Genomic DNA, 56498 nt, shown 5'->3' with positions numbered 1-56498 from the left:
GTGGCCGTGTTTGTCTCGGCGTGCGGGCGTGCGGGCGTGCGGGCGTGCGGGCGTGCGGCTCGGGTGGGTGCGGGGGTGCGCCTGGGGTTTGTGGTGGGTGCCGGGTGCGTGCCGTTCCGGCGGGTGTCCCGGGGCGGCATGATTTCCCTCCCTGTACCGGTCCGGGTTTTCGTGCTGGCTTCCATATGGCGGTCCGCAAATCACGTTTTAGCCCCGTGCCCCCCGCCTCCACGTCCCACCCCCTCCTGCCCGTCCGGCGTCTGCCCCTCTCGTCCCCCTCTCCGCTTGCGGGAGTCCTGTTGACTGTCCCGCCCTCCGGTGGCTCTCCGGGGCACTCGCCCAGGCACGTCCGACGGCTCAACCCCCTTGCCGCGTCGACCGCTTCAGGCGGCTCCGGATGGGTGCGGACGGGATCGGTGTCCGTACGCATTCCGGGGTCATCGTCCGCGCTCGTGGATGACGACCGGCACGGGGCCCACTGCCCGTCGTGGAAGAAGAGGTCTTGGTGCCCCCGGGAGGGGAGCCGCGGACGGCGGGGAGGGGGCGGGACGCGCAGGGGGGCATGGCCGGGCTTAAACGTGATTTGCGGACCGGCATATGGAAGGCCGTACAGAACTCCGTGACGGTCCAGGGAGGTAAATCATGCCGCCCGGACTTGCCCCCCGGAGCGGCACGCCCCCGCCACCACCCACGACCCCCAGGCGCCCCACCGGAGCCGCACTACCCCGACCGGGAGCGGGCACCGGCCCGCACCCGGACCCGGCACCGGAGCGGCACGCCCCCGCCACCACCCACGACCCCCAGGCGCCCCACCCGAGCCGCACTACCCCGACCGGGAGCGGGCACCGGCCCGCACCCGGACCCGGCACCGGAGCGGCACGCCCCCGCCACCACCCACGACCCCCAGGCGCCCCACCCGAGCCGCACTACCCCGACCGGGAGCGGGCACCGGTCCGCACCCGGACCCGGCACCGGAGCGGCACGACCCCGGCCCGCACCCGGACCCGGCACCGGAGCGGCACGACCCCGGCCCGCAGCCGCCCGACTCGCACCCCCCGGACTCGCCCCGCGGGCCCCGCCCGTACCCGCCCCGGCCCCGCCCCGCGCCCCCGCGCGCAGCGTCAGGGGCCGCGGCACGGTCGGGGCGGGGCGCAGCCCCGCCCCGCGCCGTTGTGACCGGGGGCGCAGCCCCCTTGGCACCGATCCGATAACAGCATTCCGGCAACTCTTTACGTGAAATCTACGCGCGTTAATCTGTGCCGGAAGCCAGCGCCGGAAGAGGCGCTCCATGAGCCGAAGGGGACTCCTCTTGCGTCGGGTAACCAAGCTTGCAGCCGCGGTCGCCACCACCGCGGCCCTCGCCCTGACCGCCACCGCGTGCGGTGAGAGTTCTACACAGTCCGCCGGCAAGAAGGACAAGGGAGTCGGCCTGGCCTTCGACGTCGGCGGGCGGGACGACCACTCCTTCAACCAGGCGGCGGCCCGTGGCGTCGACAGGGCCAAGAAGGAACTGGGCGTCGACTTCAAGGAGATGACAGCCAGCAACGACGAGACCGAGGCGGACCGCGAGCAGCGAATAACCTCGCTCGCGAAGGCCGGATACAACCCGGTCATCGGCGTGGGCTTCGACTACGGAAAGTCCGTCAACAAGGTCGCCAAGAAGTTCCCGGAGACCACCTTCGGTGTCGTCGACTCCCCCTCGGAGGGGAAGAACGTCGCCGGCCTGGTCTTCGCCGAGCACGAGGCGTCCTACCTCGCGGGTGTCGCCGCGGCGAAGAAGACCAAGACCAAGGAGGTCGGCTTCATCGGCGGCGTCAACAACGCGCTGATCCAGAAGTTCCAGGCGGGCTTCGAGCAGGGCGTGAAGGAGACCGACCCGAAGGTCAAGGTCACTTCGCAGTACCTGTACCCGACGAACACCAAGGGCTTCAACGACCCGGCGGCCGCCAAGGACAAGGCCAAGGGCATGCTCGACGCGGGCAACGACGTGATCTACTCCGCCGCCGGCCAGTCCGGTGTCGGCTCGATCGAAGTGATCAGCAAGAAGAAGGGTGCCTGGGCGATCGGAGTCGACTCCGACCAGTACAACCAGCCAGGCCTGGCGAAGTACAAGGACGCGATCCTCACCTCAGCCGTCAAGAACGTGGACGTCGCCGTCTTCGACCTGGTCAAGAGCGTCGAGGACAAGAAGCCGATGAAGGGCACGACCGCCTTCGACCTGAAGGAGGACGGCGTCTCGCTGGCCACTTCCGGCGGCTTCATCGACGACATCCAGGACGACCTCGACAAGGCGAAGAAGGACATCGTCGACGGCAAGATCAAGGTCAAGGACACCCCGTGACCCCGCTGCCGGTCCGCCGTGAGTGAGCGCGGGCCGGCAGCGACTCCCGTGCACCGGACGGGAGGCGGTACGGGTTCCGGGATCGGGCGTATCCGCAGGCAGTTGCTGCTTGTGGATGCGCCCGCGACCGTCCCGCCTCTGCCTGTACGGGCCGAACCCTCCACTGAACAGCAGCGTTTCGGGAGAGTGCGTCATCTCAACGTCCAGCAGCAGCCCCCCGGCGGCCGCAGACGCGGCGGGCACCGGCAACGGCTCGGCCTCCCGGCCCGCCGTCGAACTGCGCGGCATCACCAAGCGGTTCCCCGGCGTCGTGGCCAATCACGACATCGTCTTCTCGGTCCGCCGCGGCACCGTGCACGCCCTCGTCGGTGAGAACGGCGCGGGCAAGTCGACCCTGATGAAGATCCTTTACGGCATGCAGAAGCCGGACGAGGGCACCATCACCGTCGACGGCGAGCAGGTGTCCTTCGCCACCCCCGGTGACGCCATCGCGCGCGGAATCGGCATGGTGCACCAGCACTTCATGCTGGCGGACAACCTCACGGTGCTCGAGAACACCGTGCTGGGCGCCGAGGGCCTGTACGGGATCGGCGGGCGCGCCCGTCAGAAGATCAAGGAACTGTCGGACGCGTACGGGCTGGGCATACGTCCCGACGTGCTCGTCGAGGACCTGGGCGTCGCCGACCGGCAGCGTGTGGAGATCCTCAAGGTCCTCTACCGGGGCGCGCGGACGCTCATCCTCGACGAGCCCACCGCGGTGCTCGTCCCGCAGGAGGTCGACGCTCTCTTCGAGAACCTGCGGGAGCTGAAGGCCGAGGGCCTCACGGTGCTGTTCATCTCGCACAAGCTGGGCGAGGTGCTCTCGGTCGCCGACGACATCACCGTCATCAGGCGCGGTACGACCGTCGCCTCCGTGAAGCCGGAGGAGACGACGCCGAAGCAGCTCGCCGAGCTGATGGTCGGCAGCGAACTGCCCTCGCCCGAGACCCGCGAGTCGACGGTGACGACCACACCGATGCTGAGCGTGGAGGGGCTGCGGCTGTGCGCGGCCGACGCCGACGGCCCGGTGCGTGAGGTGCTGGACGGCATCGCCTTCACCATCCACAAGGGTGAAGTCCTCGGCGTCGCGGGCGTCGAGGGCAACGGGCAGGCCGAACTCGTCGAGGCCGTCATGGGGATACGCGCGCTCGATGCCGGCACCGTCACACTCGACGGCAAGGACATCACGGCGCGCTCCACACGTGAGCGGCGCGAGGGCGGCATCGGTTACATCCCCGAGGACCGGCACCGGCACGGGCTGCTCCTGGAGGGCACCCTGTGGGAGAACCGCATGCTGGGGCACGTGACCGAAGCACCCAACAGCAAGGGCCAGTTGCTCGACATCGCAGGCGCGCGGAGGGACACGGCACGCATCGTCTCCGACTACGACGTCCGCACGCCGGGCATCGAGGTCACCGCGGCCTCCCTCTCCGGCGGCAACCAGCAGAAGCTGATCGTCGGACGGGAGATGAGCCACCACCCCAAGCTGCTCATCGCCGCACACCCCACGCGGGGCGTGGACGTCGGCGCCCAGGCGCAGATCTGGGACCAGATCCGTGAGGCACGGCGCGAGGGCCTGGCGGTGCTGCTGATCTCCGCGGACCTGGACGAGCTGATCGGACTCTCCGACACCCTGCGCGTGATGTACCGCGGACGCCTCGTCGCGGACGCCGACCCCGCCACCATCACACCGGAGGAGTTGGGCTCCGCCATGACGGGCGCCGCCAGCGGCCATCTCGAACACACCGACGGGGACGGGCGGGACTCCGCGCCGGACGCCGTTCCGGGACAGCGGGAAGGGGGCGGTGAGAGGTGAAGAAGTTCGACAAGGACCGGCTGGTACTGGCGGTCGCCGCACCGCTGCTCGCGATCGTCGCGGCGCTCGTCATCACCTCCGGGGTCATCCTGACGACGGGCAAGGACCCGTTCTACGCCTTCTACGTGATGATCGACTTCGGCTCGAAGAGCGACAGCCAGGTCTGGATCATCAACAAGGCCATTCCGTACTACCTTTCCGCCGTGGCCGTCGCGATCGGCTTCCGGATGAACCTCTTCAACATCGGCGTCGACGGCCAGTACCGCATCGCGGCCTTCTTCGCCGCCGTCGTCGGCGGTGCGCTGACGCTGCCCGGCATCGTCCAGATCCCGGTGATCATTCTCGTCGCGATGGTGGTCGGCGGGATCTGGTCCAGCATCGCTGGGCTGTTGAAGATCACGCGGGGAATCCACGAGGTCGTCACCACGATCATGCTGAACTTCATCGCGGCCTCCACCATCGGCTACTTCCTGCAGGACGGCAGGCTCGCGGTGAAGGACGGGAATCTCTTCCACACCCCCGACCTCCCGGCCTCCAGCCACTTCTTCACCATCCCGACGAACCCCGACCCGGTGTGGGGCACGGTCGTGATCGCCGTGCTCGTCGGCGTCGCCTACTGGTTCGTGCTCGGCCGCACGCGGTTCGGCTTCGATCTGCGCGCCGTGGGCCGTTCCGAGTCGGCGGCCTCCGCGAGCGGTGTGAGCGTCAAGCGGATGGTGGTCACGTCGATGGTGCTCTCCGGCATCGTCGCCGGCCTGGTCGGTATGCCGACGCTGCTCAACACGTCGTACAACTACGGCACCGACTTCCCCGCGGGCATCGGCTTCACCGGCATCGCCATCGCCCTGCTGGGCCGCAACCACCCCGTGGGCATGGCGCTCGGCGCGCTGCTGTGGGGTTTCCTCGAACGCACGGGCACACAGCTGGAGTTCGAGGAGTACGCCCAGGAGATCGTGGGCGTGATGCAGGGCGTCATCGTCCTGTGCGTCGTCATCGCCTACGAAGTCGTACGCCGCTACGGCCTGAGCAGGCAGCAACGCCGGGTCGGCGAGGAGCTGGCCGCACGGGCCCGCAAGAGCGCGAAGAAGAAGGCGGAGGTGTCCGCGTGAGCACGAACATCACTGCCAAGGCCGGAGGCAACGGCGCCGGCACTCACGGCGAGGCCGGCGCGAACGGCAAGGGCGACGGCGACGGGAAGAAGCCCGGCAAGGGGAACGGCACCGCCGCCCGCAGGCCCGGCGGCGAACGCCGCAAGCTCTCGTACCCCGTCGTGCTGCTGATCGTCGCCGGAGGGCTCGTCGCCCTCTCGCTGCTGCGCATCGTGACCGGCTCGGACCAGGTCACCTCCAGCGGCCAGTACTCGAGCGCGCTGGCCGCGGCCGTGCCCATCGGCCTCGCGGGGCTGGGCGGTCTGTGGTCCGAGCGTGCGGGCGTCATCAACATCGGCCTCGAAGGCATGATGATGCTCGGCGCCTTCTCCGCGGGCTGGATGGGCTGGCAGCACGGGCCCTGGGTGGCGGCGCTGGCCGGAATCGCGGGCGGCGCACTCGGTGGCCTGATCCACGCGATCGCCACCGTCACCTTCGGCGTCGACCACATCGTCTCCGGTGTCGCCGTGAACATCCTGGCCCTCGGCGTCGTGCAGTTCCTCGCAAAGCTGTGGTTCGGCGCGGAGGGCAGCGCCGCCGCCGACGCGGGCGGCAACGACAAGCAGTCCCCGCCCATGGAGGACATGCCGACGTTCACGGTGCCGGGCCTCGCCGAGGGACTCCAGGCGGTCGAGAAGCACCACTGGTTCCTCGTCTCCGACATCGCGGGCATACTCGGCTCGTTCGTCAGCAACGTCTCCTGGCTGACGGTCCTTGCCGCGGCCCTTTTCGTGGGCAGCTTCTACGCGCTGTGGCGCTCCCCGTTCGGGCTGCGGCTGCGCTCGTGCGGTGAGAGCCCCGTCGCCGCGGAGACCCTCGGCGTGAACGTCCTCCGGTACAAGTACGCGGCGGTCACGGTCTCCGGCGCGCTCGCCGGGCTCGGCGGTGCGTTCCTCGCGATCGGCGTGCACATCTACCAGGACCAGCAGACCGGCGGCCGCGGCTACATCGGCCTCGCCACCATGATCTTCGGCAACTGGCGTCCTGGCGGCGTGGCCATGGGCGCGGGCCTCTTCGGCTTCATGGACGCGCTTCAGCTGCGCGCGGGCGGGCCGACGGTGCACGCGCTGCTGCTCCTCGTCGCCGTGATGCTGGCGGCGCTGGCGCTGTGGAAGCTGCGCAAGGGCGGCATGGTGCAGGCCGCGATCAGCGGCGTGACTGCTGTGGGCCTGCTGGTGTGGTATCTGATGACGGACACCGTCCCCCTGGAGTTCGTCGAGATGAGTCCGTACATCACCACCCTTCTGGTGCTGTCGCTCGCCGCGCAGCGTCTGCGGCCACCCAAGGCCATCGGAAAGTCCTACCGCAGGGGGCAAGGCACATGACGGCCGTCCCCGTCGGCTCCGCTGATGTCGACTGGGGGGCGCTGCGGGCCTCGGCCCGGGAGGCGATGTCCCGGGCCTACGCGCCCTATTCGCAGTTCCCGGTCGGCGCGGCGGCGCTGGCGGACGACGGCCGCACCGTCTCCGGCTGCAACGTGGAGAACGCCGCCTTCGGCATGACGCTGTGCGCCGAGTGCGGCCTGGTCTCCTCGCTGGTCGCCTCGGGCGGCGGCCGGCTCACCGCGTTCACCTGCGTCGACAAGCACGGTGAGCTGCTGATGCCGTGCGGACGCTGCCGTCAGCTGCTGTGGGAACACGGGGGCCCGCAGCTGCTGATGGAGACCGGGGGCGGCATTCGCACGCTGGCCGACCTGCTGCCGGACGCGTTCGGCCCGGCCGACCTGGGACGCTGAGCAGCCGGGCAACTCGCCCGCCTCCGCGGCCTGTTTCTCCCCTTGTACCCGGCCCTCCCATGTCCGGCCCTCTCATGTCCGGCCCCCTTGTGTGAAGGAGACTTCCGCTCAATGTCCATGGACGTCATCTCCGTCATCCGTAAGAAGCGTGACCGGGGCAGCCTCACCCCCGAAGAGATCGACTGGGTGATCGACGCCTACACGCGCGGCGACGTCGCCGACGAGCAGATGGCGGCGCTGGCCATGGCGATCCTGCTCAACGGCATGTCACGGCCGGAGATCGCGCGCTGGACCGGAGCGATGATCGCCTCCGGCGAGCGGATGGACTTCTCGGGTCTGCGGCAGCCCACCGCCGACAAGCACTCCACGGGCGGCGTCGGCGACAAGATCACGCTGCCGCTGGCCCCTCTCGTCGCCGCGTGCGGTGCGGCGGTGCCGCAGCTCTCCGGCCGCGGACTCGGGCACTCCGGCGGCACGCTCGACAAGCTGGAGTCGATCCCGGGCTGGCGTGCGTCGCTGAGCAACGACGAGATGCTCCGCGTACTGGAGGAGGCCGGCGCGGTCATCTGCGCGGCGGGCGCGGGCCTGGCCCCCGCGGACAGGAAGCTGTACTCGCTGCGCGACGTCACCGGCACCGTGGAGTCGATCCCGCTGATCGCCAGCTCCATCATGAGCAAGAAGATCGCCGAGGGCACCGGTTCGCTGGTGCTCGATGTGAAGACCGGCTCCGGCGCGTTCATGAAGTCCCTGGACGACGCGCGCGAACTGGCTTCCACCATGGTCGAGTTGGGCAACGACCACGGTCTGCGGACCAGGGCGCTCATCACCGGCATGGACACCCCGCTGGGCGCCGCCGTCGGAAACGCCGTCGAGGTACGCGAATCCGTGGAGGTGCTGGCGGGCGGCGGCCCCGCCGACGTCGTCGAACTCACCCTCGCGCTCGCCCGCGAGATGCTCGACGCCGCCGGTCTGCCCGACGCCGACCCGGCCAGGGCGCTCGCCGACGGCAGGGCCATGGACCACTGGCGCCGCATGATCACCGCGCAGGGCGGCGACCCGGACGCGCCCCTCCCGTCGGCACGCGAGAAGCAGCCGGTCGCGGTGCCGTCGTCGGGGGTCCTCACCCGGCTCGACGCCTACGCCGTCGGTGTCGCGGCATGGCGCCTGGGCGCGGGCCGTGCCCGCAAGGAGGACCCCGTACAGGCGGGGGCGGGCATCGAGCTGCACGCCAAGCCGGGCGACACGGTCAGGGCCGGCGACCCGCTGATGACCCTGCACACGGACACTCCGGAGAAGTTCCCGTACGCGCTGGAGGCACTGGCGGGGTCGTACGACATCGCCCCGGAGGGCACCGGGCTCGCGGTTCCACCGATCGTGCTGGAGCGCGTGACGGCCTGAGCGGCTGCGGCGGGTTCACTTTCGGGTGATGGTGATCAGTAGCGCCGCTCTCGTCCCTTTCGGCATGTTGGAGTCGGTGACGTACTGATGAAGGAGACCGCCATGAGCGCACTCACCGTCGACCACGGCCCGGCCGGAGGTCAGGAGTGGGACGGCCTGGTCCGTATGTGGGAGCAGACGGACGGGCCCGAGGGCACCAGGGTGGAGATCATCGAGGGGATCGTCACCGTGTCGCCGCCGCCCGCCAACAGCCGCAACAGCATCGCCGACCTGGTCCAGCGTCGCCTGTACTCGGTCATCCCCGAGGACTGGGGCATCTACCAGACCCTGGGCGTCGCAGTCCACTCGCGGAGTGGCCTCTACATCCCGGATCTGGTCGTTGCTCCGAGGGCCGTACTCCACGAACCCGGCAACTACATCCCGGCAGCCGCGGCCGAGCTGATCGTCGAGATCACCTCGCCCTCCAACGCCGGTCACGACCGCATCGTCAAGCCCGCCGGGTACGCGCAGGCGGGCGTCCCGCTCTACCTGCTCGTGGACGCCCACGCCCCGGGCGGTCCGACCGTAACCCTCTACGGAGAGCCCGTCGGCGACGTCTACCGCGTGCACACGGCGGTCAAGACCGGTGAGGACGTCCACCTGCCCGCGCCCTTCGAACTCACCCTGGAGACGGCGGACTTCCCGCAGGTGTGAGCCGGGCCGCGGTGCTCCGTCAGGCGCGCGCTTCGAGAAGGCGACGACGGCGGAGAGCGGCAGCACTGCGCGTGCCGTAGAACGTGACCCCGGCCGCGACGGTCATCGCACCGAGCGTGAGTGCGACCGTCCCGTCCCAGCCGGCCCCGGCGAACGCCGCTGCGCCGAGCGCGCCGCCGAGTGAACTGCCCGTGTAGTAGGCCATCTGGTAGAGCGCCGAGGCCTGCGCGCGACCCTCGGTCGCCGTGTGGCTGACGGAGCCGGAGGCCACCGCGTGTCCCGCGAAGAAGCCCGCGGTGATCAGGACCAGCCCGGCAGCGACCGCGACGAAGCTGTCGAGGAGGCTCAGCAGCAGACCGGACGATGCCGTGACGATGCCCGCGTAGATCAGGCCGCGCCGCCCGAGCCGGGCGTTGAGCTTCCCCGCCGTCGCGGAAGTCGCCGTCCCCACCAGGTAGATGGCGAATACGGAGCCCACCAGTCCCTGCGAGAGCCCGAAGGGCTCGGCCACCAGCCGGTAGCCGATCACCGTGTAGACGCCGCCGAAGACGACCATGAACAGCAGGCCGATCGCGTACAGCCGCACCAGCAGCGGGTTGCGCAGGTGGGCCGAGACCGTACGGGTCAGGGCCCGCGCGTTCAGCGGACTCGGGCGGAAGTGGCGGGCCCGCGGCGCCAGCAGCCGGAACGCCGCGACGCACAGCAGCGAGGCCACGGCCACCGCGGCCAGCCCGATGCGCCACCCCCAGGCCTCGGCGACCCATCCGCTGAGGATGCGGCCGCTCATGCCGCCGACACTGTTCCCGGCGACGAACAGGCCCGTAGCGCCGACCAGATACCTGCCGCGCACCTCGTCGGCGAGGTAGGCCATCGCCGAGGCCGGTACGCCCGCGATCGCGGCGCCCTGGAGGGTGCGCAGCGCGATCAGCGTGCCCAGGTCGGGTGAGAACGGCACCGCGAGGGCCAGGGCGACGGCCACCGACATCGACACGGTCAGCACACGGCGCCGCCCGAAGCGTTCGGAGAGAGCCGCCAGCGGCAGCACGGCCAGCGCCAGACCGATCGTCGCGCCCGAGACCGTCCAGCTCGCCGAGCCGGGGTCGGCGTGGAGGTCTCGGGAGATCTCGGGGAGCAGCGCCTGCGTCGAGTACAGGAGGGCGAACGTCGCGAGCCCGGCGGCGAACAGCGCGAGACGCATCCTGCCGTGACCCGGGTCGCCCGGGCTCAGCTTGGTGGCGTCGTCGTGAAGGGAGGTGGGGGTGGTGGAGTCGGGAGGACTGGCAACGGCGGCGTCCGCGGCGGCGGACGCCTCGGTATCGGCGGAGGGCATGCTTCGACGTTACGATTCACGCATTGATGCGTCCAATGCACAAAATCATTGAAACCATTCCACGCTCGCATCAGTACAGCTGAGGAAGGTATGTCACCGGCACGCAACGAGAAAGACATCCCTGTCACATCCGACTGGGGCGCATTGCTCACCCCGCGTCTCGCGCAGTTCGCGGCCGTGGCCCGCCACGAGCACGTCACCCGCGCAGCGAGCGAACTCGGCGTGCCCCAGTCGACGTTGAGCCGTGCCGTCACCCGGCTCGAGAACGATCTCGGGGTGGCCCTCTTCGCACGGCGCGGCCGCACCCTCTCCCTCACGCCGGCCGGGCGCACGTTCCTCGCCTCCGCCGAGCGGGCCCTCGCCGCCGTCGAGCAGGCGGCCGAGTCCGTACGGGCGGACGCCGATCCCGGAAAGGGCAAGGTCGCCTTCGGGTTCCTGCACACGCTCGGCTGGGAGACCGTCCCGGTCCTCATCCGCGCCTTCCGCGCCGATCATCCCCGCGTCCGCTTCGCCCTGGTCCAGAACTACGGCGAGGCCATGCTGGAGCGGCTGCGGGCCGGGGAACTCGATCTGTGCCTCACCTCTCCCGTGCCGGACGCCCCCGACCTCGTCGCGCGGCGCCTCGCCGAACAGCGGCTGCGGCTCGTCGTACCCGACGACCATCCGCTGGCCGCGCGTCGCCGCGTCCGCCTCGCCGAGGCGGCCGGCGAACCCTTCGTCACGCTGGAACGCGGCTACGGGATGCGCCGCATCCTCGAATCCCTGTGCGCGGAGGCCGGATTCACGCCACGGATCGCGTTCGAGGGCGAGGAGCCGGAGACCATCCGCGGGCTGGTGGCGGCGGGGCTCGGCGTCGCCCTGCTGCCACCGCCGACCGTGCCGCGTCCGGGCGTCCGCGAGCTGGCCGTCACCGCGCCGCGCGCGGTGCGCGAGATCGGCGTCGCCTGGCTCGCGGACCGGCCCGACACGCCGCCCGTCGCCGCGTTCAAGAGCTTTCTGCTCAGTCGGCGCGACAGGCTTCTCGCGGGATGAGGATTCCCGTACGGACGAGGAGGACATCGTGCACACACACGCCGGTCACGGACACGGTCGGGACGACGGGGGCCACGGCGACGAGGGGCAGCGTCACGGGGGTCATGGACACGGGGGTCATGGACATGGAGGCCACGACCACGAAGACGTCGACTGGGACGCCATGGCCGCGCTCCTCGAAAGGGAAGCCGAACTGCGCATCCCCTTCGTCGAGGAGGCACTCGCGTGGCTGCGCGGCCTGCTCCTCGAGGGCGGCTGCGGCCCCGACACGGTCCGGCGTCTGCTGGACGTGGGCAGCGGCCCCGGTGTGTTCACGGCACTGCTGGCGCGGACGTTTCCGCAGGCCGAAGTCGTCGCGGTGGACGGCGAACAGGGGCTTCTGGAACGTGCTCGTGACCGCGCGGCACGCGAGGGCGTCGCCCGGAACACGACCACGCAGGAAGCCCGGCTCCCCGACGACTTCGGGACGCTGGGCAGCGCGGACCTCATCTGGACGAGCAACGTCATCCACCACATCGGCGACCAGCAGGCCGCCCTGGACGCCCTCGCCGCGTCGGTGCGGCCCGGCGGGCTGCTCGTCGTCGTCGAACGCGGACTCTCACCGCGCTACCTGCCCCGCGACATCGGGATCGGACGGCCCGGGCTCCTGGCCCGGCTGGAGGCGGCGAACGAGGAGCGCTTCACCGCCATGCGGGAGGCGCTGGCCGGCCACACACCCGTCGTCGAGGACTGGCCGGCCATGCTGGCCCGAGCGGGTCTGGCACCGGCCGGCACCCGCACGTTCCTCACCGACCTGCCCGCGCCGCTGGAGCCGGCGGCCCGCAGCCACCTGCGCGACAGGCTGGAGCGCGCCCGGGACACGCTGGGGGAGTGGCTCACGCCCGAGGACACGCGCGTGCTGAACGCACTCCTCGACGACGAGGCGCCGACGGGCATCCTCCACCGTCACGACGCCTTCTATCTGACGGCGACGACGGTGCATGCGGGGCGGCGCTGAGGGCGCCGCCGGCGGGGCGTTTGCCCGGGGCCGCCGAGGGCCCGCCGGGGCGGGGTCGGTGCGCCGTGCGGGCTGAACGTCGCGGACGGGTTCGTGGGGTCGGAGCGGGCCGTTCCGGGGGCGGCCCCGGGGCGGCATGATTTACCTCCCTGTACCGGACGGGCCTTCGTGCTGCCTCACGTATACCGGTCCGCAAATCATGTTCAAGCCCCGGAACCTCCCCCTCCACGTCCCGCCCCTCCGCGCCGTCGGCGACCTCAAGTCACCGTCGTCACAAGCCAGTTCGGCCTGCGGACCGAAGGGCCAGGGGTGCATGCGGGCCGCGCGTTCGCGAAAAGCGACGCGGCTCTCGCTGCGGACGGCGCCGCGCGCGTCCGCCGGGCACGACAAAGGCAAGGAGCGTCGTCCTCTCCCTGCCTCTCTCAACGTATAGCGCGTGGGGGGCCTTGCGGCAAGGCCCCCGTCGTGCCGCACACTGTGGCGGCCCCGGGTGGAACATGCGGGGTTGAGAGATACGCGCAGTAAGTGCGCTTTACGTTCAATGAGGGGTTCATGATCGACGTGATCGTGGTCGGCGGGGGGCCGACCGGCATGATGCTGGCCGGCGAGTTGCGGCTGCACGGCGTTGACGTGCTGGTGCTGGAGAAGGACGCGGAGCCGGCCGGGTACGTCCGCTCGCTCGGCCTGCACGTACGCAGCATCGAGGTGATGGACCAGCGCGGTCTGCTGGAGCGGTTCCTTTCGCACGGCAAGAAGTACCCGGTGGGCGGCTTTTTCGCCGCCATCACGACGCCGCCTCCGGAGCGGCTGGACACCGCCCACGGATACGTCCTCGGCATCCCGCAGCCCGTCACCGACCGCCTGCTCGCCGAGCGTGCGGCCGAACTCGGGGCGGAGATCCGGCGCGGCTGCGAGGTGACCGGGCTGAGCCAGGACGAGGACGGAGTGACCGTCGAGCCGGCCGCCGGGGCGGGGACGCGTCTGCGTTCGCGGTACGTCGTCGGCTGTGACGGGGGCCGCAGTACGGTGCGCAGGCTGCTCGGCGTCGGCTTCCCCGGTGAGCCCAGCAGGGTCGAGACGCTGCTGGGCGAGATGGAGGTGACCGAGGCGCCGGAGAAGGTGGCCGCCGTGGTCGCGGAGGTCCGCAAGACCCAACTGCGCTTCGGGGTGGGGCCTTTCGGCGACGACGGGGTGCACCGGGTCGTGGTGCCCGCCGAGGGGGTCGCCGAGGACCGCACGGTGCCGCCGACGCTGGAGGAGTTCAAACGGCGGCTGCGGGCAGTCGCCGGAACCGACTTCGGCGTGCACTCACCGCGCTGGCTGTCCCGCTTCGGCGACGCCACCCGGCTCGCCGAGCGCTACCGGTCCGGCCGGGTGCTGCTGGCCGGTGACGCCGCGCACGTCCACCCGCCGACCGGCGGGCAGGGCCTGAACCTCGGCATCCAGGACGCGTTCAACCTCGGCTGGAAGCTGGCCGCCGAGGTCGGCGGCTGGGCGCCCGAGGGGCTGCTGGACAGCTACCACTGCGAACGGCATCCGGTGGCCGCCGACGTGCTGGACAACACCCGTGCGCAGATGGAGTTGATGTCCACCGAGCCGGGCGCCCGCGCAGTGCGCAGGCTCGTCTCGCAGCTCGCGGGCTTCGACGAGGTGAACCGGTACCTGATCGAGAAGGTCACCGCGCTCGGAGTCCGCTACGACTTCGGCGAGGGCCACGAACTGCTCGGCAGACGGATGCGCGACATCGGTCTGAAGCGGGGCCGCCTCTACGAGTTGCTGCACGGCGGCCGCGGGCTGCTCCTCGACGGGACGGGCCGGCTCTCCGCCGCGGGGTGGGAGGACCGGGTCGACCACGTCGTCGACGGCAGCGAAGAACTGGACGTGCCCGCCGTGCTGTTGCGCCCGGACGGTCACGTGGTCTGGGCCGGGGAGGACCAGAGGGAACTGCCCGGTCCACTGCGCAGATGGTTCGGCGCACCCGCCGGGTGAGGCGCGCGGCATGCGCAGCCGTCAGCGAGGCCCTATTGGCGCAGGCTCTGCCCGAACCCCGTCGCCAGCGGCATTCGCAGGCCCAGCGGAGGCGGAGCCGCCATCGCGTCGACGATGGGGCGCGCGAAGTCCCGGCCGCACACCGTGCCGAGCACGAAGTTCTCCGCGAGCGCGAAGACTTCCGCGTTGTGCTGGTGGAGCCGGTGCCCGTCGGTGTGCACCTCGAACCGGCACACCTCGGCGTTCGCCTTCTTGGCGCGCTCCGCCAGCCGGTACGAGAGCTCCGGGTCGGTGTGCTCGTCGTCGGTGCCGTGCACGAAGAGCACATGGCGTCCGATGAGTTGCCTCACCGGCTCCTCGGGGCCGCCGCCGGACGCGGGGCCCGGGAGCCACATCGACAGCGCCAGCACCGAGGTGACCATGGGATGCCCCGCCGCGCGCAGTGCCGCGCGTGCGCCGACATCGATGCCTACCAGGCACACAGGCACGTCGCCGTACCGTCGCACCACTTCTCCCACGGCCCACTCCGCGTCGCTCGCGGGGTGGGCCGCGTCCCCGTTCCAGCCCCGGTACCGGTAGTGGACGACGTGAGCCACCAGCGACGTCTCGGGCTCGCCGTGCTGCGCCCCGCGCACCAGGCGCCGCGCCAGCGGCCGCACCGCTGCCGCCGCGACGGCCGAGCGCCGTCGGACGCTGTGTTCCATGCCGCCGCCCGGCAGCAGCAGGACCACCGCATGCGGCGCCGCTCCGGAGGCGTCCGCGCCCATCGCCCGCCCCAGTCGGGCCTCCCGCTCGGGCAAAGCTTGCTGAGCCATAGGGAAGACGATGGCAGAAGCGGGGGTGCACGAACGGTGCCGCGGGATCACCATTGCGTATCGAAGCAAGCGGCGTCCTCCAACTGGTCCCGGTCAAAAGGAAGTTAGGGTGCAGATGCCATCTACGCGCGTAGGAGCTAGAGTACGTGGATGACGAGCCAGACCCTCAACACCATTCCCAACCCCCAGCAGATCCGCCGCGCTCCGAAGGCCCTGCTGCACGACCACCTCGACGGTGGCCTGCGGCCCGCGACCATTGTCGAGCTGGCCGCCGAGGCGGGGTACGACGCACTCCCCGAGACCGATGCCGGCCGGCTGGAGAGCTGGTTCCGCGAGTCCGCCGACTCCGGTTCCCTGGAGCGTTATCTGGAGACCTTCTCCCACACCGTGGGCGTCATGCAGACCCGGGAGGCGCTGACCCGGGTGGCCGCCGAGTGTGCCGAGGACCTCGCGGCCGACGGAGTGGTCTACGCGGAGATCCGCTTCGCACCGGAGCAGCACCTGGAGAAGGGCCTCACGCTCGAAGAGGTCGTGGAGGCCGTCAACGAGGGCTTCCGCGAGGGCGAGCAGCGGGCGCGGGCCCAGGGCAACCGCATCCGGGTCGGTGCGCTGCTCACCGCGATGCGGCACGCGGCGCGTGCCCTGGAGATCGCCGAACTCGCCAACCGCTACCGCGAGTTGGGCGTCGTCGGCTTCGACATCGCCGGCGCCGAGGCGGGCCACCCGCCCACGCGCCACCTGGATGCCTTCGAGTACCTCAAGCGCGAGAACAACCACTTCACGATCCACGCCGGCGAGGCGTTCGGGCTGCCCTCCATCTGGCAGGCGCTCCAGTGGTGCGGAGCCGACCGGCTCGGCCACGGTGTGCGCATCATCGACGACATCCAGGAGGACAGCGGCGGCTCGGTGAAGCTGGGCCGTCTCGCCTCGTACGTACGGGACAAGCGCATCCCGCTCGAGCTCTGCCCCACCTCCAACCTCCAGACGGGGGCGGCCCCTTCGTACGAGGAACACCCCATCGGGCTGCTGCGGCGGCTGCACTTCCGCGCCACGGTGAACACGGACAACCGGCTCATGAGCGGTACGAGCATGAGCAAGGAGTTCGAGCACCTGGTGAGGACGTTCCACTACACGCTCGACGACATGCAGTGGTTCACGGTCAATGCGATGAAGTCGTCGTTCATTCCTTTCGATGAACGTCTGGCGATGATCAATGAGGTGATCAAGCCCGGTTACGCCGAGCTCAAGTCGGAGTGGCTCTTCCGCGACTGATCCGTGCCAGGCCTGTGACCTGCACTCGTCTCGCCGTGGCAGCGGCAGACCCGCGGTGCGGACGGGGAGGTCACGGTGCCGGCGGGGGCATTTACGGGCGTTCCGGCATGTTTGCCGCGCCGGTGTCCGCGTCGCTACGTTTCGCCGGACTGCTCCACACACGACAGGACGTAGCCACGATGCAGCAGGTAACCAGGAAGATCCTCGGAGTCGCCGTGCTCGGCGCAGCTCTCGCCTCGGCCGGGACGGGGGTCGCCTCCGCCGACACTCCTCTCCGTTCCGTGACGAACAACCCCGCCAAGGCGGTTCATGAAGGGGATCACGCCGCGGGGAACGTCACCGGCGCCGTGAGGCATGCGAAGAAGAACGCCATGAAGAAGCACGCCAAGCCGGTCACCCTCGACGGTCCGGTCAGCCGGACGCTGGACGGGCCCAAAAGGATCTGAGGTTCTCGCGCCGCAGCGCACGCGGCGGGCCGCGCATCGCGTCCGATGCGCGGCCCGCCGTCGTATCAGGCCCTGGTGGAGCCGCCGGCGTCACCAGGCCGTGCGCTCCTCCTCGTTCGGCAGCAGGATCCACAGCGCCAGGTAGATCAGGAACTGCGGTCCCGGCAGAATGCAGGAGACCACGAATATCAGGCGCATGGTGTTGGGCTTCATGCCGAAGCGCTGGGCCAGCCCGGCACAGACACCGCCGATCATCCGGCCTTCGCGCGGTCGGGCAAGTGCTGGCATGACGCGACTCCTTAACTCCGTGTGGTTTCTCGGTCTCCGCGTATCCACGATATGGAGTGCCCACACCCGTTGGCGTCGGTCTACGGAGCGATCCCGACCCTGGCTGTTCTCGGGGGTGCACCCCCGCCGGCCTCGTCCCGCAGAGGGAGCGCATCCGGCACGGCCGCCCCGGGGACCGACCCCGTCCACGGGGGCACGCCGGTGGATCTGCGCCGCAGCCACGCCCGTACGAGCGGGAAGACCAGCAGGCAGGACAGAGCCACGCCCGCGGTGTTCAGCAGCACGGAGTCGACGTTGACGGAGTGCCCCGGGACGCCCGACTGCAACAGCAGCATCGCGGACGAGACGAGGGCCCCCACGCAGACGGTACGGGCGCAGACGACCGCCAGCGGACGCTCGGCGCGCCCCGACGCCAGCGGCAGGAGCACACCCAGCGGAGCCAGCAGCGCAACGTCACGCGCGAGGCCGCGCAGCGCGTCCAGCGAGCCCTCTGCGAGGTCCGAGCGGATCGTGGCGAAGGGCTGGAGGTTCGGGGGCGCGACCCACGGCACCGGAAGCGGGCGCAGCGCCAGCCATCCGGCGACGGTCAGGTACGCGATCAGCAGGACGAGTCCTGCGACGCGGGTTCGGGAAGCGGAAGCGGCGGTGTCTCCGCCACGGCCATGACGCTGCACACCACCAATGACGCCGCGGTCCTGCCCGCGGTTCCGGTACACGGTCACAGGGGTGTACCGGCCGTCGCGGCGGCTTCCGGGTGTGTGCGCAGGGCCGTGTCGCACGCGAAGCTGCGCACCGGCTCCTCGCCCCCGCCGTCCCCGCTGAGTCCGCCGAGAACCACGGAACGGTCCGTGCCGGCGGCCGCTGTGTCCGCGTATGTGCAGACGATCTGCGCGAGCGCGAACGACGGCAGGTCCTTCAGGGGCCTGTTCAGCCGCAGGGCCGCTGCCGGATCGCCTTCGCGCGGTCCTGAGACCTTCAGGTCGCGTGGCACGGCCGTCCTGAACCCGGCGGCCTCCTCCTCGGAGTCCGGCTGCGCTTGCAGGGCGTCCAGCAGCCCGCGGGCCACGGGCAGACGCTCCGAGTCGTCGCCGTCCGGCAGGGTCACGCGCCGCTCCACCGGGGAGACCCGGGAGCCGCAGGCGAGGTACACGCGCACCGGCAGGTTCCCGCCGCCGCTCTCGCCGGCCGTCTCCCGCGATTTGGGCAGCACACAGCCGACGCGTGAGGGTGCCGCACCCGCGTCGACGGGCACCGACGTGGAGCGGATGCCGCAGCCCGAGGCGAGCGCGCCGAGCAGCGCCACCACCGTGAACGCGACCCGCAGCCGGCCCCGGGCCGTGCCGGGGCGATGTGCCGTGCTCCTCAACGGTCTCCCCCCTTCCCGCTGTCGCTTCCGCCGCCGTTCCCGTCACCGTTCCCGTCACCGTCTTCGCCGTCGGAGCCCTCGCGGCCGGAGCGCCATCGTCCGCCGCCGTCCGGGCCGGGCCCGCGGTCCGCGTCGTCGTCCTGCCCGGCTTCGCCCTCGTGCGACTCGCGGGGCAGGCGGAGGGTGAAGACGGCGCCCCCTCCGTGCTCGGTGTCGTTGCGCACCGAGATGGAGCCGCCGTGGATGTGCGCGTTCTCCTGGGCGATCGACAGCCCGAGGCCGCTTCCCTCGGAGCGCGGCCGGGACGCGCTGGCCTTGAAGAAGCGGTCGAAGACGTGCGGCAGCATCTCCTCCGGGATGCCGGGCCCGCGGTCCGCCACCTCGATCAGCAGCTCACCGGTGCCTCCCGCGGCCGACTCCTCCGTGCGCACCGAGACGCGTACGGGGGAGCCGCCGTGCTTGAGGGCGTTGCCGATCAGGTTCGCCAGGATGACGTCGAGCCGGCGCGGGTCCAGCCGTGCCATCACACCACGGTCGGCGTCGAGTTCGACGGCGTCCAGCCACGCACGGGCGTCGATGCAGGCGGTGACCTGGTCGGCCACGTCCACGTCGTCGAGGACCAGCTTCGCCGTGCCGGCGTCGAAGCGGGTGACCTCCATCAGGTTCTCCACCAGGTCGTTCAGGCGGCGGGTCTCGCTGACGACGAGCTGCACCGCGGGCGCGATCATCGGGTCGAGGTTGTCCTGCTCCTCCTCCAGCACCTCGGTGACCGCCGAGATCGCCGTCATGGGCGTGCGCAGCTCGTGCGACATGTCGGCGACGAAGCGCCGCGAGGACTCCTCACGCGCGCTCAGGTCGGCGACCCGGTGCTCCAAGGACTCCGCGGTCTGGTTGAACGTCCGTGAGAGTTCGGCGAGTTCGTCCGTGCCGGAGACCTTCAGCCGGGTGTCCAGCTTCCCCTCGCCCAGCCGCCGCGCCGCGTCGCCGAGCCGCCGCACGGGACGCAGCACGGTGCTCGCCGCGGCCTGCGCGAGCAGCATCGCACCGACGAGTGCCAGACCGGTCGCGATGCCCAACGACCAGGCCAGCGAGTTGAGATCGTCCCGCTCCGGCGCCAGCGACTTGCGCATGTAGCCCGACGGCGTGGGCCCCTCGCCGATCATCTTCGCGCCGCCGACGAGGAAGGGCTCGTTGCCGCCTTCCTCGGAGGTCCGCTGCCAGTACAGGTGGTACGGATAGGAGTTGCCGCTGTCGACGGGACGGCGCTTCGCGACGGCCGTGCGCAGCGGGGGCGGTACGTCCGCCATCGTGAAGGCACCCGGGTCGGAGGCGACGGCGCACCGGGAGCCGTCGGCGTCCTCACCGGTGAGCAGCACCTCGTAGTTCTGCGTCGTACCGCTCATCTTCTCGGCGGCGTCGCGCAGTTGGCGGCAGTCGTACCGGCGCGGCAGGCTTCCCGCGTTGTCCTCCATGGACTTGCGGAAGTCGTTGAGCGCGGCGTTCTGGGCGCGGGTGAGGACGGCGTCCCTGTTGAGCCAGTACGCGATCCCCGACGCGGAGACCGCGGCGGTCAGCGCCACCAGCGCGAAGACGACGACGAGCCTGAGCCGGAGGGTCGGCAGCACTCCCGCGAGCCAGCCGCGCACCCGGTCCTCACGCCGCGGGTTCGCCCGTATCCGGTCCTGCTGTGCCGGCTCGTCCCGCCCCCGCCGGCCGGGGCCCTCTCCCCGCTCCGGCGTCGGCTGCGCCGGGGTGGTCACTGCGGCGCGTCCAGCCTGTATCCGACGCCGCGGACGGTGCGGATCAGCTTCGGCGACGACGGCACGTCCTCGACCTTGGCGCGCAGCCGCTGCACGCACGCGTCGACGAGGCGCGAGTCGCCGAGGTAGTCGTGTTCCCACACCAGCCGCAGCAACTGCTGCCGGGACAGCGCCTGCCCGGGCCTTCTGCTCAGCTCCAGCAGCAACCGCAGTTCGGTGGGCGTCAGTTGGAGGTCCTCGCCGTTCTTCGTCACGGTCATCGCGGAGCGGTCGATGACCAGACTGCCGAACGTCGCCGCGTCGTTGGACTCGCGTTCACCGCGCCGCATCACGGCGCGGATGCGCGCGTCCAGCACCCTGCCCTGCACCGGTTTGACGACGTAGTCGTCCGCGCCCGACTCCAGGCCCACGACGACGTCGATGTCGTCGCTCCTCGCCGTCAGCAGGATGATGGGCAACTGGTCGGTGCGGCGGATGCGCCGGCACACCTCGAAACCGTCGATGCCCGGCAGCATGACGTCCAGCACGATCAGGTCCGGCCGCTGCTCGCGCAGCAGTTTGAGGCCGTCCTCGCCGGACGCGGCGGTCACGACTCGGTGACCCTGCCGGGTCAGGCCCATCTCAAGGGCCGTACGGACAGCGTCGTCGTCCTCGATCAGCAACAGGAAAGGCACGCCGGCCATTCTGTCCCATGCCCCCCGTTCACTTCGACAGCACGGCTTCGGCCCCTGCCCGGAACGGCACCCCGGCGGTGCTCCGGACGCGGCGGGAGACCGCAGCTCAGGCGGCAGGACACGGCCGCCCATGTCCTTGTGACACCGCTGTGACAGACGGGGGACCTGGCGATGAAATCAGCCGTGCAGTGTGTACGTCATCAGCGAGCGGCCAGGTTTGCCCGAGGGGGGCGCAAGATGAACACACTGCACAAGGACAACGTCAGCGCAGTCATTCACACGCGCCTGCACACCACTTCGGTTCCGGGAAACCCGACGAACAAGGCCGCCGAGAAGTCCGCGACGATCGGGCGTGGGTGCGCCCGTCCGTCCGGGCGTGCGCGGCCGCCGCACATCACGGCGGTTGAGGGCCTTCGAGGGGAGGCCCGCAGCACGGGGGACGGTGAGTACAGGGAGGAGCCGGGAGCACGGCAACAGGCCGCGTCGGAGGCGGAGTTCACCGCCTACGTGCGCGAGCGCCGCGCCTCCCTGTACGCCACCGCCTACCACCTCACGGGCGACCGCTTCGAGGCGGAGGACCTGCTGCAGAGCGCGCTGTTCTCCACGTACCGCGCGTGGGACCGCATCAGCGACAAGGCGGCACTCGGCGGCTACCTGCGCCGCACGATGACGAACCTGCACATCAGCGCGTGGCGCCGCCGCAAGCTGAACGAGTACCCGACGGAGGAACTGCCGGAGACCGCCGGCGACCAGGACGCGATGCGCGGAACCGAACTGCGTACCGTGCTCTGGCAGGCGCTCGCCCGGCTCCCCGAACTCCAGCGCACCATGCTGGTGTTGCGCTACTACGAGGGACGCACGGACCCGGAGATCGCAGACATACTGGACATCAGCGTCGGCACGGTGAAGAGCAGCATCTGGCGGTCGCTGCGCCGCCTGCGCGACGACGAAGTTCTCAGCTTCGGCAGGGACCAGGAGGAGTCGTTCGGCGAGCTGGTCGCCTGACCGCAAGGACCCGGGGCGGGTGAGGGCCGGGGGATGGGCCCCCACCGCAGCCTCGGAGGAGGGGCTGGGGAGCCCCGAGGGGGGTGCACCGGGGGAACAGAGGGGAAGACGGGGACCCGTCCGGGGGGACGGGACGAGAGAGCGGGTACGGGCAACCGGGGGGTCTGCCCGAACCCGCTCTCTCCCTTTTCCCCTTTTCGGCCTCCATGTGCCTTGCTGTACTGCCTTGTTGGGCTGTACTGCCGTGTTGTGCCCTGCTCCGGCCAACGGCGTCGCGTGAGCGGTGCCTTGGCCAGGCCCCCTCGGTGCACCGTCCGGCCGGCCGCACGTGCGGCAGGTGCCTCACGTCCGGCTGCGGGCCGGGCCCGCCTCCCGGAGTCTGCCGATCCGCTCGGCGGCCTCGTCCCGCGCGCACGGATACGCGCCCAGCTCACGGTGGCGCGCCACGATCGCCCCCTCGGCGCGCAGCAGCCGCCAGCCGCGGCGCAGCAGGAACGACGCCGACTTGCGGCCCTCGCGCAGGTCCCGGAGCAGCCGCCGCCGGAACGTCGTCGACGGGCGTCCGCGCAGACAGATCGCGTCGGCGAGGAGGCCCAGTTCGCGGCAGCGGGCCACGATGTCGGCGGCGAAGATCCCCTCGGCGATGAAGAGCCGGGCACCGTCGAGCGAGAGCGTCTCCTTGCCGACGCGGGCGCTCAGTGCGATGTCGTACAGCGGCACGGTGGTGCGTCCCGTCGCGCACAGGTCGCACACGGCGGCGACGGCGGCGTCGGCGTCCCAGGAGGCGGGCGAGTCCCAGTCCACGCCCATGCCGTGCGGGAGTTGAGGCAGCGTGGGGTCGCCGGCCTCCTTGTAGAAGTCGTCGAGACGCATGACGGGCAGCCCGCTGCGCGCGGAGAGCCGGGACTTCCCGGAGCCGGAGGGCCCGGTGAGCAGAATGACGCGGGGGGAGCGCGATATGTCACGGGGGTCGGTCACGAGAGACCATTGTCGGGCATCCGTACGGCCGGAAGACAGGGGCGGTCGGAAGCCGTCCCGGTCTCAGCCGACGCGCGCCAGGTGCATGACCACGACGGTGATTGTCGACTCGGAGATCTCGTACACGACGCGATACCTGCCGATGTGGATGCGGCGCAGGTACTGGGATCCCAGCTCGGCGCTGCCGGGTGGGCGGGGCTCGTGGGCGAGGAGGTCGACTGCCTCATAGACCTGGCGCAGGCCGTCGGGGTCGTCCTTGAGGAAGCGAGTCGCGGCGCTGGTGGCTTCGGTCTCCCAAATGACGTTCAGCTTCACTCGTCGACCAGGCCGAGGCGTCGGCCGAGCTCCTCATGTGAGACGTACTCATCAGTGCCTTCAGCGACCTTGGCCCGGTATCGCGCGATTGCCGCCGCATCCTCAAGGTCCATCAGGTCCTGGGGGTTGATCAGTATGGCCGCCGTGTGTCCGTGATCGGTGATCGCGATGCGGTCGTGGGAGTGGGCTGCTCGCCGGACCAGGGTGCCGAACTGGGCGCGGGCTTCGGTCATGGGGTAGGAGGCGTCACTCATGTTGAGAAGTGTACACTTCTCAACATGAGTGACGCCTCCTGTGCCGGCTTTCCGGCCGGCACAGGAGAACCACGGCAGATGCCCCTCACTCACTCGCGCGCCGCGAAGGCGTCGTCACACCCCGATCGGGTGCCAGACCGTCTTCGTCTCCAGGAAGGCGAGCAGCCGGGAGATGCCGGGGTCGGCGGACCAGTCCGCGTCGCCCTCCTCCGGGCGCAGCACCCGCTTCAGGTTCTCCGCGGCCGCCGTCTCCAGCTCCTCGGCCAGTTCCGCGTCTCCGGCGGCGCCCGCCAGGTCCAGCGCGTTGACGTCCTGGTGAGCCGCCAGGGTCGCCGCGACCTCGCGCGTGCGTCCTGAGAGGACGTTGACCACGCCGCCCGGTACGTCGGAGGTGGCCAGCACCTCCGACAGTGACAGCGCCGGCAGCGGCGACTTCTCCGACGGGACCACGACCGCCGTGTTGCCGGTGACGATGACGGGCGCGAGCACCGAGGCCAGGCCGAGGAAGGAGGACTCCTGCGGGGCCAGCACGGCGACGACACCGGTCGGTTCGGGCGTGGAGAGGTTGAAGAAGGGGCCTGCGACGGGGTTTGCGCCGCCGGCGACCTGGGCGATCTTGTCGGACCAGCCCGCGTACCAGACCCATCGGTCGACGGCCGCGTCGACCTGGGCGGCGGCGTCCGCGACCGGCAGCCCTTCGGCCGCGGCGACTTCGGCCGCGAACTGCTCGCGCCGTCCCTCCAGCATCTCGGCGACGCGGTAGAGGATCTGGCCGCGGTTGTAGGCCGTCGCCCCCGACCAGCCGCCGAAGGCCTTCCGCGCGGCCGTGACCGCGTCGCGCGCGTCCTTGCGGGACGACTGCGGTGCGTTGGCCAGCCAGTTGCCCTCGGAGTCGGTCACCTCGTACACCCGTCCGCTCTCGCTGCGCGGGAACTTGCCGCCGACGAAGAGCTTGTAGGTCTTCATCACGTCGATCCGTGCCGGCGTGCGCACAGAAGTACGCGCCGCCGCGGGGGACTTGGCCGTTCCGGCCGCCTTGCCCGACTTGGCCGCCCCGCCTGCCGCAGCTGTCTTTGCCGGCTTGGCGGCCTTGCCCGCGCCCGCCGCCCCGGCCTTCCTGGAGCGTCCGGCCTGCCCGGCCCGCTTCGAGTTGTCAGACATCGAGGTAAGCCTCCAGACCGTGACGCCCGCCTTCGCGGCCGAATCCCGACTCCTTGTAGCCGCCGAAGGGCGAGGTCGGGTCGAACTTGTTGAACGTGTTGGCCCAGACGACGCCCGCCCGGAGCCTGTTCGCCATGGACAGGATGCGTGAGCCCTTCTCCGTCCAGATGCCCGCGGAGAGCCCGTACGGAGTGTTGTTGGCCTTCGCCACCGCCTCGTCGGGGGTGCGGAAAGTCAGTACCGACAGCACCGGCCCGAAGATCTCCTCGCGGGCGATCCGGTGCGCCTGGCTCACGCCGGTGAAGAGCGTCGGAGCGAACCAGTAGCCGTTGCCGGGCAACTCGCAGGGCGCGGACCAGCGTTCGGCGCCCTCGGCCTCCCCCGAGTCGGCCAGCTCCTGGATCCGGGCGAGCTGCTCGGCGGAGTTGATGGCTCCCACATCCGTGTTCTTGTCCATCGGATCGCCGACGCGGAGTGTCCGCAGCCGCCGCTTCAGCGCCTCCAGCAGTTCGTCCTGGACGGACTCCTGGACCAGCAGCCGCGATCCCGCGCAGCAGACCTGGCCCTGGTTGAAGTAGATGCCGTTGACGATGCCCTCGACGGCCTGGTCGATCGGGGCGTCGTCGAAGACGATGTTGGCGCCCTTGCCGCCCAGTTCGAGCGTGAGCTTCTTGCGCGTACCGGCGACGGTACGGGCGATCTGCTTGCCCACCGCGGTCGAACCGGTGAAGGCGACCTTGTCGATGCCGGGATGCGCGACCAGCTCGGCGCCCGTCGAGCCGTCGCCCGTGACGATGTTGACGACGCCCTTGGGTAGGCCCGCCTGGCGGCACACGTCCGCGAAGAACAGCGCCGAGAGCGGCGTGGTCTCGGCGGGCTTGAGCACCACGGTGTTCCCCGTGGCGAGGGCGGGGGCGATCTTCCAGGCCAGCATCAGCAGCGGGAAGTTCCACGGGATGACCTGCCCGGCGACCCCGAGCGGCCGGGGGTCGGGGCCGCTCGTGCCTTTCGCCGGGCTCCGCCCCAGGCCGGCGTGCGCGAGCTTGTCGGCCCATCCCGCGTAGTAGAAGAAGTGCGCCGCGACCAGCGGCAGATCGGCGTCGCGCGTCTCGCGGATCGGCTTGCCGTTGTCCAGGGTCTCCAGGACGGCCAGTTCACGGGAGCGTTCCTGGAGGATGCGGGCGATGCGGAAGATGTACTTCGAGCGTTCGGCGCCCGGAAGCGACGACCAGCCGGGGAAGGCGGCACGCGCGGCGCGCACCGCGGCGTCGACGTCGTCCGCGTCCGCCTGCGCGACCTCGGAGAGGACCTCCTCGGTGGCGGGGGAGACCGTCTTGAAGACCTTGCCGGCTGCCGCCTCGCGGAACTCGCCGTCGATGAACAGCCCGTAGGACGGTGCGATGTCGACGATCGCGCGGGACTCGGGCGCGGGTGCGTACTGGAAGATCTGCTCAGTCATCTCTGCCTCAGTCCACCGTCACGTAGTCGGGACCGGAGTAGCGGCCGGTGCTCAGCTTCTGCCGCTGCATCAGCAGGTCGTTCAGCAGGCTGGAAGCGCCGAAACGGAACCAGTCGGGGTGCAGCCAGTCCGGCCCGGCGGTCTCGTTGACGACGACCAGGTACCGGATGGCGTCCTTGGCGGTGCGGATGCCGCCGGCCGGCTTCACGCCGATCTGGGTGCCGGTGGCCGCGCGGAAGTCCCGTACGGCCTCCAGCATCAGCAGCGTGTTCGGGAGTGTGGCGTTCACGGCGACCTTGCCGGTCGAGGTCTTGATGAAGTCCGCGCCCGCGAGCATCGCCAGCCACGAGGCGCGGCGGATGTTGTCGTACGTCGACAGCTCACCGTTCTCGAAGATCACCTTGAGGTGTGCGGGTTCTCCTCCGCCGGGCCGCGCGCAGGCGTCCTTCACGGCCTGGATCTCCTCGAAGACCTTGCCGTAGGCGCCGGCCAGGAAGGCGCCCCGGTCGATCACCATGTCGATCTCGTCCGCGCCGGCGGCGACCGCCTCACGGGTGTCGGCGAGCTTCACGGACAGGGCCGCGCGCCCGGAGGGGAAGGCCGTCGCGACCGAGGCGACCTTGATCCCGGCTCCGCCGCCCGCGGCCAGGGCCTGCTTCGCGGTGGCGACCATGTCGGAGTAGACGCAGATCGCCGCGACCGGGGGCGTGGTGCGGTCGCCCGGGTCGGGGTTGGCGCCCTTGGCGCACAGGGACCGCACCTTGCCGGCGGTGTCGGCCCCTTCCAGGGTCGTCAGGTCGATCATCGAGATCGCGAGGTCGAGGGCGTACGCCTTGGCGGTCGTCTTGATCGAACGTGTGCCGAGGGCCGCGGCGCGGGCTTCGAGCCCCACCGCGTCGACGCCGGGCAGGCCGTGCAGATAGCGGCGCAACGAGGCGTCGGAGGCGGTCACGTCCGCGAGCGCGGACGCCGGTGGGGTGGCGGTGGACGCTGTGGCTGTGGACGCTGAAGACATGGTCACCAGGGCAGCATATCTACACGCGTAGCTCGCCGGGTAGGGGGCGGTCTCCTGCGGGACGGGACGGATCGATGCCGAGCCGCAACGTCCCCCGTACGGGGGGTCCGGCAGAATCGTGCGTCATGAGTAGCGAGTCCCGACCCGAGGGTGAAGCCGGATCCGGCAACGGGCAGGAGGAGAAGGCCCCGCGCGAGACCGGTGACGGCGACCGGGCCGACGCGCCCGAAGAGGCGTCCCACGCGTCCGCCGCGCCCGCCGCGTCCGAAGACGCGTCCGCACCGGAGTCCGGTACGGAGCGCGCCGCCGGGCCCGCGGCACAGCCGGCGCCGCAGCAGGCCTACGCCGACCGCTGCTACCGCTCGCCGGGAGCCCTGGCGGGCGGCGTCCTGCTGCTCCTCCTCGCCGTCTGGCTCGGTACGGACGCCCTCGTCAACGGGGACGCCCGCACCCGCCTGTCCGCTGGTTCCGGGCTCCTCTTCGCCGTCCCGCTCGTCGTCGCGTTCACGCTGCGCCCCGCCGTGTACGCGGGGCAGCAGCGGATGCGTGTGCGGAACCCCTTCCGCACCATCACGGTCCCGTGGGGCACGGTCGAGGCCCTGCGCGCGGGCTACTCCAGCGAGGTCGTGGCGGACGGCGCCAAGTACCAGCTCTGGTCGATCCCGGTCTCGCTCCGCGCACGCAAACGCGCCGCCCGCCAGACCGAACGCGCAGAGCGCGCAGCCGCCGACGGGCACACCGCCGGCGCCCTGGCACGGCCCACCGGCCTGTTCGGGCTGGGGGGTGTGCCCGGCGCCGACGGCGGCGGGGAGAAGCGCGCCGCGTCGGACCAGGCGATCGACGAGCTGCGCACCCTCGCCGCCGACCACGGCGAAAGCCCCGAAGCGCAGGGCGAGGTGACCGTCCGCTGGGCCTACGAGATCGCGGCCCCCGCGCTCGCGGGTGCCGTCGCTCTCGCTGTCCTCTACGCGACGAGTTGAGACGGGTTCAGCGGCTGGGCCGTTCCGGGGGAATTCGCCGGAACGGGTGACGGCGCGCAGCAGTGCGCGGGTCCGCGAAATGTACGCTTTCTGTTGCGAAGAGAAACCGGCCGCGGTGTCTGACGGTGGCCTCCTCATTCTTGTGCTACGGGGCGGGGCGATTTCGCGTCCCGGTCCGTGCGGGGTGACGGTGCTCGGTGAGCTGCCGTGAATTCGTCCACCACATCGGTGAGTCGGTGCACGGGGGCAGTCGTTGCCACCTGGGGCGTCATGGGTTCGCGAGCCTGTCTCACGGCTCGCTCGTGCGGGTGAAATCCCGGTGGCGGCCGTGAATCCGGCGAATCGATTCTCTGAATGTCCGAACGGCAAAACGGCCGACTCGGAAGGCAAATGCATATCGTCAGCAGAATCGAGTTCTCTTGTTTCGTTGCCATTCGGTGGGGAATCTGGGCGCAGCCCTCCACCGGGCATTCGGCCAAGCCGGCCGAGCAACGAGAAAGCGAGAGACAGAAGTGAAGATCAGAAAATCTCTGGCAGTGCTGGGGGCGAGCGCCGCGCTGGCGCTCGGGTTCGGCGGAGTGATGGCGCCTTCTGCCCAAGCCCACACCCCGTCCCCGGTCTGGGACCGCGCCACATACACACAGGCCGACCCGCACACCGGCGTCATGCGCGCCGGGAGCGCCGTGTCGATGCCGGGTGGCGCCTCCGCCGTGGAGCCGAATTCGGCCGCCTCCCTGCACTGCTGGAACACCTACGTCTCGGGCCGGGCCTCCGTGGTCTCGTGCTCGGGCCTGCGCTGGCGCGCCTACGTCGACTGCACCGACGGCCGGCGCTACGTCACACCGTCGGCGATGTCCGACGCCAGGCGGGTGGTCGTCTACTGCCCGCGCGGCACACGCGCCCTGAGCGGCGGTGCGTACGGCCGCTGACCCCCGCGGCCAGCCTGGTCCCCGGCCCGCCGGGGGCTTCTTCGGAAGCCCCCGGCGGGCCTTCTGTCTCGACGGCACGAGGACGGTTGCCGCGCCGGTGAGCGGGGAGAAGTCGCGCGGGGCCGTGCGCGCGCGGCACCACGGTGCCGCGCGGCCGTCCGGAACCCGGCAATGCCGCCTCGGCGGAACACCGGACAACGGCGATCGGAGGAGAGAGACATGAGCGGGAGCCCGCAGCGCAGGAACCGCAGGCCCGCCGAGTGGAAGAGCCGGGTCGCCGCCCCGTGGATGCTCATCGGCGGCGGCCTGCTCGCCATCGCCTTCCTCGTCCTGGCCTCCCTCTTCATCGACCGGGCGTACGTGTTCCTCGGGCTGCTCGCCGCCGCCGTCGCGCTCCTCGCCGTGGGGTGGCTGGAGGTCTCGGTCACCGGACGTGAGGTCGCCGTCCGGTCGGTCCTCGCTCCGCCGCTGCGCCGCCGCGTTCCGCTCACCAAGGTCACCGAAGCGTCCGCGAAGCACGCACGTCCCATGGAACTCGGAGGCTGGGGTTTCCGCCGGCTGCCGAAGCGCAGCGCCGTCTCCCTCCGGGCTGGGGATGCGCTGTGGCTGCGGCTCGAAAGCGGACGGGACTTCGTCATCACCGTCGACGACGCGGCCCGCGCGGCCCGAGTCGTCAACGGCAACCTCACGGCGGCGCGGCAGGGGAGCCGCTGACCCCGTGCCGAGGACTGCGGCCGGGGAACCGGGCCGTCAGACGCCCGTCGCGGCTGCCATATCGGCCTTCAGCCCGGCCAGCACCGACCGGGCCGACGCACGAGCCGCCGCCAGTGCCGCCTGGTCGCGGACCGCGACGACGACCTCCAGGTAGCACTTGAGCTTCGGCTCCGTACCGCTGGGGCGCACCACCACACGGGCCTTCTCCACACCCGCACCCGGGTCTCCCGCGAGGTGGTACCGCAGCCCGTCCGTGGGCGGCAGCAGGTCGGAGCCCTCGCTCAGGTCCTCCGAGGAGACGACGGCCAGGCCCGCGAGCGAGGCCGGCGGGGACGTCCGCAGACGCTCCATCGCCGAGGCGATGAGCGAGAGGTCCTCGACGCGGACCGAGAGCTGACCGGTCGCATGCAGGCCGTGCTCGACGGCCAGATCGTCCAGCAGGTCCGTCAACGAGCGGTCGGCCTGCTTGAGTTCGGCTGCCAGCTCGGCGACGAGCAGCGCCGCCGTGATGCCGTCCTTGTCGCGAACGCCCTCGGGGTCGACGCAGTAGCCCAGCGCCTCCTCGAAGGCGTAACGCAGTCCGTCGACCCGTGCGAGCCACTTGAAGCCGGTCAGGGTCTCCTCGTACGGCAGGTCCGCGGCGCGGGCGATCCGCGAGACCAGGGAGGAGGAGACGATCGACGTGGCGAACGTACCCCGCGCCCGCTTGTGGACGAGGTGCGTGGCGAGCAGCGCGCCGACGTCGTCGCCGCTGAGCATGCGCCAGCCGCCCTCGGCGGCGCGGTCCGGGACGGCGACGGCACAGCGGTCGGCGTCCGGGTCGTTGGCGATGACGAGGTCGACCGGACCGGACTCGGCGGCGGTGGCGCGCGCCGTCGCGAACGCGAGATCCATGGCCCCCGGCTCCTCCGGGTTGGGAAAGGAGACCGTGGGGAAGTCCGGGTCGGGCGTGGCCTGTTCGGGCACCGGAAGCGGCTCGGGGAAGCCCGCCCGGCGGAAGGCCTCGAGCAGTGTGCCCGAGCCGACGCCGTGCAGCGCGGTGTGCACGGTCCGCACGTCCCGCGGCATGCCCTCCGTCAGCACCGCTCCCGTACGGGCCAGATAACTCTCGACGACGTCCTCGCCGAGCACCTCCCAGCCCGACTCCGGGCGTGGCACGCCGGCGAGCGGTCCGACCGCGTCGATACGTGCGGCGATCGCGGCGTCATCGGGCGGGACGATCTGCGAACCCCCACCCAGGTAGACCTTGTAGCCGTTGTCGCGCGGCGGGTTGTGGCTGGCGGTGACCATCACGCCCGCCACGGCTCCCAGCCGGCGGACGGCGAACGCGAGCACGGGAGTCGGCAGCGGCCGCGGCAGCAGGGCGGCGCGCAGACCCGCGCCGGTCATGACGGACGCGGTGTCGCGGGCGAATTCGTGACTCTTGTGACGGGCGTCGTAGCCGATGACGACGAGGCCGGGGCCCTCCTGGCCGCCCGGCTCCGGCAGTTGCCCCCGCAGATACGCGGCAAGCCCGGCGGCGGCACGGATCACGACGGAACGGTTCATCCGCATGGGTCCCGCGCCCAGTTCGCCGCGGAGGCCCGCCGTACCGAACTGGAGGGTGCCGGCGAAGCGGGCCGCCAGCTCCGTCCCTGTTCCGGCGGACGCCACAGCAGGCCCGTCAGCCGGGGAGCCCCCGTCCGCCTCGATGAGCTTCGCCAGTTCCTCGCGGGTCTCCGGGTCGGGATCCTCGGCCTGCCAGGCCCGGGCGCGGGCGACCAGCTCCGTCACATCGTGCTGCACAGCTCTGCCTCTCTCCTCTGCGTCCCGGGCACGGGCCCGCGGCGGAAGCTCCGGGGCCGCCCTGCCGGCGCCCCGGCCGCTCAGATCCGGCCCAGCACCTGCGCCAGCAGCGAACCCATGCGGGCGGCCGATTCGCGGCCCGCCTGAAGCACTTCCTCGTGGTTGAGGGGTTCACCCGTCATGCCCGCCGCGAGGTTGGTGACGAGCGAGATGCCGAGCACCTCCGCGCCCGCCTCACGGGCGGCGATCGCCTCCAGCACGGTGGACATGCCGACCAGGTCCCCGCCGATCGCGCGCACCATGCCGATCTCGGCGGGCGTCTCGTAGTGAGGGCCGGGGAACTGGACGTAGACGCCCTCCGTCAGCGACGGATCGACTTCCTGGCACAGGGTGCGCAGGCGGGGCGAGTACAGGTCGGTGAGGTCGACGAAGTTGGCGCCGACGATGGGGGAGGCGGCTGTGAGGTTGATGTGGTCCTTGATGAGTACGGGCTGGCCCGGGACCATGTCGCCGCGCAGGCCGCCGCAGCCGTTCGTCAGCACGACGGTCTTGCACCCCGCCGCGACCGCCGTACGCACGCCGTGGGTGACGGCGGCGACACCGCGCCCCTCATAGAAGTGGGTACGGCCGAGGAAGACCAGCACCCGCTTGTCGCCCAATTCGTGGGAGCGCACGGTGCCCGCATGGCCCTCGACGGCCGGCGCGGGAAAACCGGGCAGCTCCGTCACCGGGAACTCGGAATCGGGAACCCCGAGCGCGTCCGCGGCGGGCACCCATCCGGAGCCCATCACGAGAACGACGTCGTGGCTGTCCGTACCCGTCAACTCCCGCAGCCGCACGGCGGCGGAATCGGCGGAGCGGTACGGATCATCGGCGGTGTTCGAGGCTGATTCGTTCACGCGATGAGCGTAGCGGTTTCGAGCCTACGCGCGTAGAGGGGGCGGGTGCTTGGGTGGGTCCGCCTTGGGTGGGTTCGGGGTGCGCATGGGGTTCGTGGTGGGTGCGGGGGCGTGCCGTTCCGGCGGGTGTCCCGGGGCGGCATGATTTCCCTCCCTGGACCGGTTCGGGCCTTCGTGCTGGCCTTCATATGCCGGTCCGCAAATCACTTCCCCACGCTTCGCTGGGGAGACCCCAATGGCCCCGTGCCCCCCGCCTGCACGTCCCGCCCCCTCCCGCCCGTCTGGCGTCTGCCGCTCTCGTTCCCCTTCTCCCCTTCGGGAGTCCGGCTGGCTCGCGGCTGCTGCGCCGGTGGCCCTTCGGGTCACTCGCGCAGGCTCGTCCGATGGCTCAACTGCCCTGCCGGGTGGAGGGGTTCACCGACGCGCGGGGCGGTGTTGGGCGGGCTCAGGGTGCGCCCAACGTGCGGCGCGATCTGTCGGCGGTCCTCGACGAGGACGACGGGCCACGAACCCACTGCCCGGTGTGGAAGAGGGGGTTATGGCGACCCCCGGGGGAGAGCCGCGGACGGACGGGAGGGGGCGGGACGCGCAGGGGGGCATGGACGGGCCCTTGGGGTCTCCCCAGCGAAGCGTGGGGAAGTGATTTGCGGACCGGCATATGAAGGCCAGCACGAAGGCCCTTGACGGTTCAGGGAGGGAAATCATGCCGCCCGGACTTGCCCCCCGGAGCGGCACGCCCCCGGCACCCAGCACCCACCCCAGGCGCACCCCGCACCCCCGCACGCGAACAACAGCCACCCCCGGCGACAGCCGAACCCGCCGGACCCCGCAGGCGGCGCCCCTAACAGGGCCGCTTGCGGATTTCCATCACGTAGTCGTGCGGTGCCCCCGCCGATTCCGCCGCGTCGGCGATGTCGCCGAGGTAGCGGGCGGAGGGCAGCCCGCCCTCGTAGCCGTTGAGGACGTAGCACCAGGCCGTCGTCTCACCGTCCAGCGTGTGGACGCGGACCTTCGTGCGCCGGTAGATGCCCATGCCGACGCCTTCCCAGCGGTCCAGGGACTCCTCGTCCATGGGCGCGATGTCGTACAGCGCCACGAAGACCTGTGCCACCGGGGCCTCGACGACCGTCGCCAGCGCGCCCTCCCAGCCCATCTGCTCGCCGCCGAAGGTCAGGCGCCAGTCATTGACCCATCCGGTGCCGCGCAGCGGGGAGTGCGGGGCTCGGCGCGACATCAGCCGCGCGTCGAGGTTCGCGGCGTAAGCGGCGTAGAGGGACATGACGACGAGGGTACGGGAGTCCTTCGTCGCGGCGGCGGTGGCGAGCTGGTGGCGCTGGGGTGCCTGCCCGCGCGGGGGCGCGGCACGCACCCGCAAGCATGTGCGGGACAATGGAGCATGTGACTCGGATCGTGATCATTGGTGGCGGACCCGGCGGCTACGAAGCCGCCCTCGTGGCGGCGCAGCTCGGCGCCGAAGTGACGGTTGTCGACTGCGACGGTCTGGGAGGCGCGTCGGTGCTGACCGACTGCGTGCCCTCCAAGACCCTCATCGCCACGGCCGAGGTGATGACGAACTTCGACTCCTCGTACGAGGAGCTCGGTATCCGCGTGGAGGACAGCACCCACGACCCGGATGATCCCGCCCGCGTCGTCGGCGTCGACCTGGGCAAGGTCAACCGCAGGGTGAAGCGCCTCGCGCTGGCGCAGTCGCACGACATCGTGGCCTCCGTGACGCGTGCGGGCGTACGCGTGATGCGCGGCCGGGGCCGGCTGGAGCCGTCGCAGGCGCCGGACGGTTCGCGCGAGGTGGTCGTCACGCCCGTCGGGGACGTGGCCGGCGGTGGTGAGGAGCGGCTGGCGGCCGACGCCGTGCTGGTCGCCACCGGCGGGCATCCGCGTGAGATCCCGGACGCGCAGCCGGACGGTGAGCGGATTCTCAACTGGAAGCAGGTGTACGACCTGGAGGAGCTGCCCGAGGAGCTGATCGTGGTCGGCTCGGGTGTCACGGGCGCCGAATTCGCGGGTGCCTACCAGGCGTTGGGCTCGCAGGTCACGCTCGTGTCGTCGCGTGACCGGGTGCTTCCCGGTGAGGACCCGGATGCGGCCGCGGTGCTGGAGGACGTCTTCAGGCGCCGGGGCATGAACGTGATGGCGCGTTCCCGTGCCGCTTCCGCGAAGCGCGTCGGCGACAAGGTGGAGGTGGAGCTGCAGGACGGCCGCACGATCACGGGAAGCCACTGCCTGGTCGCGGTCGGGGCGGTGCCCAATACGGCGGACATGGGTCTGGAGGAGGCCGGGGTCCGGCTGAAGGACTCGGGGCACATCTGGACCGACAAGGTCTCCCGTACGTCCGCTCCCGGGGTCTACGCGGCAGGTGACTGCACGGGCGTCTTCGCGCTCGCGTCGGTCGCTGCGATGCAGGGCCGGATCGCGATGTACCACTTCCTCGGGGAGACGGTCACGCCGCTGAACCTGAAGGCGGTCTCGGCGAACGTCTTCACCGATCCGGAGATCGCCACCGTCGGCTACAGCCAGGCCGACGTGGACAGCGGACGGATGGACGCCTGGTCCGTCAAGCTTCCGCTGCTGCGCAATCCGCGGGCGAAGATGCAGGGCATCCGGGACGGGTTCGTGAAGCTGTTCTGCCGGCCAGGTACGGGCATCGTGGTGGGCGGTGTCGTCGTCGCGCCGCGTGCGAGCGAGTTGATCCATCCGTTGTCGGTCGCGGTCGACAACAACCTGACGGCGGGGCAGATCGCGAACACCTTCACGGTGTATCCGTCGCTGACCGGCTCGATCGGCGAGGTAGCGCGGCAACTGCACACGCGGAGGACGGCCGAGGACGGCTGAACCGCCCGGCCGGTTCGTCCGGTTGTGTCTATATCACGCGGCAAATACGCGTATGGACAACTTCCAAAAATCGACGAAAACTGCTGAAAGCAGACGGTCGTTGGGGTTACTGTCAGTTCCGTGTTCGCTGCAGAACGTCGCCAACTGATCCTCGAAATGGTGCGCGCCAACGGGGCCGTGTCGCTCCGTGAGCTCGCCCGCGTCGTCCAGACCTCCGAAGTGACCGTGCGCCGAGACGTGCGCGCCCTGGAGGCAGAAGGACTGCTCGACCGCCGGCACGGCGGCGCCGTCCTGCCCGGTGGTTTCACCCGCGAGACCGGTTTTCCCCAGAAGTCCCATATGGCGACTGCGGAGAAGACCGCCATCGCCGACCTCGCGGCGGGTCTCGTGGAGGAGGGTGAGGCCATCGTCGTCGGCGCCGGGACCACCACGCAGGAGCTGGCCCGAAGACTGGCCCGTGTGCCGGGCCTGACGGTCGTCACCAACTCCCTGCTCGTCGCACAGGCGTTGGCGCACGCCAACCGCGTCGAGGTGGTGATGACGGGAGGCACCCTGCGGGGTTCGAACTACGCGCTGGTCGGCAGCGGCGCCGAACAGTCCCTCCAGGGGCTGCGCGTCTCGCGGGCCTTCCTCTCCGGCAGCGGGCTCACGGCCGAGCGCGGGCTCTCCACGTCCAACATGCTCTCGGCGAGCGTGGACAGGGCGCTGGTGCAGGCCGCGGCGGAGGTCGTCGTCCTCGCCGACCACACGAAGCTCGGCACCGACACGATGTTCCAGACCGTTCCCACGGACGTGATGACGCGCCTGGTGACGGACAAGCCGCCACCCCAGGACGACCGTGCCGGTACGGAGTTGCAGGCGCTGGCCGACCAGGGCGTGCAGATCACCGTGGCCGGAATGACCCCGGCAGGCGCCGCCGAGGCGCCCGGCCCCGTGCAGAGCGCGGGCGCACGTGGCGCCGGGAGCGAGAAGGGGCAGGGGCGCCGGGAGGTGCCGATGCCGGGCCAGCGGCGCAACCTCCCGCCGGGCGGCGGCGGTTCGCAGCCGCCGCAGCTGCGCAGCGCGCCCGCGCTGCCCGAGCAGTCGCCCGTCGCGGGCCGTGTGGCGGATCTGGCTCCCAGGCGCCGCTGATCCTCCCCGCACGCGGCTGCGCCCGCCGTCCCGGTGAGGGGCGGCCGGCGCAGCCGTACGCGCCCGGCCGGGGCGGCCGGGCGCGGTGATCAGTCCTTGATCTCGCAGATGACGGTTCCGGCGGAGAGGGAGCCGCCGATCTCGGCGTGCAGGTCCTTCACGGTGCCGGAGCGGTGGGCGTTGAGGGGCTGTTCCATCTTCATCGCTTCCAGTACGACGACGAGTTCGCCCTCCTCGACCTGCTGGCCCTCCTCCACGGCGACCTTGACGATGGTGCCCTGCATGGGGGAGGCGAGGGCGTCGCCGGAAGCTGCGCCGCCGGCCTTCTTCGAGGCCTTGCGCTTGGGCTTCTTGACGCCGCCGCCCGCCGGTGCTGCCGTGGCGCCCAGCGACGAGGGCAGGGAGACCTCCAGCCGTTTGCCGCCGACCTCGACGACGACGGTCTCGCGGGTGTTCTCGTCCTCGTCCGCGTCCGTTCCGGGCGCGGCGAAGGGCTTGATCTCGTTGACGAACTCCGTCTCGATCCACCGGGTGTGGACGTCGAAGGGTTCTCCTTCGCGGCCGTTGACCTCGGGTGCGAAGGCGGGGTCGCGCACCACGACGCGGTGGAAGGGCAGGGCGGTTGCCATGCCCTCGACGTCGAACTCCTCCAGCGCGCGTGCGGCCCGCTGAAGGGCCTGCTGCCGGGTGGCGCCGGTGACGATGAGCTTTGCGAGCAGCGAGTCCCAGGCCGGGCCGATGACGCTGCCGGACTCCACGCCCGCGTCGAGCCGCACGCCCGGGCCGGTCGGCGGGGCGAAGGTGGTCACGGTGCCGGGCGCCGGGAGGAAGTTGCGGCCCGGGTCCTCGCCGTTGATGCGGAACTCGAAGGAGTGCCCGCGCAGTTGCGGGTCGTCGTAGTCCAGCGTCTCGCCGTCGGCGATGCGGAACATCTCGCGCACCAGGTCGATGCCGGTGACTTCCTCGGTGACGGGGTGTTCCACCTGGAGGCGGGTGTTGACCTCCAGGAAGGAGATCGTGCCGTCCTGGCCGACGAGGAACTCGCAGGTGCCGGCGCCGGAGTAGCCCGCCTCCTTGAGGATGGCCTTCGACGCGCGGTACAGCTCGGCGTTCTGCTCGTCGGTGAGGAAGGGCGCGGGGGCCTCCTCGACGAGTTTCTGGTGGCGGCGCTGCAGCGAGCAGTCACGGGTGGAGACCACCACGACGTTGCCGTGCTTGTCGGCCAGGCACTGCGTCTCCACGTGCCGCGGGCGGTCCAGGTAGCGCTCGACGAAGCACTCGCCGCGCCCGAACGCGGCCACCGCCTCGCGTACTGCGGAGTCGTAGAGTTCCTCGACCTCGTCCAGCGACCGGGCGACCTTCAGGCCGCGTCCGCCGCCTCCGAAGGCCGCCTTGATGGCGATGGGAAGCCCGTTCTCCTCGGCGAAGTTGACGACCTCCGAGGCGCCGGAGACGGGGTCCTTCGTACCGGCCACCAGCGGCGCACCTGCACGTTCGGCGATGTGCCTGGCTGCGACCTTGTCGCCCAGTGAGCGGATCGCGTCCGGCGGCGGGCCGATCCAGGTCAGGTTCGCGTCCAGCACTGCCTGGGCGAAGTCGGCGTTCTCGGAGAGGAATCCGTAGCCGGGGTGCACCGCGTCGGCACCCGAATCGGCCGCGGCTTTCAGCACCTTGTCCATGTCCAGGTAGCTGGCCGCCGGAGTGTCACCGCCCAGTGCGAACGCCTCGTCCGCTACCCGGACGTGCAACGCGTCCCGGTCCGGCTCGGCATAGACGGCGACGCTGGCGATCCCCGCGTCCCGGCAGGCACGGGCGACGCGAACAGCGATTTCGCCGCGGTTGGCGATGAGCACCTTGCGCACGATGACTCCCTACTTGGCGCTGCGCCGCAAGAGGAATTGATGTGGTGAGTGGTGCGAGTTTAGGTACTGACCACACCACTGGCCGAGTCGCCCACAGGCGTGAGCTTTCCCACACGGACTGTGACATGCGGCCGCCGCAGTCCTCGGTTTTTCCCGTCATCCCAAGGTACGCCGGGTTTCCGGTGCAGCTCGGGGATCTCCTGGTGTGGTCAAGGTCTCCGCCCCGCCCCCGGTGGCCGACGGCCTGGTCTTTGTGGGGTTCCTATGAATCGCGAGGGGAAACTTTGCTTCCTGCCGGGCCTCTTGCCCACGGTGATACCCGTAAGTAGCGTTCACGGTGCCATGGCGGCGTACTCCAGGTAACGACCAGCATCGGGCCATGGGTGACGGAAGCGGAAGTGGGTGGGCGAGGTGGGGCTCCGACGATCGGTGGCCGCGGCCGCGGCGCTGGTACTGGTGGTCGAGGCAGTCGGCCTCGTTCTGCTGCATATCTTCCTCGGCATGGTCGTGGACGAACAGCAAATGTCCATGGCGGGACTCGAACCCCGCTCGATGTCGCTCTCCGCCGTGATCGCGGGTGCGCTCGTCGGCTGTTATCTGCTGCTGTGCGCGGTGGTGTTCGCCAGTACGGCGATCCGTGACCGGGCGCCCGTGGGAATACTGCGCATCCTGCTCATCAGCGCCGCGGTGGTGCACGGCCTGCTGGGCGCGGTGTCCGTCGGGCTGGTCGGCTGGCTCGCGTTCGTGTTCATGATGGTGGTGCTGGGACTGATCGTGTGGTCCCTGCTGTCCTACAGCGTCGAGGAGAGGGCCGCGGAGGGGACTTCGCAGCCCTCGACGGACAACTCGCCGCCGCCGTCGGGCGGTCCGCATCCGGAGCCCTCGGCACCGTAGAAGCGGAACGCGGGCGGGGCTCCCTCCCGGGCCGGGGCTCAGGCACGAGGAGGCCGGGCCTCAGGCGCGAGCGCACCGCCCGCCCGTAGGCCCGGACGGCCCGGGAGGAACCCCGGACGACCGCTCGCTCCCCGCCGCTTTCAGGACCACAAGTCCGTGATGCGCACGTCCAGTTGCGCGAGGAGATCGCGCAGCAGCGGCAGCGACAGCCCGATCACCGTTCCGTGGTCTCCCTCGATTCCCCTGACGAACGGCGCGGAGCGGCCGTCGAGCGTGAACGCGCCCGCGACGTGCACGGGTTCTCCCGTCGCCACGTAGGCGGCGATCTCCTCGTCGGTCGGCTCGCCGAAGTGCACGGTCGTGGACGCCGTCGCCGAAGTGCTGCTGCCGTCACGGGTGTCGAGGACGCAGTGCCCCGTCTGCAGCACTCCCGAGCGGCCGCGCATCGCCTTCCAGCGCGCCGTCGCCTCCTCGGCGTCGGCGGGCTTGCCCAGGGGCTCGCCGTCCAGCTCCAGCACGGAGTCGCAGCCGAGCACGAGCGCGTCCGCGGCACGGGGAAGCGCCGCGACGGCCTGTGCCTTCGCCTCGGCCAGCACTCGCGCCAGCTCGCCGGGAGTCGGTGCCGACAGCGTGTCCTCGTCCACGCCGCTGACTATCACCTCGGGCGAGAAGCCCGCCTGCTCGAGGAGACCCAGCCGGGCCGGGGACGCGGAGGCGAGGACGAGCCGGCGCACGGGCCGGGCGGGCGGCTGCTGCGGCGAGGAAGGTGAGGAAGGTGAGGAAGAAGAAGCTGAGGAGGAAGAGGCCATGGGCGCAATCGTAGAGACCCGGCGGGGGCCGTCCGCCGGTACGCCTGTCAGGCGTCCGGCCGCACGTTGGCCAGCACGACGGAAGCGATCACGACGACGGGCAGCAGCCAGTACAGGCGCCGCAGCATCGCCAGCGTCGCGCGCATCTCCTTCGGAGGCTCGTCGCGGGGGTCCGACCACAGCATGAATTCCATGCTGCGGCGGACGCCGGTGCGGCGCCTGAGTACGCGTACTCATTCCGGCCCGCACGTGCCCGCGGCCGCTCCGGGCGCGGGCACGTGCGGGCCGGAAGGAGCCGGGGCCGCGTCAGGCGGGCCAGAACGTCGTTCGCCACGCCTTCGGGCCCGGGTGAGGCACACGGCGCGGGACCGTACGGGCAGGGTCCGACCATTCCTGCGCGGTGCGGGAAGCCGGCGCCTGCGACGCCACCGCGGCCGCCCGCGCCCTGACCACCGCCAGGGCGGCGGCCAGTTCCTCCGGGGTCGGGTTGCCCCGCACCACCTTGATCGGCGGGAACGGCGGGTTCTCCCCCCGCTCCTCTGTCGTCGGGTCGAGCATGGCGAACGGCCTCCTCACAGCGGGATGTTGCCGTGCTTCTTCGGGGGCAGCTGCTCGCGCTTCGAACGGAGCGTGCGCAGACCGCGGGTGATGTGGCGGCGGGTCTCGGACGGCATGATCACAGCGTCCACATACCCGCGTTCGGCCGCGGCATACGGATTCAGCAGCGCGTCCTCGTACTCCTGGGTCAGCTCCGCCCGCAGCTGCTCCCGTTCCTCCTCGTCCTCGACGCTGCCGAGCCGCTTGCGGTAGAGGATGTTGACGGCGCCCTGCGCACCCATGACGGCGATCTGCGCGGTGGGCCAGGCGAAGTTGAGGTCGGCGCCGAGGTGCTTGGAACCCATGACGTCGTAGGCGCCGCCGAAGGCCTTCCGCGTGATCACGGTGACCAGCGGCACCGTCGCCTCCGCGTAGGCGTAGATCAGCTTGGCGCCGCGCCGGATGATGCCGTCGTATTCCTGGTCCGTGCCCGGCAGGAAGCCCGGCACGTCGACGAAGGTGAGGACGGGCACGTTGAACGCGTCGCAGGTGCGCACGAACCGCGCCGCCTTCTCGCTGGCGTCGATGTTGAGGCAGCCGGCGAACTGCAGCGGCTGGTTGGCGACGACGCCCACCGACTGGCCCTCGATCCGTCCGAAGCCGGTGATGATGTTCGGGGCGAACAGCGCCTGTGTTTCGAGGAATTCACCGTCGTCGAGTACGTGCTCGATCGCGGAGTGCATGTCGTAGGGCTGGTTCGCGGAGTCCGGGATGAGCGTGTCCAGCTCGCGGTCCTCGTCCGAGGTCTCCAGGTCCGCCTCCTCGGGGAAGACCGGGGGTTCGGACAGGTTGTTCGACGGCAGGTAGGACAACAGGCCCTTGACGTACTCGATGGCGTCCTTCTCGTCGCCCGACATGTGGTGCGCGACGCCCGAGGTGGCGTTGTGCGTGCGGGCGCCGCCCAGTTCCTCGAAGCCGACGTCCTCGCCGGTGACCGTCTTGATGACGTCGGGACCCGTGATGAACATGTGCGACGTCTGATCCACCATCACCGTGAAGTCGGTGATCGCCGGGGAGTAGACCGCCCCGCCGGCGCACGGGCCGACGATGAGGCTGATCTGCGGGACGACGCCGGACGCGTGCACGTTCCTGCGGAAGATCTCCGCGAACAGGCCGAGCGCCACGACCCCTTCCTGGATGCGGGCGCCGCCGCCGTCGTTGATCCCGATGACCGGGCAGCCGTTCTTCAGGGCGAAGTCCATGACCTTGACGATCTTCTCGCCGTACACCTCGCCGAGCGAGCCGCCGAAGATCGTGAAGTCCTGCGAATAGACGCACACGGGACGGCCGTCGACCGTTCCGTAGCCGGTGACGACACCGTCCCCGTACGGACGGTTCTTCTCCAGGCCGAAGTTGGTCGAGCGGTGCCGGGCGAACTCGTCCAGCTCAGTGAAACTGCCCTCGTCCAGCAGCAGATCGATCCGCTCACGCGCTGTCAGTTTGCCCTTGGCGTGCTGTTTCTCCACCGCGCGCTGCGAACCCGCGTGCGTCGCCTCCGCAGCGCGGCGTTCGAAGTCCGCGATCTTCCCCGCGGTCGTGTGGATGTCTGGGCTCTCCTGCTCGGACATCTGCGTGCGGCTCCTACTCGTCAGCGTGCGGCTACCGTTTCGTAGGTTATCCGCGAAGAAGCCGTTCGTCGGTGCGGCGTTGGCCACACTCCTGCCTGCTGCGGCACGGCTGCCTGCCGCGGCACGGCCCCGCCGGGCGGGCGGCGGCACCGGGGGCGGGCCTACGCTGACGGCATGACGCCGAACCCCTCCGGAGACCCGGGCGGCCGCTGGTCCGACCTCGGCCGCCCACCGCTCAACGCCGCCGCGCTGCGCCGCGCACTGACCGGAGCGGACAGTGTGTGGACATCGCTGGACGTCGTCGAGCGCACCGGCTCGACCAACACCGACCTCGCCGCGCGCGCACGCGACGGAAGCGCGCGCGAGGGTGCCGTGCTCGTCGCCGAGGAGCAGACGGCGGGCCGCGGCCGGCTGGAGCGGGGGTGGAGCGCACCCCCGCGCTCCGGTCTCTTCGTGTCGGTGCTTCTCGTGCCGCCGGTGCCGCAGGACCGCTGGGGGTGGGTGCCGCTGCTGGCGGGGGTGGCGACGGCGAGCGCGCTGGCCCGCACGGCGGGAGTGGACACGAAGCTGAAGTGGCCCAACGACGTCCTCGTGGACATCGGGGGTGAGGAGCGCAAGACCGGCGGCATCCTCGCGGAACGCACCGACGTGGCCGCGGCGCAGGGCCGGGGCGACGGGGCGGGTGGGCCGGGCGGCGCGGGAATCGTCCTCGGTATCGGCCTCAACGTCTCGCTACGCGAAGCGGAGCTGCCCGTGCCCACGGCCGGCTCGCTCGTCCTCGCCGGAGCACCGGCCGCCGACCGCGATCCGCTGCTGCGCGCGGTGCTGCGTTCCGTCGAGGACTGGTACGGGCGCTGGGCCGCCGCCGACGGGGATCCCGCCGCCTCCGGCGTGCTGGAGGCGTACGCCGCGGGGTGCGCGACGCTCGGCCGGCATGTGCGGGCGGAGCTGCCCGGAGGCGGGGAACTCGTCGGCGAGGCGGTGGCCGTCGACAGCGACGGGCGGCTTGTGATCGGTACCGGAGAAGGGGTGCAGCGGCCCGTCGCGGCGGGCGACATCGTGCACCTGCGCGGTCACGGGGGCCACGGGAGCGACGACGGCGCGGAGGCGTGACCGCCGGGGCTCCGGCACCCTCCCGCGGGCGCCTCCGGCCACGGGTCGCAGAAAATGGCTCGGCAACGGGCTCGGCGGCCGGCCGGCAACGGCTCGGCGACCCGGCTCGGGCCGGACAAACACCCTCACCGGGACCGGCCGCACAGGGTAGGTGTTGCGCCGGGCCGGTGGTCCGCTTCTGATGGGCCGTTCGCAGAGGGACCAGTTCAGCGCGCTGCTGCCGTATGGTTGGCGCGGCGGAGGGGACACGGATGTCAGGCGTCCCGGTGATCCCCGGAAGATCTCAGCAAGAGGGCGGAAGGGCAGTGCGCAGGGACGACCGGACCGGGCGAGGGGCGGACAGTGGCCGACGATGAACCGGACATTCCCGCGCGCCCGTCCGGATCGCAGTCGGCGCCGGAGCCGGGAGGCGGACAGGGGTCCGCGGACGCGGCCCCGGCCGGACGGTCCGGCGGCACCGGAGACACCGGAGGCACCGGCGGCACCGGCGGGGCGGCACTCGACTTCTCCGTCTCTCCGGACTCTCCGAGCTCGGCCGGCGGCCCCGGGGCGGACGGCCCCGACGGCACGGACCCCGAAGGCGCCGCCGACGACGAGGACGACCCCAGCGCCCTGCGCATCGAGCAGCTGATCCTGGGTTCGAAGCGGCAGTACACCCCTTTCCAGGCGGCCCGGGCGGCCGGGGTCTCGATGGAGCTGGCCTCCCGCTTCTGGCGTGCGATGGGCTTCGCCGACGTCGGGCAGGCCAAGGCCCTCACCGAGGCGGACGTGCTGGCGCTGCGGCGGCTCGCGGGCCTCGTGGAGGCGGGCCTGCTCAGCGAGGCGACGGCCGTGCAGGTCGCCCGTTCGACCGGACAGACCACCTCACGGCTCGCCGACTGGCAGATCGACTCCTTCCTGATGGGTCTGACGGAGCCGCCCGAGCCCGGCATGACGCGCAACGAGGTCACCTATCCGCTGGTCCAGCTGCTTCTGCCCGAGCTGGAGGAGTTCCTGGTCTACGTGTGGCGGCGTCAGCTCGCCGCGGCCACGGGCCGGGTGGTGCAGGCACTGGACGACGAGGACACCGTCGCCCGGCGGCAGGCGATCGCCTTCGCCGACCTGGTGGGCTTCACACGACTGACGCGACGTCTCGAGGACGACGAACTCGGCGAGCTGGTCGAGGCGTTCGAGACGACGTCGGCGGACCTGGTCGCCGCGAACGGCGGCCGCCTGATCAAGGCCCTCGGCGACGAGATCCTCTACGTGGCCGAGGACGCGGGCACCGCCGCGGAGATCGGCCTGCGGCTGATCGAGACCATGGCGAACGATCCGACAATGCCCGAACTGCGCGTGGGCATCGCCTTCGGCACGATGACGACGCGCATGGGCGACGTCTTCGGCAACACCGTCAACCTGGCGAGCAGGCTGACGTCGATAGCGCCGAAGGACAGAGTCCTCGTGGACGGCGATTTCCGCGCGGAACTCGTCGCCTCGGGCGATGCACCGGAGTCGGAGAAGGAGACCGAGGACCTCTCGGACTACCGCTACGCCCTGCAGCCGCTGTACCAGCGTCCCGTGCGCGGCCTCGGAGTCGTCGAGCCCTGGATGCTCAACCGCCGCTGAAAGGCGCTCACTTCGCTCACTTCGGCTCAGCTCTCCGTCCTTTGTACCGGCGGGCCGGAGGCGGACCGTAATCTGATGCGCGTCCGTCCTGAGCGCGCGTCAACCCGGAGGGCCGCATGAGCACGGTGACTGAGAAGCGTTTCGGCGAGTGGATCGTGGTCCGCAAGGACTCCGGGACCCATGTCGCCGAGCTCGTACTGGACCGGCCGAAGGCCATGAACGCCGTGTCCGCCGAGCTCGCCGCCGGTCTGGTCGAGGCGTGCACCGATCTCGGCCGGGACCGGCACGTGCACGCCACGGTGCTCAGCTCCAGCAACGACCGGGCGTTCTGCGTCGGCGCGGACCTCAAGGAGCGCAACGCCCTCAGCGACGCCGACCTCAGCCGCCACCGCCCGACGGCCCGCGCCGCCTACACGGGTGTGCTGGACCTGCCGATGCCGACGATCGCCGCCGTCCACGGCTTCGCGCTCGGCGGAGGCTTCGAGCTGGCGCTCTCCTGCGACGTGATCGTCGCCGACTCCACGGCCGTGGTGGGGCTGCCCGAGGTCTCCGTCGGCGTCATCCCCGGCGGCGGCGGCACGCAGTTGCTGCCCCGCAGGGTCGGAGCGGCCCGCGCGGCCGAGCTGATCTTCTCCGCGCGCCGCGTCGAGGCGGCGGAGGCACGCGAACTCGGTCTCGTGGACGAACTGGTCGAGGACGGAGCGGTCCGTGCCGAGGCGCTCGCGCTGGCCGGCCGCATCGCCGGGAACTCACCTGTGGGCCTGCGGGCCGCGAAGCGGGCGCTGCGCACGGGCTGGGGACTGGACCTGTGGGCCGGGCTGGAGATCGAGGACGCCGCCTGGCGCACCGTCGCCTTCTCCGGGGACCGCACGGAGGGCGTCGCCGCCTTCAACGAGAAGCGGAAGCCGCAGTGGCCGGGGGAGTGAGGCGCTGCCGGCGGCCGGCGGCGCGTCCCGGTCGCAATGCGCTGAGGCCCTGGCGTCCCGCCGGAGCGGTGCCGGAGTAACCCGTACGGCAGGTCCGTGCGCGGGCTTCTCGTGCCCGCGGTACGGCCGTCGGCACACGGCACGGACGGCCGCACGTGCGGCCGGGGGGACCGGACCGGCCCGAGAAGATTGTCCTGACTCGTCCTAGCCTGGCTCTCATGGGAGAGGACGAACGGCTGCGGGCTGTCGTCGAGCTGGCGCAGGCCATGGCAGGGGCGCAGCGCTTCTGCGAGGCGCACCCCCGCCACTCGACGCTCCGTGAGGTCGCGCACGCCGCGGCCCAGCGGGCGTGCGCCGGCATGAACGCCGCCTTCGCCGCTCTCTCCGCATGGGACCGGGCACGGGGACGCCTCGACGTACTGGTCAACGTCGGCGAACTCGCCCCGGGGGAGCAGGAGTTCCCCGAGGACGAGTCCTACCCGGTGCACGACTTCCCCGAGATCACCGAGCCGCTGCCGGAACGGTGGGCCGCGGACGGCGCCGAGGAGCCGCTCGCCTGGATCGAGACGGCCGAGGGGGAGGGGCGCGAACGGCCCGGCCGGTCCGGCGCCGCCCCCCGCAACGCGCGCGTGGCCGCACTGCGCCGCCGCGGCCGCGGCTGCTGCGTCGTGGCGCCGATAGTGCTGCGCGGGCGTGCCTGGGGCGAGCTGTATGTGGCCCGCCGTTCCGGGGCACCGGTCTTCGACCGTTCCGACGCGCACTTCGCGGCCGTACTGGCCGAGATCATCGCCGCCGGGATCGCGCAGAACGAGCAGCTGGAAGAGGTGCGCCGCCTTGCCTACACCGACCAGCTGACAGGCCTGGCCAACCGCAGGGCCATCGAGGGCAAGCTGGACGACGGCCTGGAGCGTCACCGCGAGGACGGCACCGTGGTGAGCCTCGTCGTCTGCGACCTCAACGGCCTCAAGCGCGTCAACGACGAGCAGGGCCATGCCGCCGGCGACCGGCTGCTGGAACGGTTCGGGATGGTGCTGTCGATGTCCGGGGCGAAGCTTCCGGGTGCGCTGGCCGCACGCCTGGGCGGCGACGAGTTCTGCCTGCTGACGGTCGGACCGCCCGCGGACCAGGTCGTACGGGCCGCGGAGGAGGTCTGCCGCAACGCCCTCGGGCTGCGGGGCGGCGACGGTGTCTCGTGCGGTGTCGCCTCCACGGGAGACCGGATAGGGCGGATACGTTCGGCGGCCCGCCTCTTCCGGTTGGCCGACGCCGCGCAGTACAGGGCGAAGGCCGCGCGTGCGCTGGGACCGGTGGTGGCGGGTCGCCGGGGCGGCACCGAGGATCCCGTCGTGCGTCTCGCCGACGCCTCGGAGGCCGAGGAGGCAGCAGCAGCGGCGCCGCCGGCGGGCGACCGCCGCCACTTCCGCGGTCACACCCCGAAGCCGGACGAGGCACCGGACGAGGCGGGGGTCAGGGAGACCGGCGAGGGCGGTCAGCAGCATCCGCCGGACGTGCAAGGCCGGCAGGACACACACCCGCGGGGCGGAGAGGCCCAGGACCGGGAAGGGGACGAGGTCCGGGACCGGCAGGGGGAAAGGGATGCGGCCCAGGACCGGGACTCGCAGGGCCGGAACCCGCAGGCCGGGGAGGCCGGGGAGGCTGAGGGCCGGAGGCCGGGTCCTGCGGACCCGCCGGACCGGCACATACGCACCGAACGTCCCGACGAGTCCGCTGCCGTGCGCGGCCTCCGCACCGACGGGACGGACTCCTCCCGTGGTCCCTCTCGCCGGCACTCGATCGACCCCTCCCGCGACTCCCGCCCGCCGGACCGGCAGGGACCGCGCGTCCGGAGCCACGGGGCGTGAGCGGCCGGCCGCCGGATCGGCGCCCGTCCGCCCGGTACCGCACCGCTTTCCGCAGCCCCACTGCGAACCCCCGCCCCGGCGTCTCCCGGCGGCAACGCCGTGGGGAGGACCCCGCACCCTCCCGCGTCCCCGTCCGCACACCCCGGTCGTGACAGGAATCGATTCACTCTTTAGGCTGCCTGAATATGAGTATGCACACCGTGGTGCTGGGCGACTCCGGCACGAGCCCCGAAGACGTCATCGCCGTCGCCCGGGACGGCGCCCGTGTGGAGCTGTCGGCCCGGGCACGGGCAGCACTCGACGCCTCCCGGCGGCACATCGAGGAGCTGGCAGCCAAGACCGAGCCCGTCTACGGAGTCTCCACCGGCTTCGGGGCGCTCGCGGTGCGTCACATCAGCCCCGGCCTCCGCGCCCAGCTCCAGCGCAACATCGTGCGCTCGCACGCGGCCGGCATGGGCCCGCGCGTGGAGCGTGAGGTCGTACGCGCGCTGATGTTCCTGCGCCTGAAGACCCTCGCGTCAGGGCGGACGGGCGTACGGGCCGAGGTGGCGCAGTCCATCGCGGACCTGCTCAACGCCGGCGTCACCCCCGTCGTGCACGAATACGGCTCCCTCGGCTGCTCCGGCGATCTCGCCCCGCTCTCCCACTGCGCACTGACACTCATGGGCGAGGGCGAGGCGGAAGGCCCCGACGCCACGGTCCGGCCCGCCGCGGAGCTCCTCGCCGAGCACGGCATCACGCCCGTCGAACTGCGCGAGAAGGAGGGGCTCGCCCTCCTCAACGGCACGGACGGCATGCTCGGCATGCTCCTGCTCGCCTGTGCGGACCTCGCCCGCCTGTTCACCTCCGCGGACATCACCGCCGCGCTCACCCTGGAGGCGCTGCTCGGCACGGACAGGGTCCTCGCACCGGAGCTGCACGCCATCCGACCGCACCCGGGCCAGGCCGCCTCGGCGGCCAACATGCTGAAGGTGCTTGCCGGTTCGGGGCTGACCGGCCACCACCAGGACGACGCGCCGCGCGTCCAGGACGCGTACTCGGTGCGCTGCGCCCCGCAGGTCGCGGGCGCCGGACGCGACACGCTCGCGCACGCCCTGACGGTCGCGCGGCGCGAACTCGCCTCGGCCGTCGACAACCCGGTCGTGCTGCCGGACGGGCGAGTGGAGTCCAACGGCAACTTCCACGGGGCGCCCGTCGCCTACGTGCTCGACTTCCTCGCCGTGGCCGCCGCCGACCTCGCGTCGATCGCCGAGCGCCGGACCGACCGCCTCCTGGACAAGAACCGCTCGCACGGCCTGCCGCCGTTCCTGGCGCACGACGCCGGTGTCGACTCCGGCCTGATGATCGCCCAGTACACGCAGGCCGCCCTGGTCAGCGAGATGAAGCGGCTGGCCGTCCCGTCCTCCGCCGACTCGATCCCCTCCTCCGCCATGCAGGAGGACCATGTCTCGATGGGCTGGTCCGCGGCCCGCAAGCTGCGCAGCGCGGTCGACGCCCTGACCCGGGTCGTCGCCGTCGAGCTGTACGCCGCGGCGCGTGCCGTCGAACTGCGTGCCGCGGACGCGAGGCTGACGCCGGGCGAGGCGTCCCGCGCGATCGTGGACGCGTTGCGCGGGGCCGGCGTGGACGGGCCGGGGCCCGACCGGTTCCTCGCACCGGATCTGGCGGTCGCCGAGCGCTTCGTCGGGACGGGAGCGCTGGTGCGGGCGGCCGAGTCGGTGACGGGCGAGCTCGCCTGAGGCCCACGGACCCGCCCGAGCACCGGGACGGCCCGAGCCCATGGGACGACGGCCCGAGCACGCGGGACGGTCCGAGTCCATGGGACGACTGCCCGAGGCCGGTCCGGACTCCCGGCTTCCGGGCCCTCTCCCCGGCAAGCGGAAGAGGAGACGTCCGGGTGTGACGTAATCGTCGGCACCGGGTCCGCCGGGCATGCGCAGAAGTGCCATGACGGGGTACGCATCGCTTTCGTTCACCCGTAACCAACAGGAGAGGAAATGGCACAGGAGACGGCGCTGCCACAGCGGACGCAGGAGGCTTCCCAAGGGCGGGTCGCCCGTATACGGCAGTGGCTGCGGCGTGCGGTGGGTTCGGACGGACATGAGCGGCACACCCTGGCGCTGATAGGCAAGAGCACACTGGCCGCCCTCATCGCCTGGTACATCGCCAAACAGCTGATGGGAGCGCAGTCGCCCGCGTTCGCGCCGTTCTCAGCTGTGCTGATCATGCAGGTCACCGTCTACCAGTCGCTTCTTCAGTCGCTGCGTTACCTGGGAGCCGTCTCGCTCGGCGTGGCGCTGCAAGGGCTGTTCGGATTCCTCGCCGGGCCCGGACTGGTGACGTTCGCTCTCGTGGCGCTCGCCGCGATGGCCATCGGCCGCTGGCGTCCGCTGGGTTCACAGGGATCGCAGGTGGCGACGGCCGCGTTCTTCGCGTTCTCCACCTACGCCACGGCGACCACTCCCGGCGACAAGTTCAGCCAGCTCAGCCAGATCATCCTGCTCGTCCTCGTCGGATGCGGAGTGGGGGCAGCGGTCAACCTGCTGGTGATGCCCCCGATGCGTTACCGCAGCGCCGAGAGCGGCATCCACACCCTCGCCCACGCGCTGTGCGACCTGATCGGCGACATGTACCCGGCGCTGCGCAACCAGCACCTGGAGGAGGAGCGCACCAGGCACTGGCGTCACCGGGCGTCGCAGCTGGGGCCGATGGTGAGCCAGGCCCAGTCGGCGGTGCGCACCGCGGTGGAGAGCACGTACTACAACCCCCGGCGGCTTCTGCAACGCCATCACGGCCGCGTGACGTTTGCGGGGTACCGGGCCGTCATCGACGCCCTGGAGCGGGTCACGTACCAGCTGGCTTCCATGGTCCGGAGTCTGGACCAGTGGCACGACAGCAAGGACGGGGAGGCTTACGGCGAATTCCTGCGCGACTACGGCGACTTCCTGCGCACGCTCGCGAAGATATCCGACCTGTTCAGCAAGATCGACGAGGACCGTCTGCACGAGCAGGCACCCGAGCTGTGCCGGGCGGCGGAGCAGGCGCAGGAGGCCCGCACGCGTCTCGTGGAGGCGGCGGAGGAGAACTCGCTGCCGGTGGGAGACCCCTCCCGGCCGTACGGGATCCTGCTGGCGGAGGCCACGCGGCTGATGGACGAGTGCCAGTACACCTGCGACGTGCTGCAGAAGTCCGTCGACAGCCAGGGTTCGCCTTGCGACTGAGGGCTGTGGCCGGACAGGCCCTCGGGTCTGTCGCCGGGCATGTCCTGGTCGGGACAGCCCCTAGCCGGCCTTGCGGCGCCGTGCCCGCAGGATCATGGCGCCGCCGGCGCCGGCCACTCCGAGCGCGCTCAGGAAGAAGGGCGAGGTGACGCCGTCCCCCGGCTGCTCGGCGGCGGACGCCCGGCGGGCGCGGTCGGCGGCGGCGTCCGTCGCGTGCGGCGCGGAGGAGGCGCCCGAGTACGAGGTCGCTGAGGGGTGCGCCCCGCCCGGGCCGGTGGTGTCGGGGGCGGCCCTTGCGGAGGGGACGAACCAGAGGGCACACAGCACGGCGCCGGCCGCGGTGGCCGTCATCAGGGACCGGCGGTGAGCGGAGATGCTGGATCGTCCGGCTGCGGACACGGAGGAAGCCCCTTCCAAGCGCTGTCGTCGTCCGGCCGCGCCATGAACTGGCGGCACGGTGGCTGATGTTATAGACAGCCGCGGGTCGTACGGAAGCCGAGCCTCCGTTCCGTCCTACGCTCCGGACATGGCTGCCGACGAGACAACGCGTACCGAACTGTCCGACACATCCGCACAGTCCTCGCCGCACATCCGGCTCCGCGTCGATCTGGTCGTCGAGATCGCCGACGCGGATGTTCTGACCAGGTCGGCCCTTGATCACATCGCCCGTGACGAGCTGATGCCGGACGAGGAGCGCGCGGACGCCGAGGAGGTCGTCCGCGGGGACGCGGGGGAGGCGCTCGCCTGTCTGGTCGACCCCTTCGACCTCGTGCGGGAGCTGCCCGGGGTCGAACTCGCGCACGCCAGTTGGGGCAGTGAGGAGATGGACGCGGACGACCTCGACGCGTTCTCGTTCCTCGAAGGGGCGGGCGGCCTCGACGACGAGGAGCACGAGCACGACCACGAGCACAACCGCACCCACGACCACGAGCACGAGCACGAGTACGACCGCGAGGACGACAACGAACACGGCCGTGACCAGTCCGGTGAGGACCCCGCGGCCGGTCTCCCCGACGAGAGCGGTCCCGCGGACTTCGACGAGCCGCTCGACGACCTGGAGCAGGACTTCCGCGAGGACATCCACGGTGAGTTCCGCGGTCTGGACGGCGTGCGCCGCTGAGTGTCCTTCGTCACAGAGTCGACGGATTGTCCGCCCGGGCATTTCCGCAGGTCACAGTCATTTCTCAAGTTGATTTGCCACAGGACCGTGTCCCGGAACACAGTTTTGTAACTCGCGGAACCGGTCACCTGCCGGGGAGCGTTCCATCCCGTAGAGCGCGTCCGAACATGTCCGGCGTCGGTCCGGCGGGGGATGTACGCGGTGATACGGGGAGCTTGGGATTCGAGGGCAAATGGAGAGGCCTGTGACAACGCTGGGTAGGCACCGCAAGGCTGTATCGGCTGCGGCCGCGGTACTCGGCGGTGTACTCGCGCTGGGCGCGTGCGGTTCGTCCGGCGACGGCGGCAGTGGCGGCGACGACGCCAAGAACGCCAACTCTGAGGCGCGCAGCAAGAAGAGTTCGGAGGCCCGAATAAGGATCGCCTCCAGGAACGGGTCCGAGGGCGCGAGCATCAACACCGGCGGCAACGTCTCGGTCAGCAAGGGGAAGCTCACCGCGGTCAAGATGATGGCCGTCGAGGGCGGCACGAGTGTCGCCGGCACCATGTCGGACGACGGCAAGTCGTGGAAGCCGCAGCAGCAGCTCGAGCGGGCCACCCGGTACAAGATCACGGCCCAGGCCAAGGACAGCGGTGGCCGCAAGGCCGTCGAGAACTCGACCTTCACCACGGTCTCGCCGGACAACAGCTTCATCGGCACCTACGCCGGTGAGGACGGCCAGACGGTCGGCGTGGGAATGCCGGTGTCGATCAACTTCGACAAGCCGATCACGGACAAGAAGGCCGTCCAGTCCGCGATCAAGGTCAGCTCGACCAGCGGCCAGCAGATCGTCGGGCACTGGTTCGACGGCACCCGCCTCGACTTCCGGCCGCAGGAGTACTGGAAGCCGGGCTCCCGGATCACCCTCGACCTCAAGCTGGACGGTGTGAAGGGTGCGCAGAACCTGACCGGCGTGCAGAACAAGACGGTCACCTTCAACGTCGGCCGCTCGCAGGTCAGCACCGTCGACGTCGACAGCCACCAGATGACCGTCGTGCGGGACGGCAAGAAGCTCAAGACCATCCCCATCTCCGCGGGCAGCGACAAGAACCCGACGTACAACGGCAAGATGGTGATCTCCGAGAAGCACAAGGAGACACGGATGGACGGCAACACCGTGGGCTTCGGGCGCAAGGGCGAGGAGGGCTACGACATCAAGGACGTGCCCCACGCCATGCGCCTGTCGACGTCCGGCACGTTCATCCACGGCAACTACTGGGGCGCGCCGTTCGGTTCGGGCAACACCAGCCACGGCTGCGTCGGCCTGAAGGACACCCGTGGTGCGGACGACAACAGCACCGCCGGAGCCTGGTTCTTCTCCAACTCGATGATCGGCGACGTCGTCGAGGTGAAGGGCTCACCCGACAAGACCATTCAGCCGGACAACGGCCTCAACGGCTGGAACATGAGCTGGGCGGAGTGGAAGGCCGGCTCGGCCGTCTGATTTCCGGCCCGGCCCTCGCGTAACGCGACGCGCAGGCACAGCAGGGGCGGGGCACCGGCCGCACGACCGGATGCCCCGCCCCTGCCGTGTGCCTCAGGTCCTCAAGGATCAGGTCCTCAAGGACCTCGCGGGGGTGGCCAAGTCTGCGTCTCAGCCGGAGAGTTGGGTCACCACAGCGTCGTTGAACGCCTTGAGGTCGCCCGGTTTCCGGCTGGTGACGAGCGTGTATGTGTCCTCGTCCACGACGACCTCCTCGTCGACCCAGTGGGCGCCGGCGTTGCGCAGATCGGTCTCGAGGCTCGGCCACGAGGTGAGGGTGCGGCCGCGTACGACGTCCGCCTCGATCAGCGTCCACGCGGCGTGGCAGATCGAGGCGACGAGCTTGCCGCTCTCACAGAACGTCTTCACCAGTCGCACCGCGTCGTCGTCCAGGCGCAGCGCATCCGGGTTGGCCACTCCGCCGGGCAGGAGAAGCGCGTCGTACTGCTCCGCCGCGGCCTCGTCGACCGTCTGGTCCACCTGGAAGGTGTCGGCCTCGTCGAGGTGGTTGAACGCCTGGATCCGGCCCGCCGTCGTCGACACCAGCCGGGGCGTGTGGCCGGCGTCCTTCACGGCCTTCCACGGTTCCGTCAGCTCCACCTGCTCGACCCCTTCGGGAGCCATGAGAAAGGCGATGCGCATTCTGGCCACTTCCTTCCGCGCCGCCTGCGGCGCGAGGGACTTCATCGGTTACGCGGCCCGGGTCCCCGGTGTCGCGCCTGTCATGCCCCGCGCGCGGCGGGCGGGCAGGCCGGACGACCGTCTGTGACGGAGCGGCGCGTCAGGCCGCCCGGTCCGCTTCGTCGGGGGAAGCGGTTCATGCCGAGGGAAAGCGGTTCCTCGAGAACGGCACGACGGGCCTGTCCGTCGCCTTCGGTACATCGATGGCTTGTGCGGCTACGCAATGACAGGTGTCACGACTGTGAGCCGGGCGGGGTCCCGGATGATCACTGCCTGCGGACCGGTGAGGCGTGCCCAGGGGGTCGAATGCGTGCGGAACGGTGGGTCCCACCTGCGGTTTCCGGGCCGGGGGTGCAGACGTTGACGCGTCATCTTCCGCTTCCTGGGCCCTTTTTGGGATCTACTCCTTGTGTCCGGAGTGTGAAAACCAGCATCCGTTGACGCGTCACTGTCAAAACAGTACGGTCCCGCAGCGAAATCGGTTGCTCGCACTTCCGCAGGTCGCCCCGAGGGTCCGGGGAGTGGCGAGGGTTACAGGGTTCCGCGCCAGCAGGGACGCGTATCTACGCGCGTTCTTGTCCCCCACCTGGAAGGAAAGACCTGATGACGTTCACCGCGAAGGTCAGACGCAAGACGGTGATCCGCAGCGCCACGGCCCTTGCCGCGGGTGTGCTCCTCGCCGGCGGACTGGCCGTGCAGGCGAGTGCCGGCGAGGCCGACGTGAAGGCCGGCGACAAGCGGGCCAACGCCGAGATCCTGGACGAGAAGTGCGCCGTCCCGCCGGACTTCGACGCAGCCATCATCAACACCGTTCACGATGTCGCGACGCAGCGCGGCGTGAACGACAAGGTGATGCTCGCCGCGTTCGAGGCCGGCTGGGTCGAGTCCCACATGAACAACCTCAACTGCGGTGACCGCGATTCGCTCGGCGTCTTCCAGCAGCGGCCCAGCGCCGGATGGGGCACTCCCGAGCAGATCATGGACCCGGTCTACGCGACCAACGCGTTCCTCGACCAGGCCATCCCGAACGACCAGGCGGACCCGGGCATGACCGCCGGTCAGCTCGCCCAGAGCGTCCAGCGCTCCGCCTTCCCGGAGCGCTACGACCAGAGCGAGGCCAAGGCCCGGGAAATGATCGACATCGCTGCCAACAGCTGACGCACCGGTCCTCCCGGCTCACCACGGGTGATACGCGGCGGCTGCCTGCCGCGGGGAAATGCGGACCGAGGGAGCCTGCCCCACCCGGGCTCCTCCATGCGGAACGAGGCGAGCGGCCGTCCTGTCGGCGTCCTGATCCACGTCCTGATCCAGGTGCGCAGGCCGTCGCCCGTTCCATGGCGGACGGCACCGGAGCCACCGGTGCCGTCGGCCGCCCCGCGGAGCTGTGCCCGCGACGGGGCGGGCCGGCTCCGGGGCGGCGGGGCGGAGCCTCACACGTTCTCGTCCATGCGTATCGCTTCCCGCAGGCTTTCGTGGGCCTTGTGAGAACCCCCGTCGTGCTGTTCGAGAACCACCGCGGCTATCGCGTCCAGTTTGCGCTGGAGCGCGTGCTCCGCGCGCCGTTCCGTGTTCTTGAGCAGGGCGAGGAGCAGCAGACTCACGGCGGCCATCATGTCGCCCACGAAGATCAGCCAAGTCACCGGCACGTGCAGGAGATGCACGACGACGAACGTGACGATCAGGAGCACGCAGAAGCAGTAGAAGGCAGGCGAGCCGGTGACATTGGAAGCCGTCTCGGCCATGCGCTCGAAGCGGCCCCGTTTGTAACCGCCCCGCTTCGCGGGGTGCTGGATGGTCATGTACATCCCGTTCCTGTAGGTGCCGGCTGGATGACGTGCGTGTACCCGGCGACCGGCGCTCACTCTCCCGCGCGCGCTGGGGCGGCCGGTTTCCCCCGCAGCGCTTCGAGCGCGGGGCCCGGTTCGTCGCAGAAGAACCGGACCGAGGTCACCCGTGCCTCACTGCCCAGCGGACGGACGGCCGTGACCGGCTCCGACAGTTCCACCACCACGTTCGTACGGGACGAGACCGCCACCGCGAGACGCCCTCCCTCCACGGAGACCATGCCGCGCTCGTTGTAGTTCTGCGCGACCCTTACGGAGCC

General features: G+C 71.1%; 52 protein-coding genes and 1 pseudogene (1 of these 53 running past the window's edge). 28 read left to right on the top strand and 25 right to left on the bottom strand.

The features are described from left to right. The first annotated feature begins 1309 nt into the window (after positions 1–1309). The 7 genes from H180DRAFT_RS10645 to H180DRAFT_RS10615 all read left to right on the top strand — a co-directional run bounded on the left by H180DRAFT_RS10645 (position 1310) and on the right by H180DRAFT_RS10615 (position 9170). Positions 1310–2341: a BMP family lipoprotein gene (locus tag H180DRAFT_RS10645; protein ID WP_055485781.1), complete on the top strand. Its 1032-nt coding sequence runs from the start codon at positions 1310–1312 to the stop codon at positions 2339–2341. 115 nt (positions 2342–2456) lie between these two features. Further along, positions 2457–4196: an ABC transporter ATP-binding protein gene (locus H180DRAFT_RS10640; protein WP_079100003.1), complete on the top strand. Its 1740-nt coding sequence runs from the start codon at positions 2457–2459 to the stop codon at positions 4194–4196. Further along, positions 4193–5305 (top strand): ABC transporter permease, encoded by a 1113-nt coding sequence (locus H180DRAFT_RS10635; protein ID WP_055485780.1) that lies wholly within the window; start codon positions 4193–4195, stop codon positions 5303–5305. Before H180DRAFT_RS10640 ends, H180DRAFT_RS10635 begins: the two co-directional genes overlap by 4 nt. Then, positions 5302–6669, top strand: a complete 1368-nt coding sequence (locus H180DRAFT_RS10630) for an ABC transporter permease (RefSeq protein ID WP_254665963.1) — start codon at positions 5302–5304, stop codon at positions 6667–6669. Before H180DRAFT_RS10635 ends, H180DRAFT_RS10630 begins: the two co-directional genes overlap by 4 nt. Next, entirely contained in the window at positions 6666–7079 is a 414-nt protein-coding gene (locus H180DRAFT_RS10625) for a cytidine deaminase (RefSeq protein WP_055485779.1), read from the top strand. Before H180DRAFT_RS10630 ends, H180DRAFT_RS10625 begins: the two co-directional genes overlap by 4 nt. Before the next feature lie 111 nt (positions 7080–7190). After that, complete coding sequence (locus H180DRAFT_RS10620; RefSeq protein WP_055485778.1) at positions 7191–8477, top strand: thymidine phosphorylase; 1287 nt, start codon at positions 7191–7193, stop codon at positions 8475–8477. 102 nt (positions 8478–8579) lie between these two features. Next, a complete protein-coding gene (locus H180DRAFT_RS10615; RefSeq protein ID WP_055485777.1) occupies positions 8580–9170 on the top strand; it encodes a Uma2 family endonuclease in 591 nt (196 codons plus the stop codon). A gap of 19 nt (positions 9171–9189) precedes the next feature. On the opposite strand, the gene H180DRAFT_RS10610 is transcribed toward H180DRAFT_RS10615, so the two are convergent. Beyond that, the gene (locus H180DRAFT_RS10610; protein ID WP_055485776.1) at positions 9190–10500 is read right to left on the bottom strand and encodes an MFS transporter; all 1311 of its coding nucleotides are present in this window, start codon (positions 10498–10500) and stop codon (positions 9190–9192) included. 90 nt (positions 10501–10590) lie between these two features. On the opposite strand from H180DRAFT_RS10610, the gene H180DRAFT_RS10605 reads away from it, so the two are divergent. The 3 genes from H180DRAFT_RS10605 to rox all read left to right on the top strand — a co-directional run bounded on the left by H180DRAFT_RS10605 (position 10591) and on the right by rox (position 14518). Then, positions 10591–11532, top strand: coding sequence for a LysR family transcriptional regulator (locus H180DRAFT_RS10605; protein WP_055485775.1), 942 nt, complete (start codon positions 10591–10593; stop codon positions 11530–11532). A gap of 28 nt (positions 11533–11560) precedes the next feature. Beyond that, a complete protein-coding gene (locus tag H180DRAFT_RS10600) occupies positions 11561–12529 on the top strand; it encodes a class I SAM-dependent methyltransferase (protein WP_254665962.1) in 969 nt (322 codons plus the stop codon). A gap of 552 nt (positions 12530–13081) precedes the next feature. After that, a complete protein-coding gene (gene rox / locus H180DRAFT_RS10595) occupies positions 13082–14518 on the top strand; it encodes a rifampin monooxygenase (protein WP_055485773.1) in 1437 nt (478 codons plus the stop codon). Positions 14519–14550: 32 nt separating this feature from the next. Here the strand turns inward: rox and H180DRAFT_RS10590 are convergent, their stop codons facing one another. After that, positions 14551–15333: an alpha/beta hydrolase gene (locus H180DRAFT_RS10590; protein ID WP_055485963.1), complete on the bottom strand. Its 783-nt coding sequence runs from the start codon at positions 15331–15333 to the stop codon at positions 14551–14553. A gap of 150 nt (positions 15334–15483) precedes the next feature. On the opposite strand from H180DRAFT_RS10590, the gene H180DRAFT_RS10585 reads away from it, so the two are divergent. Both H180DRAFT_RS10585 and H180DRAFT_RS10580 read left to right on the top strand, forming a co-directional pair. Beyond that, positions 15484–16605, top strand: coding sequence for an adenosine deaminase (locus tag H180DRAFT_RS10585; RefSeq protein WP_055485772.1), 1122 nt, complete (start codon positions 15484–15486; stop codon positions 16603–16605). 179 nt (positions 16606–16784) lie between these two features. Further along, a complete protein-coding gene (locus H180DRAFT_RS10580) occupies positions 16785–17051 on the top strand; it encodes a hypothetical protein (protein WP_055485771.1) in 267 nt (88 codons plus the stop codon). Between the two features lie 90 nt (positions 17052–17141). On the opposite strand, the gene H180DRAFT_RS10575 is transcribed toward H180DRAFT_RS10580, so the two are convergent. The 5 genes from H180DRAFT_RS10575 to afsQ1 form a co-directional block, all read right to left on the bottom strand. Then, positions 17142–17339 carry a PspC domain-containing protein gene (locus tag H180DRAFT_RS10575; RefSeq protein WP_055485770.1) on the bottom strand — a complete coding sequence of 66 codons (198 nt, stop codon included), beginning with the start codon at positions 17337–17339 and terminating at the stop codon, positions 17142–17144. Positions 17340–17419: 80 nt separating this feature from the next. Further along, a complete protein-coding gene (locus tag H180DRAFT_RS10570) occupies positions 17420–18055 on the bottom strand; it encodes a VanZ family protein (RefSeq protein ID WP_254665961.1) in 636 nt (211 codons plus the stop codon). A gap of 2 nt (positions 18056–18057) precedes the next feature. Continuing rightward, a complete protein-coding gene (locus tag H180DRAFT_RS10565) occupies positions 18058–18705 on the bottom strand; it encodes a hypothetical protein (protein ID WP_254665960.1) in 648 nt (215 codons plus the stop codon). After that, the gene (locus H180DRAFT_RS10560; protein ID WP_055485960.1) at positions 18702–20381 is read right to left on the bottom strand and encodes a sensor histidine kinase; all 1680 of its coding nucleotides are present in this window, start codon (positions 20379–20381) and stop codon (positions 18702–18704) included. The genes H180DRAFT_RS10565 and H180DRAFT_RS10560 overlap by 4 nt, the downstream gene beginning before the upstream one ends. 80 nt (positions 20382–20461) lie before the next feature. Beyond that, positions 20462–21139, bottom strand: coding sequence for a two-component system response regulator AfsQ1 (afsQ1, locus tag H180DRAFT_RS10555; RefSeq protein WP_074466747.1), 678 nt, complete (start codon positions 21137–21139; stop codon positions 20462–20464). A gap of 237 nt (positions 21140–21376) precedes the next feature. On the opposite strand from afsQ1, the gene H180DRAFT_RS10550 reads away from it, so the two are divergent. Next, positions 21377–22144 (top strand): SigE family RNA polymerase sigma factor, encoded by a 768-nt coding sequence (locus tag H180DRAFT_RS10550; RefSeq protein WP_055485768.1) that lies wholly within the window; start codon positions 21377–21379, stop codon positions 22142–22144. 342 nt (positions 22145–22486) lie between these two features. On the opposite strand, the gene H180DRAFT_RS10545 is transcribed toward H180DRAFT_RS10550, so the two are convergent. The 6 genes from H180DRAFT_RS10545 to deoC form a co-directional block, all read right to left on the bottom strand. Beyond that, positions 22487–23122, bottom strand: a complete 636-nt coding sequence (locus H180DRAFT_RS10545; protein ID WP_055485767.1) for a hypothetical protein — start codon at positions 23120–23122, stop codon at positions 22487–22489. 63 nt (positions 23123–23185) lie between these two features. Then, on the bottom strand, positions 23186–23437 hold the full coding sequence (locus H180DRAFT_RS10540) for a type II toxin-antitoxin system RelE family toxin (protein WP_055485766.1): 252 nt from the start codon (positions 23435–23437) through the stop codon (positions 23186–23188). Next, the gene (locus H180DRAFT_RS10535) at positions 23434–23691 is read right to left on the bottom strand and encodes a type II toxin-antitoxin system Phd/YefM family antitoxin (RefSeq protein ID WP_254665959.1); all 258 of its coding nucleotides are present in this window, start codon (positions 23689–23691) and stop codon (positions 23434–23436) included. The genes H180DRAFT_RS10540 and H180DRAFT_RS10535 overlap by 4 nt, the downstream gene beginning before the upstream one ends. A 114-nt stretch (positions 23692–23805) precedes the next feature. Continuing rightward, positions 23806–24657 carry an aldehyde dehydrogenase family protein gene (locus tag H180DRAFT_RS10530; protein ID WP_055485959.1) on the bottom strand — a complete coding sequence of 284 codons (852 nt, stop codon included), beginning with the start codon at positions 24655–24657 and terminating at the stop codon, positions 23806–23808. A 187-nt stretch (positions 24658–24844) separates the two neighbouring features. Beyond that, positions 24845–26311 (bottom strand): aldehyde dehydrogenase family protein, encoded by a 1467-nt coding sequence (locus tag H180DRAFT_RS10525; protein ID WP_055485764.1) that lies wholly within the window; start codon positions 26309–26311, stop codon positions 24845–24847. A 7-nt stretch (positions 26312–26318) separates the two neighbouring features. After that, positions 26319–27326 (bottom strand): deoxyribose-phosphate aldolase, encoded by a 1008-nt coding sequence (gene deoC / locus H180DRAFT_RS10520; RefSeq protein WP_055485763.1) that lies wholly within the window; start codon positions 27324–27326, stop codon positions 26319–26321. 125 nt (positions 27327–27451) lie between these two features. On the opposite strand from deoC, the gene H180DRAFT_RS10515 reads away from it, so the two are divergent. From H180DRAFT_RS10515 to H180DRAFT_RS10505, 3 genes are all read left to right on the top strand, one after another. After that, positions 27452–28306, top strand: a complete 855-nt coding sequence (locus H180DRAFT_RS10515) for a PH domain-containing protein (protein WP_079100002.1) — start codon at positions 27452–27454, stop codon at positions 28304–28306. Positions 28307–28818: 512 nt separating this feature from the next. Continuing rightward, positions 28819–29235 carry a hypothetical protein gene (locus H180DRAFT_RS10510; RefSeq protein WP_074466729.1) on the top strand — a complete coding sequence of 139 codons (417 nt, stop codon included), beginning with the start codon at positions 28819–28821 and terminating at the stop codon, positions 29233–29235. Between the two features lie 219 nt (positions 29236–29454). Beyond that, entirely contained in the window at positions 29455–29949 is a 495-nt protein-coding gene (locus H180DRAFT_RS10505) for a hypothetical protein (RefSeq protein ID WP_055485761.1), read from the top strand. A 36-nt stretch (positions 29950–29985) separates the two neighbouring features. On the opposite strand, the gene H180DRAFT_RS10500 is transcribed toward H180DRAFT_RS10505, so the two are convergent. The 3 genes from H180DRAFT_RS10500 to H180DRAFT_RS10490 all read right to left on the bottom strand — a co-directional run bounded on the left by H180DRAFT_RS10500 (position 29986) and on the right by H180DRAFT_RS10490 (position 33912). Further along, on the bottom strand, positions 29986–31734 hold the full coding sequence (locus tag H180DRAFT_RS10500; RefSeq protein ID WP_055485760.1) for a phospho-sugar mutase: 1749 nt from the start codon (positions 31732–31734) through the stop codon (positions 29986–29988). 80 nt (positions 31735–31814) lie between these two features. After that, on the bottom strand, positions 31815–32633 hold the full coding sequence (locus H180DRAFT_RS10495) for a purine-nucleoside phosphorylase (protein ID WP_055485759.1): 819 nt from the start codon (positions 32631–32633) through the stop codon (positions 31815–31817). Between the two features lie 841 nt (positions 32634–33474). Further along, positions 33475–33912: a gamma-glutamylcyclotransferase family protein gene (locus H180DRAFT_RS10490; protein ID WP_055485957.1), complete on the bottom strand. Its 438-nt coding sequence runs from the start codon at positions 33910–33912 to the stop codon at positions 33475–33477. Between the two features lie 110 nt (positions 33913–34022). Between H180DRAFT_RS10490 and H180DRAFT_RS10485 the strand changes: the two genes are divergently transcribed. Then, entirely contained in the window at positions 34023–35483 is a 1461-nt protein-coding gene (locus tag H180DRAFT_RS10485; RefSeq protein ID WP_055485758.1) for an NAD(P)H-quinone dehydrogenase, read from the top strand. Positions 35484–35603: 120 nt separating this feature from the next. Further along, on the top strand, positions 35604–36614 hold the full coding sequence (locus tag H180DRAFT_RS10480; RefSeq protein ID WP_074466728.1) for a DeoR/GlpR family DNA-binding transcription regulator: 1011 nt from the start codon (positions 35604–35606) through the stop codon (positions 36612–36614). An 89-nt stretch (positions 36615–36703) separates the two neighbouring features. Here H180DRAFT_RS10480 and H180DRAFT_RS10475 read toward each other — a convergent pair whose 3' ends face one another. Next, entirely contained in the window at positions 36704–38476 is a 1773-nt protein-coding gene (locus H180DRAFT_RS10475; RefSeq protein WP_055485756.1) for an acetyl/propionyl/methylcrotonyl-CoA carboxylase subunit alpha, read from the bottom strand. Between the two features lie 411 nt (positions 38477–38887). On the opposite strand from H180DRAFT_RS10475, the gene H180DRAFT_RS10470 reads away from it, so the two are divergent. Beyond that, positions 38888–39370: a hypothetical protein gene (locus H180DRAFT_RS10470; protein WP_107097628.1), complete on the top strand. Its 483-nt coding sequence runs from the start codon at positions 38888–38890 to the stop codon at positions 39368–39370. Positions 39371–39510: 140 nt separating this feature from the next. On the opposite strand, the gene H180DRAFT_RS10465 is transcribed toward H180DRAFT_RS10470, so the two are convergent. From H180DRAFT_RS10465 to H180DRAFT_RS10455, 4 genes are all read right to left on the bottom strand, one after another. Then, the gene (locus H180DRAFT_RS10465; protein WP_079100001.1) at positions 39511–40179 is read right to left on the bottom strand and encodes a Maf family protein; all 669 of its coding nucleotides are present in this window, start codon (positions 40177–40179) and stop codon (positions 39511–39513) included. Between the two features lie 47 nt (positions 40180–40226). Further along, the gene (gene mmpB / locus H180DRAFT_RS29785; RefSeq protein WP_175437755.1) at positions 40227–40364 is read right to left on the bottom strand and encodes a morphogenic membrane protein MmpB; all 138 of its coding nucleotides are present in this window, start codon (positions 40362–40364) and stop codon (positions 40227–40229) included. A 121-nt stretch (positions 40365–40485) separates the two neighbouring features. Then, positions 40486–40737 (bottom strand): acyl-CoA carboxylase epsilon subunit, encoded by a 252-nt coding sequence (locus H180DRAFT_RS10460; protein WP_055485753.1) that lies wholly within the window; start codon positions 40735–40737, stop codon positions 40486–40488. 14 nt (positions 40738–40751) lie between these two features. Next, a complete protein-coding gene (locus H180DRAFT_RS10455) occupies positions 40752–42344 on the bottom strand; it encodes an acyl-CoA carboxylase subunit beta (protein WP_055485752.1) in 1593 nt (530 codons plus the stop codon). A 174-nt stretch (positions 42345–42518) separates the two neighbouring features. Here H180DRAFT_RS10455 and H180DRAFT_RS10450 point away from each other — a divergent pair, with 174 nt between their 5' ends. The 6 genes and pseudogenes from H180DRAFT_RS10450 to H180DRAFT_RS10425 all read left to right on the top strand — a co-directional run bounded on the left by H180DRAFT_RS10450 (position 42519) and on the right by H180DRAFT_RS10425 (position 51071). After that, positions 42519–43457: a biotin--[acetyl-CoA-carboxylase] ligase gene (locus H180DRAFT_RS10450; protein ID WP_055485751.1), complete on the top strand. Its 939-nt coding sequence runs from the start codon at positions 42519–42521 to the stop codon at positions 43455–43457. A 342-nt stretch (positions 43458–43799) separates the two neighbouring features. Further along, positions 43800–45062: an adenylate/guanylate cyclase domain-containing protein gene (locus H180DRAFT_RS10445; protein ID WP_055485750.1), complete on the top strand. Its 1263-nt coding sequence runs from the start codon at positions 43800–43802 to the stop codon at positions 45060–45062. 116 nt (positions 45063–45178) lie between these two features. Then, a complete protein-coding gene (locus tag H180DRAFT_RS10440) occupies positions 45179–45988 on the top strand; it encodes an enoyl-CoA hydratase/isomerase family protein (protein ID WP_074466727.1) in 810 nt (269 codons plus the stop codon). Between the two features lie 218 nt (positions 45989–46206). Next, positions 46207–47349 (top strand): annotated as a pseudogene (locus H180DRAFT_RS10435) (GGDEF domain-containing protein); the annotation flags it as partial. Between the two features lie 692 nt (positions 47350–48041). Next, on the top strand, positions 48042–49589 hold the full coding sequence (hutH, locus tag H180DRAFT_RS10430) for a histidine ammonia-lyase (RefSeq protein ID WP_055485749.1): 1548 nt from the start codon (positions 48042–48044) through the stop codon (positions 49587–49589). A gap of 258 nt (positions 49590–49847) precedes the next feature. After that, a complete protein-coding gene (locus tag H180DRAFT_RS10425; RefSeq protein ID WP_055485748.1) occupies positions 49848–51071 on the top strand; it encodes an FUSC family protein in 1224 nt (407 codons plus the stop codon). A gap of 60 nt (positions 51072–51131) precedes the next feature. On the opposite strand, the gene H180DRAFT_RS10420 is transcribed toward H180DRAFT_RS10425, so the two are convergent. Beyond that, positions 51132–51470, bottom strand: coding sequence for a hypothetical protein (locus H180DRAFT_RS10420; RefSeq protein WP_079100000.1), 339 nt, complete (start codon positions 51468–51470; stop codon positions 51132–51134). Positions 51471–51597: 127 nt separating this feature from the next. On the opposite strand from H180DRAFT_RS10420, the gene H180DRAFT_RS28560 reads away from it, so the two are divergent. Together H180DRAFT_RS28560 and H180DRAFT_RS10410 are read left to right on the top strand one after the other, a co-directional pair. After that, positions 51598–52191: a hypothetical protein gene (locus H180DRAFT_RS28560; protein WP_074466725.1), complete on the top strand. Its 594-nt coding sequence runs from the start codon at positions 51598–51600 to the stop codon at positions 52189–52191. A 232-nt stretch (positions 52192–52423) separates the two neighbouring features. Then, complete coding sequence (locus H180DRAFT_RS10410; protein ID WP_074466724.1) at positions 52424–53674, top strand: L,D-transpeptidase; 1251 nt, start codon at positions 52424–52426, stop codon at positions 53672–53674. Between the two features lie 150 nt (positions 53675–53824). Here H180DRAFT_RS10410 and H180DRAFT_RS10405 read toward each other — a convergent pair whose 3' ends face one another. Beyond that, positions 53825–54355, bottom strand: a complete 531-nt coding sequence (locus tag H180DRAFT_RS10405) for a type 1 glutamine amidotransferase domain-containing protein (protein ID WP_055485745.1) — start codon at positions 54353–54355, stop codon at positions 53825–53827. A gap of 642 nt (positions 54356–54997) precedes the next feature. On the opposite strand from H180DRAFT_RS10405, the gene H180DRAFT_RS10400 reads away from it, so the two are divergent. After that, complete coding sequence (locus H180DRAFT_RS10400) at positions 54998–55552, top strand: hypothetical protein (protein ID WP_055485744.1); 555 nt, start codon at positions 54998–55000, stop codon at positions 55550–55552. 272 nt (positions 55553–55824) lie between these two features. On the opposite strand, the gene H180DRAFT_RS10395 is transcribed toward H180DRAFT_RS10400, so the two are convergent. Both H180DRAFT_RS10395 and H180DRAFT_RS10390 read right to left on the bottom strand, forming a co-directional pair. After that, complete coding sequence (locus tag H180DRAFT_RS10395) at positions 55825–56193, bottom strand: low affinity iron permease family protein (protein WP_055485955.1); 369 nt, start codon at positions 56191–56193, stop codon at positions 55825–55827. 59 nt (positions 56194–56252) lie between these two features. After that, on the bottom strand, positions 56253–56498 hold the end of the coding sequence (locus tag H180DRAFT_RS10390) for a hypothetical protein (protein WP_055485743.1). 351 nt of this gene lie beyond the right edge of the window; only the last 246 of its 597 coding nucleotides appear in the window; its start codon lies off the right edge, out of view; its stop codon occupies positions 56253–56255.

This window comes from Streptomyces sp. WMMB 322, from assembly GCF_900090145.1.
Lineage (GTDB): Bacteria > Actinomycetota > Actinomycetes > Streptomycetales > Streptomycetaceae > Streptomyces.
This window is presented reverse-complemented; position numbering and strand designations above follow the sequence as displayed.

Bases quoted from the DNA above. Each gene is read 5' to 3' on its own strand.
- H180DRAFT_RS10640 (WP_079100003.1), top strand. From the start codon at position 2,457: ATGCGCCCGCGACCGTCCCGCCTCTGCCTGTACGGGCCGAACCCTCCA.
- H180DRAFT_RS10625 (WP_055485779.1), top strand. From the start codon at position 6,666: ATGACGGCCGTCCCCGTCGGCTCCGCTGATGTCGACTGGGGGGCGCTG.
- H180DRAFT_RS10620 (WP_055485778.1), top strand. From the start codon at position 7,191: ATGTCCATGGACGTCATCTCCGTCATCCGTAAGAAGCGTGACCGGGGC.
- H180DRAFT_RS10615 (WP_055485777.1), top strand. From the start codon at position 8,580: ATGAGCGCACTCACCGTCGACCACGGCCCGGCCGGAGGTCAGGAGTGG.
- H180DRAFT_RS10610 (WP_055485776.1), bottom strand. From the start codon at position 10,500: ATGCCCTCCGCCGATACCGAGGCGTCCGCCGCCGCGGACGCCGCCGTT.
- H180DRAFT_RS10605 (WP_055485775.1), top strand. From the start codon at position 10,591: ATGTCACCGGCACGCAACGAGAAAGACATCCCTGTCACATCCGACTGG.
- rox (WP_055485773.1), top strand. From the start codon at position 13,082: ATGATCGACGTGATCGTGGTCGGCGGGGGGCCGACCGGCATGATGCTG.
- H180DRAFT_RS10590 (WP_055485963.1), bottom strand. From the start codon at position 15,333: ATGGCTCAGCAAGCTTTGCCCGAGCGGGAGGCCCGACTGGGGCGGGCG.
- H180DRAFT_RS10585 (WP_055485772.1), top strand. From the start codon at position 15,484: ATGACGAGCCAGACCCTCAACACCATTCCCAACCCCCAGCAGATCCGC.
- H180DRAFT_RS10580 (WP_055485771.1), top strand. From the start codon at position 16,785: ATGCAGCAGGTAACCAGGAAGATCCTCGGAGTCGCCGTGCTCGGCGCA.
- H180DRAFT_RS10575 (WP_055485770.1), bottom strand. From the start codon at position 17,339: ATGCCAGCACTTGCCCGACCGCGCGAAGGCCGGATGATCGGCGGTGTC.
- H180DRAFT_RS10550 (WP_055485768.1), top strand. From the start codon at position 21,377: ATGAACACACTGCACAAGGACAACGTCAGCGCAGTCATTCACACGCGC.
- H180DRAFT_RS10535 (WP_254665959.1), bottom strand. From the start codon at position 23,691: ATGAGTGACGCCTCCTACCCCATGACCGAAGCCCGCGCCCAGTTCGGC.
- H180DRAFT_RS10530 (WP_055485959.1), bottom strand. From the start codon at position 24,657: ATGAAGACCTACAAGCTCTTCGTCGGCGGCAAGTTCCCGCGCAGCGAG.
- H180DRAFT_RS10525 (WP_055485764.1), bottom strand. From the start codon at position 26,311: ATGACTGAGCAGATCTTCCAGTACGCACCCGCGCCCGAGTCCCGCGCG.
- deoC (WP_055485763.1), bottom strand. From the start codon at position 27,326: ATGTCTTCAGCGTCCACAGCCACAGCGTCCACCGCCACCCCACCGGCG.
- H180DRAFT_RS10515 (WP_079100002.1), top strand. From the start codon at position 27,452: ATGAGTAGCGAGTCCCGACCCGAGGGTGAAGCCGGATCCGGCAACGGG.
- H180DRAFT_RS10505 (WP_055485761.1), top strand. From the start codon at position 29,455: ATGAGCGGGAGCCCGCAGCGCAGGAACCGCAGGCCCGCCGAGTGGAAG.
- H180DRAFT_RS10490 (WP_055485957.1), bottom strand. From the start codon at position 33,912: ATGTCCCTCTACGCCGCTTACGCCGCGAACCTCGACGCGCGGCTGATG.
- H180DRAFT_RS10485 (WP_055485758.1), top strand. From the start codon at position 34,023: ATGGAGCATGTGACTCGGATCGTGATCATTGGTGGCGGACCCGGCGGC.
- H180DRAFT_RS10465 (WP_079100001.1), bottom strand. From the start codon at position 40,179: ATGGCCTCTTCCTCCTCAGCTTCTTCTTCCTCACCTTCCTCACCTTCC.
- mmpB (WP_175437755.1), bottom strand. From the start codon at position 40,364: ATGCTGTGGTCGGACCCCCGCGACGAGCCTCCGAAGGAGATGCGCGCG.
- H180DRAFT_RS10460 (WP_055485753.1), bottom strand. From the start codon at position 40,737: ATGCTCGACCCGACGACAGAGGAGCGGGGGGAGAACCCGCCGTTCCCG.
- H180DRAFT_RS10455 (WP_055485752.1), bottom strand. From the start codon at position 42,344: ATGTCCGAGCAGGAGAGCCCAGACATCCACACGACCGCGGGGAAGATC.
- H180DRAFT_RS10450 (WP_055485751.1), top strand. From the start codon at position 42,519: ATGACGCCGAACCCCTCCGGAGACCCGGGCGGCCGCTGGTCCGACCTC.
- H180DRAFT_RS10440 (WP_074466727.1), top strand. From the start codon at position 45,179: ATGAGCACGGTGACTGAGAAGCGTTTCGGCGAGTGGATCGTGGTCCGC.
- hutH (WP_055485749.1), top strand. From the start codon at position 48,042: ATGCACACCGTGGTGCTGGGCGACTCCGGCACGAGCCCCGAAGACGTC.
- H180DRAFT_RS10425 (WP_055485748.1), top strand. From the start codon at position 49,848: ATGGCACAGGAGACGGCGCTGCCACAGCGGACGCAGGAGGCTTCCCAA.
- H180DRAFT_RS28560 (WP_074466725.1), top strand. From the start codon at position 51,598: ATGGCTGCCGACGAGACAACGCGTACCGAACTGTCCGACACATCCGCA.
- H180DRAFT_RS10410 (WP_074466724.1), top strand. From the start codon at position 52,424: ATGGAGAGGCCTGTGACAACGCTGGGTAGGCACCGCAAGGCTGTATCG.
- H180DRAFT_RS10405 (WP_055485745.1), bottom strand. From the start codon at position 54,355: ATGCGCATCGCCTTTCTCATGGCTCCCGAAGGGGTCGAGCAGGTGGAG.
- H180DRAFT_RS10400 (WP_055485744.1), top strand. From the start codon at position 54,998: ATGACGTTCACCGCGAAGGTCAGACGCAAGACGGTGATCCGCAGCGCC.
- H180DRAFT_RS10395 (WP_055485955.1), bottom strand. From the start codon at position 56,193: ATGACCATCCAGCACCCCGCGAAGCGGGGCGGTTACAAACGGGGCCGC.